General features: G+C 29.0%; 46 protein-coding genes and 1 riboswitch (2 of these 47 running past the window's edge). Of the genes, 3 read left to right on the top strand and 43 right to left on the bottom strand.

What is annotated here, in order from left to right:
- From KGF42_RS20385 to KGF42_RS01570, 42 genes are all read right to left on the bottom strand, one after another.
- Positions 1 to 152 carry the start of a hypothetical protein gene (locus KGF42_RS20385; RefSeq protein ID WP_413926979.1) on the bottom strand. Its footprint begins 307 nt before the window's first position, so the window shows 152 of its 459 coding nt (coding positions 1-152); it begins with the start codon at positions 150 to 152; its stop codon lies beyond the left edge, outside the window.
- On the bottom strand, positions 149 to 460 hold the full coding sequence (locus tag KGF42_RS20380) for a hypothetical protein (protein ID WP_306800916.1): 312 nt from the start codon (positions 458 to 460) through the stop codon (positions 149 to 151). The genes KGF42_RS20385 and KGF42_RS20380 overlap by 4 nt, the downstream gene beginning before the upstream one ends.
- 320 nt (positions 461 to 780) lie before the next feature.
- The gene (locus KGF42_RS01765) at positions 781 to 2,406 is read right to left on the bottom strand and encodes an ABC-F family ATP-binding cassette domain-containing protein (RefSeq protein ID WP_054274028.1); all 1,626 of its coding nucleotides are present in this window, start codon (positions 2,404 to 2,406) and stop codon (positions 781 to 783) included.
- Positions 2,407 to 2,742: 336 nt separating this feature from the next.
- A complete protein-coding gene (locus KGF42_RS01760) occupies positions 2,743 to 3,762 on the bottom strand; it encodes a molybdopterin-binding protein (protein ID WP_054274029.1) in 1,020 nt (339 codons plus the stop codon).
- Complete coding sequence (mocA, locus tag KGF42_RS01755) at positions 3,759 to 4,328, bottom strand: molybdenum cofactor cytidylyltransferase (RefSeq protein ID WP_227825611.1); 570 nt, start codon at positions 4,326 to 4,328, stop codon at positions 3,759 to 3,761. The genes KGF42_RS01760 and mocA overlap by 4 nt, the downstream gene beginning before the upstream one ends.
- Positions 4,329 to 4,434: 106 nt before the next feature.
- The gene (yqeC, locus tag KGF42_RS01750; RefSeq protein WP_227825610.1) at positions 4,435 to 5,157 is read right to left on the bottom strand and encodes a selenium cofactor biosynthesis protein YqeC; all 723 of its coding nucleotides are present in this window, start codon (positions 5,155 to 5,157) and stop codon (positions 4,435 to 4,437) included.
- A 182-nt stretch (positions 5,158 to 5,339) separates the two neighbouring features.
- Positions 5,340 to 6,617 (bottom strand): transposase, encoded by a 1,278-nt coding sequence (locus tag KGF42_RS01745; RefSeq protein WP_227821392.1) that lies wholly within the window; start codon positions 6,615 to 6,617, stop codon positions 5,340 to 5,342.
- A 138-nt stretch (positions 6,618 to 6,755) separates the two neighbouring features.
- Complete coding sequence (locus KGF42_RS01740; protein ID WP_227825609.1) at positions 6,756 to 9,062, bottom strand: molybdopterin cofactor-binding domain-containing protein; 2,307 nt, start codon at positions 9,060 to 9,062, stop codon at positions 6,756 to 6,758.
- Positions 9,062 to 9,850: an FAD binding domain-containing protein gene (locus KGF42_RS01735; protein WP_227821390.1), complete on the bottom strand. Its 789-nt coding sequence runs from the start codon at positions 9,848 to 9,850 to the stop codon at positions 9,062 to 9,064. The genes KGF42_RS01740 and KGF42_RS01735 overlap by 1 nt, the downstream gene beginning before the upstream one ends.
- Before the next feature lie 99 nt (positions 9,851 to 9,949).
- A complete protein-coding gene (locus KGF42_RS01730) occupies positions 9,950 to 11,308 on the bottom strand; it encodes a solute carrier family 23 protein (RefSeq protein ID WP_227821389.1) in 1,359 nt (452 codons plus the stop codon).
- A 1,345-nt stretch (positions 11,309 to 12,653) separates the two neighbouring features.
- The gene (locus KGF42_RS01725; RefSeq protein ID WP_227825608.1) at positions 12,654 to 13,523 is read right to left on the bottom strand and encodes a hypothetical protein; all 870 of its coding nucleotides are present in this window, start codon (positions 13,521 to 13,523) and stop codon (positions 12,654 to 12,656) included.
- A 242-nt stretch (positions 13,524 to 13,765) separates the two neighbouring features.
- Entirely contained in the window at positions 13,766 to 14,851 is a 1,086-nt protein-coding gene (locus KGF42_RS01720) for a dihydroorotate dehydrogenase (RefSeq protein WP_227825607.1), read from the bottom strand.
- Positions 14,852 to 14,886: 35 nt separating this feature from the next.
- Positions 14,887 to 16,200 (bottom strand): amidohydrolase family protein, encoded by a 1,314-nt coding sequence (locus tag KGF42_RS01715; RefSeq protein ID WP_227822156.1) that lies wholly within the window; start codon positions 16,198 to 16,200, stop codon positions 14,887 to 14,889.
- Positions 16,201 to 18,492: a molybdopterin cofactor-binding domain-containing protein gene (locus KGF42_RS01710; protein ID WP_227825606.1), complete on the bottom strand. Its 2,292-nt coding sequence runs from the start codon at positions 18,490 to 18,492 to the stop codon at positions 16,201 to 16,203. It lies immediately after the preceding gene.
- Complete coding sequence (locus tag KGF42_RS01705; protein ID WP_227825605.1) at positions 18,482 to 19,276, bottom strand: FAD binding domain-containing protein; 795 nt, start codon at positions 19,274 to 19,276, stop codon at positions 18,482 to 18,484. The genes KGF42_RS01710 and KGF42_RS01705 overlap by 11 nt, the downstream gene beginning before the upstream one ends.
- Before the next feature lie 37 nt (positions 19,277 to 19,313).
- Positions 19,314 to 19,760 (bottom strand): 2Fe-2S iron-sulfur cluster-binding protein, encoded by a 447-nt coding sequence (locus KGF42_RS01700; protein WP_227825604.1) that lies wholly within the window; start codon positions 19,758 to 19,760, stop codon positions 19,314 to 19,316.
- Positions 19,761 to 19,833: 73 nt separating this feature from the next.
- Positions 19,834 to 21,240, bottom strand: coding sequence for an amidohydrolase (locus KGF42_RS01695; protein WP_227825603.1), 1,407 nt, complete (start codon positions 21,238 to 21,240; stop codon positions 19,834 to 19,836).
- A gap of 17 nt (positions 21,241 to 21,257) precedes the next feature.
- On the bottom strand, positions 21,258 to 22,628 hold the full coding sequence (gene hydA, locus KGF42_RS01690) for a dihydropyrimidinase (protein WP_227825602.1): 1,371 nt from the start codon (positions 22,626 to 22,628) through the stop codon (positions 21,258 to 21,260).
- Positions 22,629 to 22,762: 134 nt separating this feature from the next.
- Entirely contained in the window at positions 22,763 to 23,950 is a 1,188-nt protein-coding gene (locus tag KGF42_RS01685; RefSeq protein WP_227825601.1) for a YgeY family selenium metabolism-linked hydrolase, read from the bottom strand.
- 125 nt (positions 23,951 to 24,075) lie between these two features.
- On the bottom strand, positions 24,076 to 25,290 hold the full coding sequence (gene dpaL, locus KGF42_RS01680; RefSeq protein ID WP_227822151.1) for a diaminopropionate ammonia-lyase: 1,215 nt from the start codon (positions 25,288 to 25,290) through the stop codon (positions 24,076 to 24,078).
- Positions 25,291 to 25,900: 610 nt separating this feature from the next.
- Positions 25,901 to 26,833, bottom strand: coding sequence for a hypothetical protein (locus KGF42_RS01675; RefSeq protein WP_227825600.1), 933 nt, complete (start codon positions 26,831 to 26,833; stop codon positions 25,901 to 25,903).
- A gap of 125 nt (positions 26,834 to 26,958) precedes the next feature.
- Complete coding sequence (locus tag KGF42_RS01670; RefSeq protein WP_054274044.1) at positions 26,959 to 27,630, bottom strand: flavodoxin family protein; 672 nt, start codon at positions 27,628 to 27,630, stop codon at positions 26,959 to 26,961.
- Positions 27,631 to 27,712: 82 nt separating this feature from the next.
- Positions 27,713 to 29,929 (bottom strand): molybdopterin cofactor-binding domain-containing protein, encoded by a 2,217-nt coding sequence (locus tag KGF42_RS01665; protein ID WP_227822150.1) that lies wholly within the window; start codon positions 29,927 to 29,929, stop codon positions 27,713 to 27,715.
- Between the two features lie 2 nt (positions 29,930 to 29,931).
- Positions 29,932 to 30,402, bottom strand: a complete 471-nt coding sequence (locus KGF42_RS01660) for a (2Fe-2S)-binding protein (protein WP_227822149.1) — start codon at positions 30,400 to 30,402, stop codon at positions 29,932 to 29,934.
- Between the two features lie 61 nt (positions 30,403 to 30,463).
- Positions 30,464 to 31,858 (bottom strand): amidohydrolase, encoded by a 1,395-nt coding sequence (locus KGF42_RS01655; RefSeq protein ID WP_227825599.1) that lies wholly within the window; start codon positions 31,856 to 31,858, stop codon positions 30,464 to 30,466.
- A 72-nt stretch (positions 31,859 to 31,930) separates the two neighbouring features.
- Positions 31,931 to 33,292 (bottom strand): solute carrier family 23 protein, encoded by a 1,362-nt coding sequence (locus KGF42_RS01650; RefSeq protein WP_227822147.1) that lies wholly within the window; start codon positions 33,290 to 33,292, stop codon positions 31,931 to 31,933.
- Between the two features lie 295 nt (positions 33,293 to 33,587).
- On the bottom strand, positions 33,588 to 34,910 hold the full coding sequence (locus KGF42_RS01645; protein ID WP_413926982.1) for a uracil-xanthine permease family protein: 1,323 nt from the start codon (positions 34,908 to 34,910) through the stop codon (positions 33,588 to 33,590).
- 357 nt (positions 34,911 to 35,267) lie between these two features.
- The gene (locus tag KGF42_RS01640; RefSeq protein ID WP_227822145.1) at positions 35,268 to 36,308 is read right to left on the bottom strand and encodes a sigma 54-interacting transcriptional regulator; all 1,041 of its coding nucleotides are present in this window, start codon (positions 36,306 to 36,308) and stop codon (positions 35,268 to 35,270) included.
- A 326-nt stretch (positions 36,309 to 36,634) separates the two neighbouring features.
- Positions 36,635 to 37,909, bottom strand: coding sequence for an McrC family protein (locus KGF42_RS01635; protein ID WP_227822144.1), 1,275 nt, complete (start codon positions 37,907 to 37,909; stop codon positions 36,635 to 36,637).
- Entirely contained in the window at positions 37,902 to 39,836 is a 1,935-nt protein-coding gene (locus KGF42_RS01630) for an AAA family ATPase (RefSeq protein WP_227822143.1), read from the bottom strand. Before KGF42_RS01630 ends, KGF42_RS01635 begins: the two co-directional genes overlap by 8 nt.
- A 28-nt stretch (positions 39,837 to 39,864) precedes the next feature.
- Complete coding sequence (locus KGF42_RS01625) at positions 39,865 to 40,587, bottom strand: cell division protein (protein ID WP_227825597.1); 723 nt, start codon at positions 40,585 to 40,587, stop codon at positions 39,865 to 39,867.
- Between the two features lie 49 nt (positions 40,588 to 40,636).
- Entirely contained in the window at positions 40,637 to 41,614 is a 978-nt protein-coding gene (locus tag KGF42_RS01620) for a WYL domain-containing protein (RefSeq protein ID WP_227825596.1), read from the bottom strand.
- A gap of 56 nt (positions 41,615 to 41,670) precedes the next feature.
- Positions 41,671 to 42,171, bottom strand: coding sequence for a QueT transporter family protein (locus tag KGF42_RS01615; protein ID WP_227825595.1), 501 nt, complete (start codon positions 42,169 to 42,171; stop codon positions 41,671 to 41,673).
- A gap of 284 nt (positions 42,172 to 42,455) precedes the next feature.
- Complete coding sequence (locus KGF42_RS01610) at positions 42,456 to 42,764, bottom strand: hypothetical protein (protein ID WP_227825594.1); 309 nt, start codon at positions 42,762 to 42,764, stop codon at positions 42,456 to 42,458.
- Between the two features lie 139 nt (positions 42,765 to 42,903).
- Complete coding sequence (locus tag KGF42_RS01605; protein WP_227825593.1) at positions 42,904 to 45,168, bottom strand: molybdopterin cofactor-binding domain-containing protein; 2,265 nt, start codon at positions 45,166 to 45,168, stop codon at positions 42,904 to 42,906.
- A 3-nt stretch (positions 45,169 to 45,171) separates the two neighbouring features.
- Positions 45,172 to 45,621 carry a (2Fe-2S)-binding protein gene (locus KGF42_RS01600; RefSeq protein ID WP_054274056.1) on the bottom strand — a complete coding sequence of 150 codons (450 nt, stop codon included), beginning with the start codon at positions 45,619 to 45,621 and terminating at the stop codon, positions 45,172 to 45,174.
- Positions 45,621 to 46,409 (bottom strand): FAD binding domain-containing protein, encoded by a 789-nt coding sequence (locus KGF42_RS01595; RefSeq protein WP_227825592.1) that lies wholly within the window; start codon positions 46,407 to 46,409, stop codon positions 45,621 to 45,623. The genes KGF42_RS01600 and KGF42_RS01595 overlap by 1 nt, the downstream gene beginning before the upstream one ends.
- A 193-nt stretch (positions 46,410 to 46,602) precedes the next feature.
- The gene (locus KGF42_RS01590; protein WP_227822136.1) at positions 46,603 to 47,871 is read right to left on the bottom strand and encodes a cation:proton antiporter; all 1,269 of its coding nucleotides are present in this window, start codon (positions 47,869 to 47,871) and stop codon (positions 46,603 to 46,605) included.
- Between the two features lie 340 nt (positions 47,872 to 48,211).
- Positions 48,212 to 48,373, bottom strand: coding sequence for a DNA polymerase III (locus KGF42_RS01585; RefSeq protein WP_227825591.1), 162 nt, complete (start codon positions 48,371 to 48,373; stop codon positions 48,212 to 48,214).
- Between the two features lie 148 nt (positions 48,374 to 48,521).
- Positions 48,522 to 49,604 (bottom strand): lysylphosphatidylglycerol synthase transmembrane domain-containing protein, encoded by a 1,083-nt coding sequence (locus KGF42_RS01580; protein ID WP_227825590.1) that lies wholly within the window; start codon positions 49,602 to 49,604, stop codon positions 48,522 to 48,524.
- Between the two features lie 102 nt (positions 49,605 to 49,706).
- Entirely contained in the window at positions 49,707 to 51,302 is a 1,596-nt protein-coding gene (locus KGF42_RS01575) for a putative ABC transporter permease subunit (RefSeq protein ID WP_227825589.1), read from the bottom strand.
- Positions 51,303 to 51,348: 46 nt separating this feature from the next.
- Positions 51,349 to 52,056 (bottom strand): ABC transporter ATP-binding protein, encoded by a 708-nt coding sequence (locus KGF42_RS01570; protein WP_054274061.1) that lies wholly within the window; start codon positions 52,054 to 52,056, stop codon positions 51,349 to 51,351.
- A 259-nt stretch (positions 52,057 to 52,315) separates the two neighbouring features.
- Here KGF42_RS01570 and KGF42_RS01565 point away from each other — a divergent pair, with 259 nt between their 5' ends.
- Complete coding sequence (locus tag KGF42_RS01565; RefSeq protein WP_227825588.1) at positions 52,316 to 53,461, top strand: DEAD/DEAH box helicase; 1,146 nt, start codon at positions 52,316 to 52,318, stop codon at positions 53,459 to 53,461.
- A gap of 113 nt (positions 53,462 to 53,574) precedes the next feature.
- Here the strand turns inward: KGF42_RS01565 and KGF42_RS01560 are convergent, their stop codons facing one another.
- Positions 53,575 to 54,951: an NCS2 family permease gene (locus tag KGF42_RS01560; RefSeq protein WP_227822129.1), complete on the bottom strand. Its 1,377-nt coding sequence runs from the start codon at positions 54,949 to 54,951 to the stop codon at positions 53,575 to 53,577.
- A gap of 92 nt (positions 54,952 to 55,043) precedes the next feature.
- Positions 55,044 to 55,146, bottom strand: a riboswitch (purine riboswitch).
- A gap of 250 nt (positions 55,147 to 55,396) precedes the next feature.
- Here KGF42_RS01560 and KGF42_RS01555 point away from each other — a divergent pair.
- Both KGF42_RS01555 and KGF42_RS01550 read left to right on the top strand, forming a co-directional pair.
- Positions 55,397 to 56,743 carry an MATE family efflux transporter gene (locus KGF42_RS01555; protein WP_227822128.1) on the top strand — a complete coding sequence of 449 codons (1,347 nt, stop codon included), beginning with the start codon at positions 55,397 to 55,399 and terminating at the stop codon, positions 56,741 to 56,743.
- 77 nt (positions 56,744 to 56,820) lie between these two features.
- On the top strand, positions 56,821 to 57,671 hold the 5' portion of the coding sequence (locus tag KGF42_RS01550; RefSeq protein ID WP_227822127.1) for an SLC13 family permease. Its footprint extends 544 nt past the window's final position; the window shows 851 of its 1,395 coding nt (coding positions 1-851); the start codon lies at positions 56,821 to 56,823; its stop codon lies off the right edge, out of view.

Below are 57,671 nucleotides of genomic sequence, written 5' to 3'. Positions count from 1 at the left end.
ACTCCAGCCCATTGACAAGCTGCTCTGCATAATATTTCATTTAGTTCATCAAAAAGAATAATCTGCTTTTTATTTTCCCAAATTTTAATAGAATCTTCAAGCTTCTTCATTGTAAGTTTAGCAAGTTGATTTTGATGTGATGGAGTCATCAACGAGATGAATAAACGTTTTCTATGAATGTGAGCGTCTCCATCCATAGATTGAATAGCTCCAACTCCAAATAATGTTTTTTGTACTCTTTTAGGTGTTGCACCATTTCTATAAAAAGTTCTGAATCATAAAAAATTTTTGCAGCCTCTTCTCCAGTCATACAAATTACTTTTTGTCCAAGTAGGTGAGTCTCAAATATATCATATTGATACTGATTAACTCTGTTTTTAATAAATAAATACCTTTCATGTAATAAATTTAGAGTGTTATCCAATCCTTCATCATACGGAACTTGTTTCTTAATTGACATACTGCTATGTTCTCCTTTTCTTGTTAACGGTCGAGTTAGTTACTTTAATATAATTACCTCTTCTAAAATGCTTTTTAGAAGAATAATTCTACACTGTTTTTATTATTGTCTATATCATCACATATAATACTTCTATTATAATACTTCCTTAGTCCAATTTATTTAGCCAACCATATAGTTCAACTTGCTACTTTTATATTTAGTTCTAATAAAAATTTCCCTATCACATATTTTAATTATTTCAACAATGAAAAAGAGGCCTATCTCTATTTTGAGACAACCTCTTTCAAACGAATTCTATATTAAATTTATACTAATAATTATTTATCTTTTCCATACATTTTAGCTAATTGGTCTTGTATCTCTTTACTTTCTAAATACTCATCAAAGTCCATTTTTCTATCCATTAGTCCATTTGGAGTTATCTCTATAATTCTATTTGCTATGGTAGATATAAACTCATGGTCATGAGAAGTAAATAAAAGCACTCCTGGGAACTTTTCAAGTCCTTTATTTACAGAAGTTATACTTTCTAGGTCTAGATGGTTGGTAGGATCATCCAATACAAGTACGTTAGCATTTGAAAGCATTAGCTTACTAAGCATACATCTAACCTTTTCTCCTCCAGATATAACTTGAGCTTCTTTTAAAGCTTCTTCACCAGAGAATAACATTCTACCTAAAAACCCTCTTATAAAACTCTCACTTTTTTCTTCAGAAAACTGTCTAAGCCAGTCAACTAAAGAATATTCTACTCCATCAAAAAACTTATTATGATTCTTTGGAAGATAATCTTGAGAAGTAGTTACTCCCCATTTATACTCTCCACTATCTGGTTCAAGTTCTCCCATAACTATGTTAAAAAGTGCAGTAGTAGCTATTTCATCACCCATAAATACTACTTTATCATCCCTATCCAATCTAAAGGATACATTATCAAGAACTTTAACTCCATCTATAGTTTTAGTTAAGTTGTGTACTTCTAAAACTTCATTACCAATTTCTCTAGCAGGCGTAAATCCTACATATGGATATCTTCTTCTTGATGGTTGTATGTCTTCAACTTCTAATTTTTCCAATTGTTTCTTTCTTGATGTAGCTTGCTTAGCCTTTGAGGCATTAGAACTAAATCTAGCTATAAATTCCTTTAATTGAGCTATTTTTTCTTCAGTCTTTTTATTTTGGTCCTTAGCAAGTTGTAATGCCAATTGACTTGATTCATACCAGAAATCATAGTTTCCAACATACATTTGTATTTTACCAAAGTCTACATCAACTATATTAGTACATATTTGATTTAGGAAATGTCTATCATGTGATACTATTATAACTATAGACTCTTCCAAATCCATTATAAAATTATTTAACCAGTTTATTGATTTAAAATCCAAGTGGTTTGTAGGCTCGTCCATTAATAGTATCTCTGGCTTACCAAAAAGTGATTGTGCTAACAATACCTTAACTTTTTCTCCACCAACTAATTCTTTCATTTGCTTGTAATGCATATCTTTAGTTATACCAAGACCCATAAGTATTTTCTCAGCGTTAGTTTCTGCCTCCCATCCATCAAGTTCCGCAAATTCTCCTTCAAGTTCGGCAGCTTTTATTCCATCTTCTTCACTAAAGTCTTCCTTCATATATAACGCATCTTTTTCTTTCATTATGTTCCAAAGTCTCTCATGACCTCTTATAACAACATTTAAAACAGTTTCTTCTTCATATTCAAAGTGGTCCTGTTTCAAAACCGACATTCTTTCTTTATCAGTTATAGATATACTACCTGTATTTGGCTCTATCTCTCCTGATAATATTTTTAAAAAAGTAGATTTTCCCGCACCATTAGCTCCTATTATTCCATAGCAATTACCTTTAGTAAATTTTAAGTTGACATCTTTAAATAGTTCCTTATCACCAAATCTAAGTCCAACACCTGTAACTTGTAACATTAATATATTTTCCTTTCTTTTTGCCCATAATTTATTTTATCATAAAATTTTGATAACATTTTTATTATCTATTATCACATAAATAGTATATTTTTTATACTAAATTTGTGAAATATTTATTGAAATAATACTAAAAATTGTAAATTCATAAAAATTAACAATCTATTATATTATACTTATAAAGAAATCAAATTGCAACTTTATTCCTTCTTTTACACATTGAAAATAAGTTATTATAACTTCTAAACAAATGATGCTTTTTCTAAAGTATCATTTGTTTATTTTATTTCATATTTAAAAAGAGTACTTATTTTGTAAATACTCTTTTTAATAGTATTATATTTTAGCAAAATTACATGCAGGGTAAGTACATACATCACAGTTCATACAAAGACCACCATGACCATATCTAGCTATATCATACTTATCAAGTTTTTCATCAATTAAAACTCTAGATAAGACTATATCAAATACTGTAGTTTTGTGATACATTGCACACCCAGGTATCCCCATAATTGGAACTTCCCCATAATAAGCAAGTAAAAACATAGCTCCTGGTAATATTGGTGACCCATATGTAACTAAATCAGCTCCAGTTTCTTTTATAGCTGTTGGTGTGACATCATCTGGGTCTACACTCATACCACCAGTACAACAGATAAGTTCTGCTCCTTGACTTATAAATTCTTTTATTGCATTTTTTATAACTTCTTTATCATCTGGACATATAGTCTGTCCTATAACTTCACAGCCAAATCCCTTTACTTTTTCTTCTATTACTGGTCCAAATTTATCAACAATTCTGCTATAGAATACTTCATTTCCTGTAGTAACAATACCTACCTTCTTCGGTTTAAAAGGTATTACATTTACTATTTTTCTATTACCAACTACTTTTTTTGCCTCTTCTAATTTTTTCTCATCTATAACTAAAGGTATAACTCTTGTTCCAGCTACTTTTAAGCCTTTATTTACTATAAAATTATTATGAAGAGTAGCCATCATTATCTCGCCAACACAATTCAAATCAAAAAGTGCATCAACATCTATTTTTAAAAGTCCATCACATGCTGCTATAAAATCTATCTTTCCTTCCTTTATTTCACTAAAATCTAAATTTTCTCCAGCAGTTAAATCTTTTAAAAACAATGCACCTTCATTTTCATGAATCATACCCTCTAATTTTTCCCATACATACAAATTGTCTTTACCAAGAGACAATAATACTGGAATATCCTCTTCTTTTATTACATGACCTTTTTTAAACTTTCTTCCTTTAAATTCTCCAGGTATTATTTGAGTTATGTCATGACATAAAACTTGTCCAACAGCATCTATAGTTTTTATTAACTTCATAATTTACCCCCAATTCTTTCATAATCCATTTTTGTATCAATGTCCAATAGCATTTCCTTAGGAACTTCTACATACTTTATTTTTGATGAATTTTTTAAAACGGTTTTACCTTTTTCATCTTCTTTAAGTGACAATAACTCTTCTTTCTTACTATATGGGAATATAACTGGATTTCCATATACATCTTTATATCTTGGAATTACTATAAAATCTCTATCTAATTTAAAAGTATTTATAATTTTATCTATGTATAAATTATCAATAAATGGCTGATCTCCTACAAAAAACATATAACCATCACATTTTGAACTGTTCAAAATCCCCAATTTTATTGATTCACTTTGACCTACATTCGCATTTTTATTATATATATATTTAAAACCATATTTATTACACAATAATAAAACCTCTTTATACTGACTTACCACTATAACTTGATGAAAACTAATTTTACTAACTGCTTTAAATACATGTTCTATTATCGAACATCCTTTATAATCTAATAAAAGTTTATTTGCTCCCATTCTTCTTGCAAAACCTGATGCCATTATTACTGCATTTATCATATATATCATCCTTGGTATTTATAATGTATTGATACTTCTATGATTTTTATAATACTGTTATTGATATTATCTATATATATAATATCATATAAACTATTTTAATACTTCAATATCTTATACAAAAATTTTGCTTTATACTTCCATAAAATATTTCTATTTCGCTTTCATATTCCTTAATATTTTTTATTAATTTTATGGCTAAATTTTTATATTTTCCATTTTCAACTTTATTAATAAATAACACTCTTTTTCCAGAATAATTTTTAAATAATCCATTTGGATTTAATACTGTATTTTTTAAGTTTTCAAGGCTTACTGTAGAATTACTACTAATATTATATGTATCTACACTTGCTATTTTTTTAAATATATCTAATCTGTGTATATTCTCTTCATTAATATTCATTCCGAACGAAGTTATATCCAATATACCTATAGTTTTCGTACTTTTATGGTATACTACTGGTTCTCCATCATTCCAACCTTTAAGTCTTTTTCGTTTTGAACCATCTCCCTCTATTAAAACTAAATCAAATTTGTCTACAATCTCATCCAAAATAGATGAATTAATACCTACTACTTTATTTTCATTATTTATATAGCTTCCACATACTGTTACTCCATGACAAATAGATGGAATAGCAGTTCCATCTATTGTCAAGATTATATTGTCATAATCACTTGGTACATATATTTTAGTTGTTGTTGTAAGGAGAACTTTTAATTTATCTCTATAAAAATCTGCAAAATAGTTTATAAATGAAGTCTTTCCTCCTGCTCCAACTACAGTTATTATTTCGTTCTCTTCTATTATATCTGATAATTTCACACTTTCACCTCTTATAACTAGTTTTTTAATCTCTTAATTTTTATAGCTGAACCTTTTTAGTAAAAGTGATTTTTGAAATTCCATAAACTCGAAAGTAAATAGATTCTGTTGTAAACAACAAGGCGGATCCAATTCGCCGCTAAGCTGTAAGCTTACGCTATCAGTTTATCTTTTAAATATAATTAAGATATTCTTATTCTTTGTGGTTGCTTTAATATTTGAGGATTATTCTGCAAACTAGATAAATCAACTATTTGTGATTTTTTTAATATATTAAGACTCGCATTTACATCTGCGTTTATAACTACTCCAACACTAGATTTGTACTGACCACGTGTTATTCTTTCACCTTTAAAGTCATATTTTTTCACATTATCCACATTTATATTAGGTAGGAAATCATCAGCAAAAAAATCAGATTTACTAGTATAACTTTCTTCTTGTCTAATAAAATTGATATTTTTTATTTTACATAGATATTCTAACTTCCCTTTTATCTCTCCAAAGGGAATTCTTATAAAATTTCTATATATTTTCCTCTCCATATTATCACTTTTTTCTAACTTAGCATTATATCCTACAATTAAATTACCAATATTATTTTTTACACAGTAATCAATTATGTAAAAACAAGTTTTGTTTACGTAGTCTTTAACTTGATTGTTCCTCTTATTCCAGACCTTAAATTGTTTTCTTGTGATTGCGGTTATATTCTTTTTTAATTTCAAGGTCTCTATTTTATCATTCTGTTTATTTGCCCACTGATTCACAGATTTGAGCCTTTTTCCATCTATGATAAAACTATCACCTAAATTGGTAACACATGTACATAAGTTTTCTAAACCTAAGTCTATTGCTAGTGCATTTTTTTGATTTGAAACTTCCTCTGATTTCGGTATTTCATAACAATACTGAATTTCAAAGAACCTAGCCTTATGTTTAGGTATTATTCTTATTTCTTTAATTTTTTTGTCTAGTATATTTTGTGGAACTTTTATGCTTACTTTACCATATAATTTTTTAAAGGCTGGAGACATAGGTACATTTAGAATACCATCTTCCTTAATTCTTATTTGACCTATTATTATGCTAAAAAAGCCTTCCTTGTCCAAATATTTAGGTGACTTTATCCCTCTAAAATCATACTTACCTTCTTTTGCTAGTTTAATTAGACCAAAAAATGACCTAAATGAACTATCAACTTCTTTTAATATTTGTTGTGCTATATTACTATTGAGAAGTTTATAATTCTCATTTTCTTTACAGACATGATAATTTGCTTCATAATTAAGATGTTCTCCTTTATTAAAATAATGCTGTCTTACATTATATGTACCAACATTATATAAATTCTTTGCCAAGAAACACATTTCTCGTAGAGCTTGATATTCTTTTTTAGTTAAGTTTTTTAATTGTTGTCTCTGAGTACCATAGTGTATATTTTTTATTCTACTTGTCATAAACTCACCTCCTTTAGAATATACTCTACTAGACATTATATACGGTATTTTTACAAAACACCATATATAATGTCCATTTAATTACTTTATTTTACAAAATAATTTAAATTTATATGCTTTTATATAGTATATCACTTGTTATAATTGTTTGTTATTATTTTTCATACCCATATAAACCTTTTCAAAAGTCATAGGAAGCTCCCTTATACGAACTCCCGTAGCATTAAATATTGCATTTGCTATAGCTGGTGCTGGTGTGTGTATAACTATTTCTCCTAAGGATTTAGCACCATAAGGACCTCCTGGGTCGAAATTATCAGCAAAATCTACCAATATATTTCCCACTTCTTTTTTTGTAGGAACTTTATACTGTAAGAAACTATCTGTCAATAATCTTCCATCTTTATCAAATCTAGGGTCTTCATACATTGCAAACCCTATACCCATCATTACTCCACCTTCTACTTGTATTCTAGCCAGAGTTGGATTTATAACTGTTCCACAGTCAGGTACACATGCAAAGTTTATTACCTTATATTCACCTGTATTTTTATCTAGTTCTATCTCTGCAAAACCTGCTATAAATGGTTTTATTCTTTTTAACATACCAAAAGATTCTGTTGCTTCCAAAACTACTGGCACATCATCACTAGCAAATCCTATGCCTCCAACTGATTCTCTACCTAATTCCTCTAATAGCACAAACTTACTGTTATCGTTTTTAACAAAAACTCTGTCTTTTCCTAACTCTAAATCTTCTTTTTTAAATCCTAGCTTTGATTCTGCTACTGAAAGTAATATTTCTTTTAATTTATTTGCTGTCTTTATTGTTGCATTTCCTGTAACCGTTGTAGTACAAGAAGCAAATGCTCCTGTATCATATGGACATAAATCTGAATCACCTGTATAAATAGATATTCTATCTACAGTGGTATTTAAAGTTTCAGCAGCAATTTGTGCTTGAATTGTATCAGCTCCTTGACCTAAATCAGCAAGACCAGATAATAACTTATATGTTCCATCTTCATCCATTCGTATAGTCACTGTTGCCATATCTACACGTGGTATGCCAGAACCATGATTTGCCACTGCCATACCTACTGCTCTTACCTTGTTATTTCCTATATCTTTACATGGATATTTATCATCCCAGTTAATTAATTTCTTACCCTTTTCTATACATTGTTTCAACTCACAGCTTAATATTTCTTCTTCAGCTGCTTTTCCATTAGTATATCTATCTATTATGTTTTTAACCCTAAATTCAAGTGGGTCCATTCCAATCTTATTTGCTAATTCGTCAATAGCACTATCTATTGCAAATATTCCCTGTGTGGCACCATATCCTCTAAGTGCTCCTGCTGGTAGTCTATTAGTATATACAGTTCTGGCATCAAATCTAACAGCATCAATATCATTATATATTGGCAATGTATTATGCCCAGATTCTGAAGAAACAGAAACTCCATTACCACCATAAGCACCTGTATTATTTAATGATTTTAACTCTATTGCTTTTAAATTTCCTTCTTTATCTGCACCCACTCTAACATCAAAAAACATTTCATGCCTACTATTAGAACCAACAAAAGTTTCGTTTCTTGTAAATACAAATTTTGCTGGTCTACCAGTTTTCATAGTGACAAATGCAGTGAATATATCTGTCGCTGCTATATTCTTTCCTCCAAATCCACCACCTATTCTAGGCTTTATCACTCTTATCTTTGAAGATGGAATTCCCAACACTTTTCTAAGTATTCTCTTTACATTGTGTGGTGATTGTAATGATGAAACTACAACAATTCTATCATTTATATCTTTGTATGAGTATGACCTATGAGTTTCCATCATACAATGCGATTGACTTTGAGTTTTATATGAAGATTCAACAACAAAATCACTTTCTTTAAGTTTAGCTTCAACATCACCAAATTCAAAAAATTCTTTTGATACTATATTATTTTTCGCATCTAATCCAAAAGGATATGGCTCTACTATATCTTTTTCTGGATGTATAACAACTTCATTTCCTTCTGCTTCTCTTGCATTAAATACAGGTTTTAAAACCTCATAGTCTACCTTTATCATTTTTAAGGCTTTAAGTGCTGTTTTTTCATCTTCAGCTGCGACTAAAGCTACTTCATCCCCAACAAATCTAACTGTATCTTCAAGCAGAACTCTATCATAAGGAGATGCTTCTGGCTCTGTCTGACCTGGAACACAATATCTTACTTGTGCTACATCTTTATACGTATAAATAGCCACAACTCCTGGAATTTTTTCGGCTTTTGATGTATCTATATTCTTTATTTTAGCATGTGCATGTGAACTTCTAAGCAATTTTAACGTCAAAACATCTTTATGCATAATAAGGTCTTCAGTATATAGAGGTTTTCCTGTAACAATTGCTGTACTATCTATCTTTCTTATCCCCTTATTAATCATTATCTATTCCCTCCCTCAATAGCATCATACATCCTTTTCACTAGCGCACTTGCCATATCAATTCTATACTCCTTACTAGCTCTCATATTACTTCCATAAGTCAATTCCTTGCTTGCAATAATAGATGCTTTATCTATATCTTTTTCTTTACTTAATATGCTACTTGCTTTAAGTGCTAATCTAGCTTTTTGAGGTCTTGCTCCAATTGCTATTTTGTAAGTATCATTTTCTTTTAACATAGCTGAATTTAATACAGAAAAATCTCCTGTACACTTTCTTATTGAATCAAAAACAGCTATTGCATCTTTTTTTGGTAGTATCACTTCAACCAGTATATCTTTACTTGATTCACTATCTAAAAACTCATTTAGTTCTAATATTCCTTTATTGTATAATCTTACCTTCGCCCCAACAACCAAAAGTGCTGGGATTAAGTCAGAAAAACCATATTTTGAAAATACACTTGCACCAATTCTAGCACCTTGTCTAAATTGAACTCCAACTATATGAGAAATAGCTTTTGAAAGTATTCCACTACAGTAATTTTTAATAGTTTTATCGATTTCTAAACTTCTAAGAGAAGTATCTGCACCTATCAAAATATTTTTTTCATCATCTTTTATATAATTTAGATTTATGTCCTTTAAATCTATAGCTGTTCCTATATTTTTATTGCTTAATTTTATAAATCCGCATCCACCTAAAATAACATTATTTTTTTTAGAAGTTAAAATTTTATATGCTTCTTCTAAACTTTGTGGAACTGAATATTCTTTTATAGTAACCATCTTATCCCCCTAACGTTAAGCTTATTAAAATCTAAAAGTTTTAAATATATCTTTTAATTTATACCTATAAACTTAATTCACATATATTCACTCTGTATGTTACAAATATTCCTCTTTATCCTTAATTTTATTATCCTTATTTCTTGAAAATTTAATCATATACAAAGCCTGAACTATTATAGCAACCATCGCTCCTGAAACTACACTTGAATCTGCAAGTAAGGTTTCTATAAACTTTGGAAATTTTTCAAGAACTTGAGGAACTACCATGAATCCTATACCAGATGCCATAGAAAGTCCTAGTATCATACTATTTTCTTGATTAAATCCATCCATACTAACAAGTCTTAACCCAGATGTTGTAAGAGTTGAAAATATTACAAGTGTTGCTCCTCCAACTACACAAGGAGGGATTGTTCTAATTAAATTAGCTAGCAAAGGCGATATTCCTGCCAAAAATAGTCCAATTCCTCCAATAGCTAGTACAAATTTACTTATAACCTTTGTATTAGAAACGATTGCAGAATTTTGACCAAACATCCCCATTGGAGTTGCAGAAAATAAAGCACCTATTGTAGAAAGGACTCCATTTCCTAAAACAGCAGAAGAAAGTTCCTCATCTGTAACTTGTCTATTAAGTCCTCCTACCGCAGAAAGTGTACAAGCACCCATAATATCAGCTATCTCAACCAAATATATTATTGAAAACATTACTACAACTTCAATTTTTATATCTAACCCAAAAGCAAGTGGTTTTGGAAGTGCAACCAAAGTAAACTCTTGAATTGAAGAAAAATTTACTATCCCTAAAATTAATGATAGAATGTATCCAAAAATTATGCTGACTAATATTGATGCATCTTTAAACAATCCTTTTCCATACTTGTTTAATCCTAATATCATAAGAGATACAGATATTCCGACTACAAAATTAATTGGATGCCCAAAAGTTTCATTTCCCATACCTCCAGCTAAATTTTTTATAGCTATTGGAAAAAGTCCAAGACCCATACATGCAACTATTGTCCCAGATACGACTGGAGTAAATATAAATCGTATTTTTTTTAGTCCAAAGCCAATTATAATTATTACTACACCAGCTATTATTTGAGAACCAAATAATACTGGTAATCCATATTTACCTGCAACAGATACTCCAGCTCCTATAAACATAGCTGTAGCTCCCATTATAACTGGTATTCCTCCTCCTAATTTAAATCCTTTAAATAGAGGTATTGGATATAATTGTAATAAAGTTGATAATCCTGCAAAAATTAATGCAGCTTGAATCAATAATGTTGACATCTTATGATTAAGTCCAGCTGCATTTGCAACCAATATTGCTGGCAAACAACTTCCTATTACCATCGCCATTAAGTGTTGTAACCCTAAAGGTATTGACTCCTTTAGTGGTGGTATTCCGTCTAATTCAAATTTTGATGTACTTTTTGCTTTCATAATAAAAACTCCCGTTACATAAAACTTATTGAATTATATAAATACTTAAAAATCTAATATATTAAATTAAATGAAGTTTATAAATCTTGATTATACTACAATATACATTTAAGTTTTTAAACTTAAATAATATGTACAATAAATTTAATTATTAACAAATAAACCTATTCTATCATTTTGTATATGTTATATACAGTGCTTTACAAACATAAGAATATTATAGCTATGAATTTTTAATTTTTTATAATAAATTTAATTCAGTTTAAATCTTTCAATCTTAATCATTATAAGTTATAAGTTTTCATAAGTATTTATATTTTTAAGTTTTAAACATTTACCTATAAACGCTACTTTATAGATGTCACTTTAAGTACAGTGACCTCATACTTTCATATGAGCGTAGACTATTTCTTCATCTTCAGCATTACCTGCTAAGAGCAACCCGTTTCCACTATCAATAGCTTATAGTGTACTCTCTCTCGAGATAGTCGTTTGACCTTCCTATTTCTAGGCTTGGCGACCAAATGTCCATTCTTAAGTACTTAGGCTCTCACCATATACCATCCTTGCTATTGTTTCTGGTTTTCGCCACATTCATAAAAGTTTCTTTCTATCTTTTATTGTAGTTGCAAGGCTTTAGGATTTACTGGTTTTAAAGTTGTGTCCTACATAGATTTCTCTATGTACGGGGCTAAAAGTACAATTTATTTAATATACTTTGCTTTACCCCCTGTAAATAATATTATTTACTCTTTCACTGTTTTTGTTATTAAATTAATTAAATAATAATTAATCTAAGCATAAAATAATTTTTTAATTTAAACTCAAAATATTTATGAATATTTTATAATATAATTCTCATAAGACAGAAAAACTTAATAAGCTATGTATCTCAGTTGTACCAATGTACTCTCCTTTACTATATTTGTATCTGCAACATAAAATATACAAGTTTCTATCTATATTATAGATATATATTAATATCTATAAGTCAAATAGTAATATTATTTGTATAGTAAAAATTTTATTCATATTACCATTTATAATTTTTATAGAGCAATTTTAGTGCCAATATTTGCATACATTTGCATAGTATAAAATTTTTATGCTTTCATTGATAAAATTTTACTTATTTCAAGCGTTCTATCACATTTTATCATTTAAATTTTTAAGTTTTCTTTTTATAAACTCATTATAATTACACAAAAAAAGACCAAAAAATATTTTTTTAACGGTCTTTTCTCAATTTTTTATTTTCATTTCTAAAATTTATAATAAATAGTAATAAGACTATAAGTTCTTTTATATAAGATTTTTATTTTGTGGATGATAAATTATTAAAATGTTATCTGACTGATTTTAGTTTGACAATATCACTCCAATTTTTACTAGTAGCTAACTCTACTAAATTTAAATCTCTTCTTATTTCAGCTATATCCTCTTTTATAGAGTTTGTATCACCTTTTATATATGCTATATTATGTTCCATATTATCATGAGTGGCTTTATTTATTTCAGAATTATGTAATAAACTTCCTAAAATATTATTCTGTTCTACCTGTTTCTCTTTCATTGATTTCTCTTCACTTTCTAGACTATCAATTTTAACTTCAATTCCATACAATTTTTCGTTTGCTATAGTTACCTCTTCTTTAATTCCACTAATATCTTCACTAATATTATTTATTTTATTTTGCATAAAGTTTATTTCTAATTTCACTTCAGAAACATTGTCTTTCATTATAGTTATTTCTTGCATTACTTCAGATATATCTTCTTTTACTACACCTATCTCATGTTTTACCCCATTCATTTCTTTTTTCATCGTATTTACTTCTTGTTTTACTTCAGATATATCTTCCTTAACTGTGTTTATCTCCTCTTTCATTTCAGACATATCTTCCTTCATTGCATTTATTTCTTGTTTTACTTCAGACATATCTTTCTTAACTACATTCATCTCTTCTTTCATTTCAGACATATCTTCCTTCATTTCATTTACTTCTTGTTTTACTTCAGACATATCTTCCTTTAGCACAATTATCTCTTCTTTCATTTCAGACATGTCTTCCTTTAGTAAGTTTATTTCTTTTTTCACTTCAGATATATCTTCTTTCATCAAACTCATATCTTGCTTTACTTCAGACATATCACTTTTCATACTACCTACATCTTTATTTATAATATGTAATAATTCTAAAATCTTATCTTCCACTTACATCACCATCCCTACTAATTATTATAACATTTTATATAAATGCTATACAATGTTAACATATATATAGAAAATAGTTATTCAAAATTTAATTGACAAAAATTACATACTGAATTACTTCAAAAAATAATTAATTAGGAGATAAATATAATGACAACTAAATAAAGGATACCATTATAATAATAGTACCCTTCATTTCTATATAAATTCTTATTTTTTTAAATTAGTTTTTATAAAATATCCTATACATTTAATTCTGAACATGAAATTTTTCTTCCAAGTGCTTTTGGTTTACAAACTGATATACAAAGACCACAATATCTACACTCTTCTTCATTTAATTCCATCTTATCGTTCAATTTTCTCGCTTGATATGCACAGACTCTCTCACACATCTTACATTTAGTACATTTTTCTTCATCATAAGTAAATTCAAAACTAAGTCTTTCATTTACATCTCCCATATGATTATGTACTATACCACAAGCATTTTCTATAGTATTATATCCTAATCTATTAAGATTAGATTTTAAATCATCATGTATTTTAGATATTACTTGAGCACCTTTTAAGATTACTACTGAACATATACCAACAAAGTCAGCGCCTGCCATAATCATTTCTAAGGCATCATCTCCACTTACACATCCACCTAACCCAATTATTGGTATATTAACTTGTTTTTTTATTTCATATATTCTTTGTAAAGTTATTGGCTTGATAGTCTCACCACTTAAATACCCTATTCCATTTCCACCTAATAAAGGTTGCCCAGTTTCTATATCTATTCTAAATGCTGGTCCTACAGAATCACAAGCAGTTATTGCATCCGCTCCTGCTTCTTCTAATTTTTTAGCAAAATCTCCTATTTCATCTATCATAGGAGGAAGCTTGACTATTACTGGTATATTTACTCTTTCTTTTGCATCTTTAAGCATTGGTATCAAATCTCTATAGTCATAAGATACTAATTCAATAAAGTCAGCTCCTGCATTTGCAACTTTCTCTACTAATTCACTACTTTCTTCGATTGTATGACCTACTGAAGCTATACAGACAGTTCCATCTTTTTTCATTTGTGGTATTTCAAAATCTATCCATTGCTCTGGCTCAAAATCTGTCCATTTCTCATTATTTAAAAGAGCATTAGCTGTATTTCTGACCATATGTGGTGCTGGATTTATAGCTCTTTCTTTTCTTATAGTCTTAGTAACAACTGCCCCTGCTCCTGCATCACTTAATATCTTACATCCAGCTGCACTATATGTTAATGGGCCTGAACCTATTATAAGTGGTGATTTTAATTCTTTACCTAAAAAATTATACATTATCTGCTTCCCCTTTTCATATATATTTACATTCATTAAAATTTCCAAAATTCACAAGCAACTTCTTTCATTTCTTTAACAATAGATTTTTTATCTAAATCAACTAACTGTTTTTCTTTTAAAATATGTCTACCATCTATATATACATTTGATATAAACTCTTTTTTACCTTGAACTACTATCTGGTCAAATATATTATCAAGAGTAACAGGAGTTTTAAATTCATCTTCCATAACTATTATATCAGCCTTATTACCAACTACTATTTTACCAGATTTTTGAAGCCCTAATACATGAGCACCATGCTCTGTTGCCATCTTAAATATTAAATTTGCTGGCATTACAGATGCATCTTCTTCAACTGATTTATGCATTAAAAATGCACCTCTCATAACTTCAAAGAAATCATTTATATATCCGTCTGTACCAAGTGCTACTTTTATTCCTTTTTTAATCATTTTTGGTACTGGAGAAAAACCTCCACCTACTTCACAGTTGCTAAGAGGCATATGAACCACTTTTACACCCTTTTCTTTTAATACTTCTATTTCTTCATCATTTATTTTTACACACTGAGATGCCAATACAGTTTCATCTAATATTTCTAAATCATTATAATAATCAACTGCTTTTTTACCAAAATGTTTTTCAGCATAATTTGGTTCATATATACTTTCACATAAATGGAATTGCATTGGTGCATCTAATTTTTTTGCATCTTCTTTAGCTTTTTTAATAAATTTATCTGAACATGTGAAACTTGTATGAGTACACATTATTCCATTTATTAACTTGCTATTTTCTCTACTCCACTTTATTAAATTAGCATTTTCATCTAGACACCTAATTCCATTTTCATAACTTATTCTCTCGCAACTTTCTAGAGATAAAATCGCTTTCATACCTATTTCTTCTAGTATTTTACCTTGCTCAATTAAAGTTCCTTCTTCTGTGTTTGGAGCTTCTAGAGTATCACAAAATGCTACTACACCAGATTCTATAAGTTCTATTGCTGATGCTTTAGTTGTGGCCTTTACTTCTTTTAATCCTATTCTATTTTCTATAAATGGCCACCAATAATCATTTAAGAAACCTTCAAAATCAGTAAAATGTACATTTGCTGGTATTCCTCTAGAAAGAACTCCATATTGATGCATATGACCATTGATAAATCCTGGCATTACTATAGCATCTGATTTATCTATTATTTCCTCAATATTTTTATACTTTATTTCAACTTCTTCATTTGGCAACATATCTTTTATAATGTCATTTTCTACTACAACAGCATAATTTGTATATATTTCATCAGCCGAAGATATTAAGTATTTACTTTTTATAGCAATCATTTATTTACCTCCCTGATTTAATTCTTTCATAGCCATGTAAACTTTCTCAGAAGTTATAGGAAGTTCTCTTATACGAACCCCTGTGGCATTATATATTGCATTCGCTATTGCTGGTGCAGGTGTATGAATAACTATTTCTCCTAAAGATTTAGCTCCATATGGGCCTGTCGGTTCATAATTATCTACAAAGTCAACTAATATATTTCCTATATCTTTTTTTGTTGGAACTTTGTATTGTAATAAATTAGAAGTCTGAAGTTTTCCATCAGAACCATGTCTAGGGTCTTCATACATTGCAAGCCCTATACCTTGAGTTACTCCGCCTTCAACTTGTATTCTAGCAAGTGCAGGATTCATAACTGTACCACAATCAGTAGAACAAGCATAATTTATTACTTTAAACTCTCCTGTTGTTTTGTCTAATTCAATCTCAGCAAATCCTGCTAAGAATGGCTTAGCACTCTCTTGTATGCCATAAGATTCAGATGAATATAGAACCTCTTGATTTCCTCCACCAACAGATTCTCTTCCTAGTTCACTTAATAAAACAAACTTATCTACATCTTCACTATAGCAAACCCTATCTTCATATAATATTAAATCATCTATTGGTAAATCTAACTTTTTCTGTGCTACTTTTAATATCTTTTGTTTTAAACTTTCAGCAGATTTGATTGTAGCATTTCCAGTTACATAAGTAGTACAAGAAGCATATGCACCAGTATCATATGGACACATATCTGTATCTCCTGTATAAACAGAAATTCTGTCAATAGATGTATTCAATGCTTTTGCAGCTATTTGTGCAAGTATTGTGTCAGAACCAGTTCCTAAGTCTGAAGACCCAGAAAACAACTTATAAGTTCCATCTTCATCCATTCTCATATTTACTATTGCCATATCTATGTTAGCTATACCAGAACCATGAGTTCCCACAGACATTCCAACAGCTCTTACCTTATTATTTCCAATCTCTCTAACAGGATATTTTTCATCCCATCCAATAAGCTTTTTACCTCTAATTATACATTCATCAAGTGCACAACTTCTTATTGGAAAATGCATTATTCCGCCTTCAGTTTTCTTTTTTATAATATTTTTCAACTTTATTTCTGTTGGGTCCATATTAAGTTTATGTGCTAATTCGTCAATTGCACAATCAAGTGCAAATGTACCTTGAGTTGCTCCGTATCCTCTTAACGCTCCCCCTGGAACTAAATTAGTATATACGGTTCTTCCATCAAATTTTATTGCGGGTACATTATTATATGTTGGAAGTACATTATGTCCTGATTCAGAACAAACTGAAGGTCCATTGTCACCATAAGCACCTGTGTTATTTAATGCTTTCATATCTATAGCTTTTATATTTCCTTCTTTATCTGCTCCAATCTTTATGTCAAAAAACATCTGATGTCTAGTGTTAGTCATTGCAAAAGTTTCTTCCCTAGTATAGATAAGTTTTGCTGGTCTTTTCGTCATCCAAGTTACAAATGATGCATATATCTCTGTTACAGCTATGTTTTTTCCACCAAAGCCTCCACCTATTCTTGGTTTTATTACTCTTACTTTTGAAAGAGGTATTCCCAATGCTCTAGAAATCTGTCTTCTCATATGATAAGCTGATTGATTTGCAGAAGTTACTACTAATCTACCATTTGTATCTATATACGTATAAGCTCTATGAGTCTCCATCATACAATGTGCTTGTGATTGAGTCATATAAGATTGTTCTATTATTACATCACTCTCTTTAAACTCTTTTTCTACATCTCCTTTGCCCATTTTCTCTCTCGATACTATATTTTTTGTAGCATCCAATCCAAAATCAAATGGACAAAATAAATCTTCCTCTTCATGTATTAAAATTTTATTTCCTTCCGATTCCCTTGCATCCAATATTGGAGTCATTACTTCATATTCAACTTTTATAAGTTTCATAGCTTTAATAGCAGCCCTTTCATCTTCAGCAGCTATTATAGCAACTTCATCTCCTACATATCTAACTATATCTTCAAGTATTAACTGGTCATGAGGTGATGCTTCTGGATATGACTCTCCAACCATTGAATATCTATAATTTGGCACATCCTTGTAAGTGAATATATCTACTACACCTTTTACTTTTAATGCATTTTTTATATCGATGTTTTTTATCTTCGCAAAAGCATGTGGACTTCTAAGAAGCTTAATAGTTAAAACATCTTTATGAAAAATTAAATCTTCTGTATATATTGGTTTGCCAGTAACAATGGCTTCGCTATCTATTTTTCTTACCTCTTTATTTACCATCACACTCACCTCCAATACTATTATACATTCTCACTACTAAAGCTTTTGCCATGTCTTTTCTATATTCTTTGCTTCCTCTTATATTACTTCCAAATGAAAGTTCTTCACTTGATACTTCTCCAGCTTTTTCTATATCATTTTCTAAGCTTAGTATTTCACTTGCTTTATATGCAATTTTTGCTCTTCTTGGTCTAGCCCCTATTGCAATTTTATAAGTACTTCCTTCTTTTAACATTGCTCCATTTAATACTGAAAAGTCACCTGTACATTTTCTTATAGAATCAAATATAGCTATAGCATCCTTTTTAGGTAATATAACTTCTATTAATATATCTTTTTCAAGCTCACTTTCTAAAAAATCAGCTAAGTTCATAACCCCTTTTTTATATAACTTAACCTTTGCATCTACTACTAGTAATGAAGGTATTAAATCTGAAAATCCATACTTAGCAAATACGCTAGCTCCTACTCTAGCTCCACTTCTAAATTGAACTCCTACTATATTAGAAACAGCGTTTGAAATTACTCCATTACAGTAATTTTTAATAACCTTATTTAATTCTAAAGTTCTTAAACTTGTATCTGCTCCAATTAATATGCTATCATCAGTTTCATTTATATAGTCCAAAGCTAAGTCTTTTAAATCTATTGCTGAACCAATATTTTTACTACCTAGTTTTAAAAATCCGCAGCCTCCAAGTATTATGTTGCTTTTTCTTGATATTAGCAGTTCATAAGCTTCATCTAAACTTTTTGGAACTACATATTCCTTTATAGTTATCATATTCTCTCCCCATATCAATTTAATTTTCACTTAAAACTTAAGTGTTCAAATATTTATGTATTGCTCTTAATTGCCCTTTATATCCAGTACATCTACAAAGGTTACCATTTACATAATCTATAACTTCTTCTTCTGTTGGATTTTGAAGCTCTCTTTTCATAGCCAAGACCATCATTATAAATCCAGGAGCACAAAATCCACATTGGTCAGCTCCTTCATCTGCAAGAAAATCCCCAAATTTCTTTGCTTCATCCAAGACACCTTCAAGTGTTGTGATGTGTTGACCATCTACTCTAGCAGTAAGATAATTACAAGAAAGCACTGCCTTGTCATTTACCATTACTGTACATAAGCCACATGAGCCAGTATCACATCCTTTTTTAACACTTACATATCCATTTTTTCTTAGTGTATCTGCTAAAAATTCATCTGGTCTTATACTTAATTCTTTTTCTTTGTTATTTATGGTACATTTGATAATCAAATAAATCACCTCAAAACTCATATTTTTAAGCTAAAGTTTTTATTATACTTATTCAGGAATAAAGTCACATTTATTAATAAAGACTATTCCATTTATGACCTTCCATTCTATTCTTTATAGTTCCTCTTACACAAAGTCTCTCAGCTGTATCTTGAGCATCTTTTAATGCTTTCTCTTCATCAGCTGTTAAGATTTTTGAATTTTCCATTATTATATTTCCATCTACTATAACACTCTCTATATTTTTCATACTAGAAGAATATACTAATGTAGATACTGGATTATGCATAGGTATTGCTTTTGGTGAAAGCATTGGGTTGAATATTAGTAAATCTGCTTTTTTACCTATCTCTAATGAACCTATCTCATCTTCCATTCCAATAGCTCTTGCTCCATCTATAGTTGCTAACTCAAGAACTTTTTCTGCTGACATTGCTAATGGATCACACTTATTAACTTTATGTTGAAGTGCTGTTAATTTCATAAGCTCAAGCATATCTTGAGAGTTATTACTAGCAGCTCCATCTACTCCCAAACTAACTGTTATTCCTTTTTTAAGCATTTCTGGTACTGGTGCAACACCTGAAGATAAGTACATATTACTTGCTGTATTATGAGATACCTTCATGTCATATTTTTTAGTAAGTTCCATATCCTTTTCAGTTAAATACACACAATGTACCATAAGCACATTTGGCCCTAGTATTCCTAATTTTTCTAAAACATCTATGTCATATTGCCCATGCAATTCTTTTGCTGCTTCTCTATCAAAAGGAGTTTCTGATATATGTACTGTAAATAAAGCATTATCATATTCTTTTACTACTCTCCATAGCATCTCAAGCATTTCTTGAGAATTTGACCATATTGCTGCTGGAGCTACTCCTATTTTGATTCTTCCATTTGCTGTATTATGGTGTTTTTCAAATAATCTTCTTACATCTTTTTCAACCGTTTCTACATCTTGCATTATTCCAGGATGAACTCCAAATTGAGCTCCTGTATTCATACATCCTCTTCCAAGTATTCCTCTTATTCCTAATTCTTTATAAGCATCTATTATTCCATCACAAAGACCTGGTTTGCTGTGAGGATACATATAGTCAACCATTGTTGTTATACCACTTCTAAGACCTTCAATACATCCAAGCATTGCAGCATCATAAGTATCTTTTGGTTCTAAATAGTTAGCTGCTGGAAACGTCATAGTTTCTAGCCAATCTTTAAGTACCATATCATCTCCTAACCCTTTTAATAAAGTTTGGAATAAATGATTATGTGTATTTATAAAACCTGGGAATAGGACTTTGCCTTTAGCATCTATTACTTTTTTAACATCAGTGTATTTACTTTCTATTTCTTTAGAATTCCCAATATCTGCAATCTTGTTATCTTTTACTACTAATGCCCCATCAAAAATAACTTCTCTCTCTTTATTCACAGTTACTATTATGGCATTCTTAATAAGTATATCTATCATTCTTATTTCCCCCCGCATTATTTAGTAATTTTTCTTTTAATATATTGTCCTGTTGGCTGTTCTTTAACATTACAACTTTGTACTACATGGTTTCCTCTCAAAAATACATCTTCAACTTTACATTTAATTTTGAACCCCTCATATGGAGTATAATCTACATTTTGTTTTTGAGTTTTATAACTAATTGTTTCTTCTTTATTAGTATTTAAAATGACTATATCTGCATCACTTCCGACAGCTATCTCACCTTTTTTAGGATACATCCCAAATATTTTAGCAGCATTTGTGGAAGTAACTTCTACAAATTTATTTACACTTATTCTATTTTCTAAGACTCCATATGTATATAAAAGAGGTAGTCTATGTTCAACACCAGGTGCTCCATTTGGTATCTTACTAAAATCATCAATTCCCAAATCTTTTTGCCCCTTAAAATTAAATGAACAATGGTCTGTGCCAACTGTTTGAATATCTCCATTAGCCAACCCTTCCCAAAGATAATTTATATCTTCTTTTTTTCTTAAAGGAGGAGACATTACATATTTAGCACCCTCAAATCCATCCTTATCATATAAATTGTCTTCTAGTAATAGATACTGTGGACATGTTTCTACTATCATATCTATATTTTTTTCTCTAGCTATTTTTACAGTTTCAAGAGACTCTTTACAACTTAGATGGACTACATAGGATTTTGAATTTGATAATTTAGTTATATCAGCAAGTCTTGAAACAGACTCTTTCTCAACTATATTAGGTCTTGTAAGTGGATGATATTTTGGATTTAAATTACCATTTTGTATATTTTCTTCTATCAATACATCTAGTAAATCTCCATTTTCACAATGAAATCCAACTATACACCCTAAATCTTTAGCTTTTTTTAAAAGCTTGTATATTGTTCCATCATCTACTTTCATGCCATCGTATGCCATATACATCTTAAATGATACAATTCCATCTGAAATAAGCTTTTCCATATGATTAAATGTATCTTTATCTAAGCATGTAATTGTCATATGAAATCCATAATCACAATAACAATTTCCACTTGCTTTTTCATGATATGTTTCCACACCTTGCAGTAGATTTTCACCTCTACTGGCTTCTGCAAAATCTAATATGGTAGTAGTTCCTCCAGCTATAGCTGCTCTTGTCCCTGTTTCAAAATTATCAGCAGTTACAATAGAACCTGCATTCATATCAAAATGAGTATGAGTATCTATTCCACCAGGAATTATAATTTTTCCTGTAGCATCAATAACCTTATCATCATTTATTTCTAAATCATTTCCTATTTCAACTATCTTTTCATCTTCTATCCTTAAATCACTTACATAAGTCTTATCAGAGGTAATTATAGTTCCACCTCTTAGTATTGTTCCCATATATACCTCCTAACTTTTAAGCTTTAAAGTATTTTCTAAATATTATAATCTTATTTAAATATAATTGTATTTTCTAAAGGTGCTATATTCAGCACCTCTAGAATATATTTAAATAATTTATTGTGAACTAAATATTATTTTCCATATACAGATTTTAATATTCCATAGTAACCTTCTGTTCCTATAAATAATTGTTCTTGTTCGATATATTCATCTATTGTATGAGCAAGATTTTCTTTAGAAGGACCAAATCCTATAGTTTTTATTCCAGCCTCACCTGCATAGTGGCTTCCATTTGTACAGAATGAGTATTGAGTTATTTCTGAATCTATTCCAGCTTCTTTTAATCCTTTATATGCTGCTTGAACAAATTCATCCTCTTCATCGTATAACCAACCTGGGAAGAATCTTTCACTTTCTATAGTATTTCCTGTATAACAGTCAGCTTTTTCAACTGCATAAGAAACTTTTGCAGTTAATTCTGGGTCTTCTTTCATCATTTCATCTAGTAATGCTTGTATTGGAGCTAATACTCCTTCTCTTGTTTCTCCAACTAATAATCTTCTGTCAAAAGTTGCTTTACAGTAATCTGGCACTACTGAAGCTCCTGGATATGGAGAAGATTTTATATCTGTTAAAACTAGTATTCCATCACCTAAAACTGGGTGAGTTGGAGGTACTAATTGTTGTATCTTTTGGATTACATTAGCCATTTTATAAACTGCATTTACACCTTTTTCTGGATTAGCAGAGTGAGCTGGTTTACCAAAAGTTTCTACTACTATTTCCCCTCTACCTCTTTGACCAATCTTTAAGTTTAATTCTGAAGATTCACCTATTACAACATAATCAGGCTTAACAGCCTTACTTATTTCTCTAGCTGAAACTCCTTCAAATATTTCTTCATGAACAACTCCTGCTACATACAATTCACCTTCAAAGTCTTTGTTAGTATCTTTTGCAAAGTATGCAACTGCTGCCATCATTGCTGTATACTGCCCCTTCATGTCAGAAGTTCCTCTACCATATATTTTTCCATCTACTATTCTTCCTTCAAAAGGAGGAACACTCCACTTACTTGCATCTGGAACTGGAACTGTGTCTATATGTCCATCAAATAATATTTTTTTACCTGGTTTGTTTCCCTTTATACATCCTACTATATTTCCATATCTATCTCTTGACCAACTATCAAAACCTAATTTTTCAAAAGACTCTTCTATTGCTTTTACAACACCTTCTTCATTTCCAGAAGAACTAGGATTTTGAATTAATTTTTGGCATATTTCAGTTACTTCTTGTTTTCTTTGTTCGTTTAACATTTCATTATCCCCCTAGATTTTTTATAATGTACGTATTTTATATGTTATATATTTTCTAAATTTTAGAATTTATATATCTTCTAAATATGTAAATCAGTATTTAATAATGATATTTTAATCATTACTTATATACTTGGATACTCTCCATCCCAAACTATACTTCTGTATTTATCAGGGTCAGTATCTCCTTCTGTACTTATTAAAAGTATTCTTGAGTTTTCATCTAATTTCAAATCTTTTCTTAAATCTGCTAAATCTTCTCTTTCCATAGCTGCTACTAAAAGACCAGTTGTAACTGCTCCAGACTCTCCAGAGATTACTTTTTCGTCACCATTTAAAGGATTTCCCAATGTTCTCATACCTTTAGCAGAAACCCAGTCTGGTGCTGAAACGAATGCTGCTGCATGGTTTTTTAATACCTCAAATCCTATAGTATTTGGTTCCCCACAAGCAAGCCCTGCCATTATAGTTGGCATATCTCCACCTACAAATCTTGGTTTTCCATCTCCTGCTTCTGCTGATTTATAGTAACAATCTGCTTCATCAGCCTCTACTACTACTGTTATTGGACATTCATCATATATTGAAGCAACATATCCTTGAACTGCACCAGCAAGTGAACCAACTCCAGCTTGCACAAATACATGCGTTGGTCTGTCTACTCCATATTCTTTTAATTGTTCTATAGCTTCTTGAGCCATAGTTCCATATCCTTGCATTATCCATGCTGGTATTTCTTCATATCCGTCCCATGCTGTATCTTGAACCATTACACCATGGTCATCAGCTTCTGCATATTCATTAGCTAACCTTACTGCATCATCATAATTTAGGTCTGTTATACTAGCATCTGCACCTTCTCCTTTGATTTTATTTAATCTAAATTCAGAAGAACCTTTTGGCATTAATACAACAGATTTCTGACCTAATTTATTAGCTGTCCAAGCAACTCCTCTACCATGATTTCCATCTGTAGCTGTAAAGAAAGTGATTTCTCCTAATTGTTCTTTTATTTCTTTTGAAATTAATTTTTCATATCCTAACTCTGATATATCTGTATCTAATCTTTGAGCTAAGTATTTACCCATAGAGTAAGAACCACCCAAAACTTTAAATGCATTTAATCCAAATCTGTAAGATTCATCCTTTACATATACTCCTGCAACACCTAATTTTTTTGCTAAACCTTCTAGGTTTGCTAATGGAGTTTCTTTATACTGAGGAAAGCTTTTATGGAAGTTTCTAACCTTAGTTATTTCTTCTTCATTTAAAAATTTGATACAATTTTCCTTATCGCCCTTTGGCAGATTGTTTACTTTCCATTTAATTTCTTTTAGCATCTAAAATACCTCCAAATTATTGTTAAATTTTTATACTTTATATATTAGCAATTAACATGCCAATACTTAACATATATCGAATATTTTTCTATAGCTATTCAGCATAGAATTTGCAATACTTTCAACTTTTTTTACCTTTATCTATTGGATTATCTAATGTATATAGAATTTGATAATAAAAAAACCTTTTTTATCTTCTCACTTTTTAATTCTCATTTTTAAAATTTAAAAAATAGTACTTAAAACGTATTCCATATGTATTTTTTGACATAGAAATTTTAACAAAATACATAAAAGGGGCTGTCTCAAAATAGAGATAAGCTTCTTTTTCATTGTTGAAATGATGAAAATATATTTGATTTCATACAAAAAAGGGTGTCTCATGAACTAAAAAGTTCATTTTGAGACACCCACTTTTACTGAGTAAATAGTAAAAATTCGACTCGTATGTATATAAGTACTTATGATATATCACAAACCTAAACATTATGGGCATTTATGTTCTCTTTCTAACACTACACCAAAACTTTTTATAAACTCATTTTATAAAGCTAAGTTAGAATAAGACAGCAATCTGAATAAATAGCTGACCTTCTGTAACTGTATCAACTTAGTTTTCAGTTGCAGTATTTGCTGATAAAGCAAAACCAACAATTTTACCTTTAGCATTTACATAAATGATTGCAGATTTATACTTATTATTTTTCAAATTAAAGTAAAATGCTACATTTCCTCTTTCTCCTGGAGTTTCAATTTTATATCTGGCATATCCAGATGTCTTTATTTTTTTTGAAAAAGTAAATGCTTCTGCAGATTTTCTCATTTCTTGTATTTCATTATCAGTGTATTTCCCTTTATCAAGCAAGTTTTCTTCCTCAACTGTCTCAAGTAGCACCAAGGTAGCATCACTATAATCAGAGTTTACCTGTTCATAGCCAGCACAATATTTAGCAACAGTTGCTTTCATATCTTGTTTAGGTTCCCACCAGTTAAAAGAAACAGAACGCTCACCATCATATGCTGATATATCAACAACAAGTTTGCTCCCTTCTGGTATAGGTGTATTAAGCATATTTGAAAACGAATTTATAGCAGATACAGTCAATTTTTCAGTTAACATAAATGCTGCCACTCCTTGTGAACGTACATAAATCACGTCTCCTGTTCCTTTTTTAATGTTGACATTATCAAATGATACGGAATAGTAATCTGTGTATTCGTTTTTTCCCTTGACTGTCCAAGTAAAGATTAAAGAAGAATCTGTTTTGTCAAAACTCGAGGAAGTAATTTTAGCCTCTCCTGGAACTTTCACTCCCAATTGTTCTTTGATGGCTACTTTTGCAGGCTCCTCATATGGTGACAAAGAGGACAGAGGCACACCAAGTTCAACAGAATCACTATTATTCATGTTTCCATCAGCATTAACTTCCAATACCGTCCCATCAAAATCAGAGTTACTACTTAATTTTTGTGATGTTTTATCATTACACGCACTTAACATAACCGAACACAATATAATAATTGGAACAACTATTTTTTTCATATTCTTACCATCCTTTTAGACCATTACATCTCAAACCAATTTATTTTAGTACTCCAATGGTGTACCTTTATAGGTTAAAACTAAATTATATGAATGTCAAGTCCAAGGAGATTGGTAAACTCTTTTTAATGGTCTCTAAGAGGTGATTTTTCATCTTTTTTAACATTCAATTCTTCTTTTACAACATTCCATTTTTCAAGACCAAACTTAGAAACCATAACAGCTTCTGCAGCACCTTTTCCAAGTCTTCTTACAGTGTCCATACCTGTTTCGTCCTCTTGAGCACCTTTTGCTTTTCCATCTTTACTCCATATTGTACCACCTATATAGCATCCTCCTAAACCTCCAGATACTAACATTTCATGCATTAGGAAGAAATTTATTATAGGAAGTTTTGTCAATTCTTGACCACCATATCTAGTTCCACCAGTAGTTATAGCTGCCCCAATCTTATTTTGAAGTTTTCCTGGATGAACTAAATACATTGGGCGAAGTCTATTAAATACTGCTGTAAGTTGAGCAGTTATATTCATATCATAAACTGGAGAACCCACTATAATTCCATCTGCTTCCAATATTTTTTGTTCTAATTCTTGTATGTCATCTTTTATGATACACATAGTTTCTTTTCTTATACATGCATCACAATGAACACAAGGGCTTATTTTTTTCCCTCTAACTGACCAATACTCAGTTTCTATACCAGGTATAGTTTCTGCTTCTTTCAAAGCTTCTAATATTGCATATTCTGTTGCTCCTTTACGTGGACTTCCACAAATACCTAATATCTTTGCCATAACAATGTCTCCTCATCAAATAAATCTATTTTTATTATTCATTTACAAATACAATAAATTGTTATTTATACTCTAACTTCTATTATTTTAATTTTATTGGTAATGAATGTATTTCTACATTAGTTGCATTATATACTGCATTTACAACAGCTGGTGCAACTGGTACAACAGCACACTCCCCAATACTCTTACCACCAAAAGGTCCAGCTTTTTCATAACTATCTACAAATGCAACTTGACACTTTGGCATATCTACAGTTCTAAATAATTTATATGTTTTAAAATCAGTAGCCTTAGGTCTACCTTGCTCATCAAATGCCAACTCTTCACTCAATGCGTATCCTAGACCCATATGAATTCCACCTTCTAATTGACCCTCTAAATTTAGAGGATTTATAACTCTACCAACATCATGTACAGCTACAAAATCAACTACTTTTATATCCTTAGTTTCTTTATCTACTAAAACTTCAGCAAAATGTACACCATAAGAAGTAAGTCCAGCTGGTGAAGAATAGTCTTCAACAACAGTTAACTCTCTTAATGACTTACTTTGACTATATACTGCAACATCAGAAAGTGATGCTTTTATATTTTCATCAAGTTTACTAATTACATATCCATTGTCCAGATACAACTCTTCTTTTGATGTTTCAAGCAATTTTTCTGCTTCTTCTAATATTAATGTTTTTAATTTTTCTGCTGTCTTTTTAGCTCCTCCACCTTCTACAAATACACCTCTACTTGCATAATCTCCAAGATTAAATGTACATGCATCAGTATCAGTTTCAAATGTATCAACTTTATCAGGTGTTATTCCTAAAACTTCAGCTACCATCATTGTTTGCATAGTTACAACACCATTACCCATATCATGTGCTCCTGTAAGTAGTGTCAATGTACCATCTTCATTTAATTTAAGAGTCAATGTAACAACATCTCTATGTGCACCGAAAACTCCATTACCATGTGCACCTATTGCCATACCTATACCTCTTAAATATTTTCCTTCTTCTTTAGGAAGTTTTTTCTTTTCATCCCACTTAAACATTTTCTTACCTTGTTCTATACAATCCAATACTCTAGGATTTCCAAGAGAACCATGGAAAATTATATCAACATCATCTGGCTCTACAGCATTTTTATTTTGGAAATCAACTAAATCCATACCTATTTCTTTAGCTATTTTCGCAAATTGAGCTTGTTGAGCCATAAATATTTGAGGTGAACCATAACCTCTCATAGCTCCTGCTATTGGTGTATTTGTATATACAGGCATTCCAGTAAACTTTATATTTGGTATTTTATAAACTTTAAATACTTTATGGCTAAGTGCACCTATAACATTTAAAGCACTTGATGCATATGCACCTGTATTTGTATATATTTTTATATCTTGTGCTATTACTTCTCCATCTTTATTTACACCAGTTTTTAATTTTACAAAAGACCCATGACGAGTTCTTGTTGATATCATAGACTCTTTTCTTGTAAGAACCATTTTAACTGGTCTTCTAGTCATTTTTGATAGTGCTGCTGCTACTGGTTCAATTGTAAGTTCTAATTTTCCACCAAATGAACCTCCAATAGCAGGTCTTATAACTCTTACTTTGTTTAATGACATCCCAAAAATTTGAGATAGTATTATTCTAAATCCAAATGTATTTTGACAAGGTGTATGTACAGTTAATTTATCATTATAATCATAGTGTGCAATTACACTATGAGTCTCTATTGCACTATGATGTATTGCTGGAGTAGAGTATTCATCTTCAAATATATAATCACATTCTTTGAAGCCTTTTTCTACATCTCCTCCATTTATATTATTTTGTGAAACTATGTTTGAATCTCCATGTATGCATATAGCATCTTCTTTTATTGCATCCTGTATAGTAAATACAGCTGGTAACTCTTCATACTCCACTTTTATAAGTTTTACAGCTTTTTCTGCTATTTCTGGTGTTTCTGCTGCAACTGCTGCAACACGGTCACCAACAAATCTAACTGTATCTGAAAAAACAACTTCATTTTCAGGTATATTGTGCTCATAAAATCTTAAAGAACCATTGTATTTTCTTTGTGATGTGTTGAGATGAGTAGCTATAGCTCTAACTCCTACTACTTTCTCAGCTTCACTTGTATCTATACTTTTTATTTTTGCATGTGCTACAGGGCTTAAAAGCATTTTAGCATAAAGTACATTTTGTGGTTTTATATCAGCTACATATTTCATTTGACCAGTAACTTTTAAAGCTGCATCCTTCAGAGGGTATGATTTTCCTATTACTTTTTCCATAATTATCTACCCCCTAATCTAGCTGAAGATAATTTTACAGCTTCTATAATTTTCACATATCCTGTACATCTACAGAGATTTTCTTTAAAAGCCTCTCTAATTTCATCTTCATTAGGAGATGCATTTCTATTTAAAAGAGCTTGTGTTGTTATAATCATACCAGGAGTACAATATCCACATTGTACAGCTCCAACTTCTATAAAAGCTTCTTGTATTGGATGAAGATTTTCTCCATTAGCAAAACTTTCTATAGTGTATATAACTTTACCTTCGCAGTTTTTTGCAAGAAGTTTACAAGATTTCATGTCAACTCCATCTATCAAAACTTTACATGCTCCACAACTGCCACTATTACAACCTTGTTTCGCTCCAGTTAGATTTAATTTTTCACGAAGTACATGCAAAAGAGTTTCATTCTTTTCAACTTCTATTTCATACATGTAATCATTAATATTTAATTTTATTTTTTCCATTTTCTCCTCCTACAGATAAACTAATGTTGTAATAGAATATTATTACAATCTTATTTTAATATTAGTATAAGCTATTCCACTTATGTCCTTCCATTCTATTAGTTACATTAGCTCTCTTACATAATTCTTCTGCTGCATGTTGTGCATTTAATAATACTTGTTCTTCACTTTCAATTGTAGTTACTTTTCCATTTTCAAGTATTATGTTTCCATCAACTAGAACACTCTCTACATTGTGCATGCTAGCTGAATATACCAAAGTTGATACAGGATTGTGAAGAGGTATTGATTTTGGAGAAAGCATTGAGTTAAATATTACCAAGTCAGCTTTTTTTCCAATCTCCAAAGAACCTATTTCATCTTCCATTCTAAGAGTTCTTGCTCCCTCTATTGTAGCCATTTCAAGAACTTTCTCTGCAGAAATTGCAAGAGGGTCACAATTATTTACTTTATGTTGTAAAGCTGTTAGTTTCATAAGCTCTATCATATCTTGTGCATTGTTACTTGCTGCACCATCAAGACCTAAGCTTACATTTACACCTTTTTTTAACATTTCTGGAACAGGTGCAACACCAGAGGCAAGATACATATTACTTGCTACATTATGAGAAACTTTTATGTCATACTTTTTAAGCATTTCCATGTCTTCATCAGTTATACACACACAATGTACTGCTACAACTTCTGGACCTACTATGCCCCATTTTTCAAGTAATTTTATATCTATTTCTCCATGTATATCTTTTGTTGCTGTTCTTGCAAATTCTGTTTCAGATATATGAACTGTAAAATATGAATCATATTCTTTAACTATATTCCAAAGCATTTTACCCATTTCTTCAGATATAGCCCACATTGAAGAAGGTGCTACACAGATTTTTATTCTTCCATTTTCTGAATTGTGATATTTTTCAAATACCCTTCTTAAATCTTTTTCAACCGTTTCCACATCTTCTATAAGTTCTTTATGAATACCTAAATCTATACAGCCTCTACCTACAACACCTCTTATACCTAAATCTTTATATGCTTTTACGATTCCATCTGTAAGTCTTGGTCTATTGTGAGTATGCATATAATCAACCATTGTAGTTATACCACTTTTTAAACCCTCCATACATCCAAGCATTGCAGCATCATAAGTATCTTGTTCTGTTAAGAATTTTGCTGATGGAAACATCATTGTATTTAGCCACTCATGAAGTGCCATATCATCACCTAGACCTTTTAATAATACCTGGAATAAGTGATTATGAGTATTTATAAAGCCAGGGAATATTACTTTTCCATTAGCATCTATAACTTTTTTAGCGTCGAGATACTTAGACTCAATATCAACTGTATTTCCTATATCCAATATTCTGTCACCTTGAATAGCTATTGCTCCATCAAATATGACTTCTCTGCCTTTATTAACTGTAACAATTATTGCATTTTTTATCAGTATATCAATCATCTTAAATCCCCCTTTTAATACTTTCATTACAACATTTTATCATATGGTTTTCTTATATCATATCTAATACATTTATCCAATATTTTCCTCAAGGTTTGAAGTAACGTTTTCAGTCTTTTTATTTGACTTTAATTTAAATAATGTTTGAAGTAATACAGCTATTATTGCTCCAGAAACTATACTTGAACCTCCAAGGACAGTTCCAATTGTTGCTGGAAATTGGTCTAAAACTTGTGGAGCAGTTGTAAGACCCATACTTGTTGCTATAGATACACCTGCTATAAGATTGTTTTCTTCAGTGAATCCATCCATACTCATAATAGAGAAACCAGACATTGCTATTGATGAGAATACTACTAAAGTTGCTCCACCAACAACACAAGATGGTATAGTTGTCATTATTGCACCCAATGCTGGAGATATACCTGCTAGTAATAATACAAGTGCACCTAGTGCTATTACAAATCTACTTGTAACTTTATTCATAGATACAATTACTGTATTTTGGCTAAATACTCCAGTTGGAAGAGCCGCAAATAGTGATGAAATTATAGAAGTTATAGAATTTCCTAAAACAACTGATGATAACTCTTCATCAGTTACCTCTCTATCCATTGCTCCTATTGTAGCTATTGTACATGCACCCATCATATCAGCTATACCTATTATGTAAATAATAGTAAACATTACTATTAACTCTGGTCTAAATTCTAATCCAAAAGCTGCTGGTGTTGGTAAAGATACTATAGCTGCTCCTTGAACTGCTGAGAAATCAACTAATCCTAAAACTAAAGATATAGCATAACCTACTAATATTCCTATCAATATTGAAGAATTTTTTACTAGACCTTTACCATATTTATTTATCATTATTATTACAAAAGCAACTATAACTCCTACAATAAAGTTTATTGGACTTCCAAATGTTTGTGCACCCTCTCCTCCTGCTAAATTCTTTATAGCTGTTGTAAATAATCCAAGTCCCATACATGCTATTATAGTTCCAGAAACTATTGGAGTGAATATATGTCTAATTTTCTTAACTCCAAATCCTACAAAGAATACGATTACCCCAGCAGCAATCTGTGCTCCAAATAGAGCAGCTAAACCATCTTTGGCTGCTACTGAAAGACATGCTCCTAAAAATACATAACTCATTCCCATCATTACAGGTAATCTTGAGCCTAATTTAAATCCTTTAAATAAAGGTATTGGATATAATTGTAAAAATGTTGCTAAACCTGCTGCTAACATAGAACCCTGAATCAACATTGTTGCTTGCCCCTGGTTAAGTCCTACCACGTTTGCTATTAATATCGCAGGTACCATATTTCCTACTATCATTGCTAATAGATGTTGTAAAGCTAAAGGTATTGATTCCTTTAGTGGTGGTATCCCATCGACATCATATTTTGAAGTATTACGTGTTTTCATAAAATAAATCCTCCCATACATAAATATCTTGACTAAATATTTTTATAATTATTTTCTATAAATATTTTTATGACCATGAATTTATTGCTCAACCGATGAACACAGCTAAACTGAGCTATTTTTATAAAAAACTAACAAATTTGTAAATATGCCCTCCCCGATTTTCTACTTGAATAAATATTAATTGTCTGGTATATATTTTTTGTTAAATTTTTCATTAAAATGAATAGCTATCAAAAATAATCTAACAATCTCATAATAAATAATTTAAACAAACCTTTCAAATTATTATATTTTAATTAGTCTCCTCCATAACAGCTCTTTCTTTAGCTTCATCCTCTAGACTTTTATTTGGTATTATTAGATTTAAAACGAATGCAACTAATGTCGCAATTACTATTGGAGATTCTCCAAACACTAATTTTACAAATGAAGGAAATGCCTCTTGAGCTGCTGGGACTGATGTTATTCCCATGCCTAAAGCAATCGCCAAACCAACAATTGTAATATTTCTTGATGACAACTCTTCTGTAATAATTAACTTTATTCCTGTCATTGTTATCATACTAAATATAGATATTGTCGCTCCCCCTAAAACAGAATATGGTATAGTGGTCATTAATGCACCAAATTTAGGTACAAACCCCGATAATAACATAAATATACCAGCTATTCCAAGCACAAATCTACTTATTACTTTGTTCATAGCTACCATCCCTACATTTTGGCTATATGATGATGGTGGCAAACCTCCAAACAAAGCTCCTATCATAGTACAAAATCCACTTCCTATTACACCACTTGATAATTCTTTATCTGTGATATTCCTATCCATACCTCCTATTGTAGTAGCTGATAAATCCCCAATTGCTTGAACAGCATTGATTATACTTACAATTACTACTGATATTACTACAGGCATATCAAATTTCATTCCAAATTCAAGTGGTTTAGGTACTGCAAACCAAGCTGCCTCTCTAATAGGGTCAAAATTTATTATACCCAAAACTAAAGATACACAATATCCAACTATAATTCCCAAAAATATTGCTGCCAATTTTGCATACCCTTTTGCAAATTGACTAAGACCTATAACTACCACTAGTGTTATAGCTGCTACTGCCCAATTTTGCATAGAGCCATAAGTAGGGCTATTTACGCCACCTGCCATATAATTTATTGCTATAGGATACAAAGATAATCCAATTGTAAAAACTACTGTTCCTGCAACTATATTCGGAAAAAATTTTCTTATCTTTTTTATGAATACTCCTATTAATACTGTAGCTACTCCCCCTATTAATTGTGCACCTAAGATGCTTGCTAATCCATAATTTCCTCCAACCGCTACAAGTGTTGGTACATAAGTAAAACCAACGCCAAAAATTATAGGCAATCTTGAACCAATATTTCCTATTGGATATAGTTGTATAAGAGTTGATATACCAGCTATTATTAATGCATATTGTACTAATAGTGTTATTTGTGTAGGACTAACACCCACAGCTCCTCCTACAACTATAGGTACTGTAACAGTCCCAACTATCATTGCCAATATATGCTGCATTGATAGTGGCAAACACTTTAAAATTGGTGGCCTTCCATCAATATCAAACATCGAAACATTTTTTTGATATTTACTCAAGGTTATCACTCCCAACTATTTTTTAATGACAGTTATTATTATCTCATACAACATCCTTTCTTTTTTTTATTTTGTCATCTCAATTTAATATGAAGCAATTATAATGCCAAATTTTTAACATAATTGTTTTACATATATAATTTTTATTATATTTGTTAGTATTTGATAATTTGATAAAGCATTTATTTTTTTAAATTCTTTCAAATTTTTTTTATTTTTGGATAATAGAAATACTATAACAAAAAAAAACACATGGAAAATAATTTTCCATGTGTTTTTTATCAATTTTATAATTTCAAATTTTAGAATTGAGAATAAAAAATCTAATTATTATACATCTATTTTTCTGTACAATGTAGCTAGTGATATTCCAAGTTTTTTAGCAGCTAGCTTTTTAGACTTAGTATCACTTCCATAAAACTTTAACACTTTCTTTATATACGCTCTTTCAAATTCTTCAAGTGTAAGTATGTCTTGTTCCATACTTATTTCATAGTCATTTTCCTCAAACAGTTTTATATTTATATTATTTAGCTTAAAATATTCAATTATTTTTTTGTTTATTATACCTTTATGTATTATTCCATCTTCTTCAAGGAGATTTAAGGCCAACTCTATAGTGTTTTCCAACTCCCTAATATTCCCTGGCCAGGGATATTTAAGCAACATATGCTCTACATCTGGTTCTATATGGTATACATTTTTCTTCATCTTTCTCGAATATTTATCTATAAAATTGTTTATTAATATTTGTATATCATCTCCTCTTTCTCTAAGTGGAGGTACTTCTAAAGGTATTACATTTAATCTATAGTATAAGTCTTCTCTAAATTTATTTTCCTTAACCAGCTCAAATAAATCTCTATTAGTAGCTGATATGATTCTAACATCTATATCAATTAGTTCATTTGAACCTATTCTTGTAAACTTCTTTTCCTGTAATACTCTCAATAGCTTTGATTGTAATTGAATTGGCATATCTCCTATCTCATCTAAAAATACAACTCCTCCATTTGCCAATTCAAATTTACCAATTTTACCTTTTGAATCTGCTCCACTAAAAGCTCCTTTTGTATATCCAAAAAGTTCACTTTCCAGTAGAGGTTCTGGTATAGCAGCACAGTTTATAGCAACGAATGTTTTATTCCCTCTGTTTCCTGCAAGATGAATGGCTCTTGCTATTAACTCTTTTCCAGTGCCACTTTCTCCAGTTATAGCTACAGTAGAATCACTATTTCCAATCTTGCAAATTCTATTTTTAAGTACACGCATTACATCAGACTCTCCAATTATAGAGTCTACAGTTGTTGTCCCCCAAATATTGTATACTTCCATTCCACCATACATTACTGAATCACTGTGTTTGTCCATAAAATATCAACTCCAAATAAGTATTCTATATAATAATCACTTACATTATTTATTTAATTATATCATAACAGAAAAGTTTAGTTATAATTTAATAATATTATTTTATTTTTTAAATAGAGCTTAATAAAAAGTATATCTACCAATTTCAATTTAGTAGATATACTTTTTTAAATTTTTAAGCATCCTGTATTAAATAAGCAATTACAATGCCATACTTTAATATATAAATAATTTTTTTAATTTAAGATTTCTATAAAATTTTTTCTATACATTATAGTTTTTTCCTACATATAAAAGTATTTTTATCATTTTATAAGGTATTTTTATTATTTTTTAAAATTATAATTAAATATTATCTTTTTCAAATCATTCTTTGTGTTTTTTATATCATCTAATCTCACAGTTTTTGCTTCTATAGACTTACCTTTAAATGATTCTGATAATTTCCAAGAACTATAATTTTTATCTTTTTGAATACAAGGATATAATAAAATACATCTTTTTGCACTTTCATATGTTGTTATATATGCATACATCTGATATATATCACTTGACCTATAAAAAACATTTGAATCTACTTCAATAGCTTTCCACTTAGTATCAATTATAATTTCATATTCATTTTTTAAGTCATATAAAACTATATCTGGTCTTAAATTAAAATTTTTCTTCCCTGTTTGTTCATTTTTTAAAAGAAATTTACTCTTATCTTGTATATAGGTCTCTCTAAATGCATTATCCCAGATACTTTTTATTAAAATTCCTATATATTCTTCATACAAAGTATTTATTTCAAATAATATAGAAAATGCCTCTTGATTATTTTCGCTGTTATCCATAGATAAATTTAAAAGTATAAGTCTAGCCAATAAATAACAATCTTTAAATCTATCATTATTTTTATAAAATTTATAATCTAATAGTTTTTTTCTATTTATATAAATTAAATCTACATTTTGAAAATATCTTAAAAGTTTTTTAATCTTGCATTGAATTGAGTTATCATTTATTCTACATAGAATAGATAGACATGCTTTTTTAAGAACTTGATTCAAGAAATTATTTTCACTATATTCATCATACTCACATTTTATTTTCATTGGAGAAATACTTTTTTCTCTTGCATATGTACTTAATAATATTTTACCTCTTATAACATTTGAATTCTCTATTTTATTTATATATTCAAAATGGATTCCTCTCTTAATCTGTGTTTGCATGCTCTCAATAAAATACATAGCAAAAAAATTTAAGAGATTATAATTTTTTAAACTTAATCTTATGTTTTCGTTCATTATAATTGGAATTTTATTACATGTAGAAAGCATTTGTAACAGCATTTCTCTGTCTTTTACAAGATTATCACTTAATGACAATTTAGGAAGTATTTCAAGTATTACATTTTCAAAACATATAACACCTACATAGTTTATGAATCTAAGCTTTTTGTACTTAATATCTATTATGTTACTCTTTAATATACCATTATTATTTTCTAGATATTTAAGTAATTTTTCATATTCAATTTCTGTAAGCTCATTTTCACCATTACCTACTCTTATCCATTCATAAGTTTCTTTAACATATATATTTTTACTCATATATATTTTTTAACTCCTCACTAGATATGTTGTGTTTTATACAGTAATTAATTTTGCTTTCCAATATTGGCGTATTATTACTTTTAAATAACTCAGAAGCTATAAGCTCCTCCTTGTAAACAATATATTTATCTTTTTCATTTCTTCCTATACCACCTAAAATCATACCTACTTTTTCTGAATCATAATAAAAATACTCTTGAAGGAGTGGTATTATCTTCCTTCTAAATACTACTACTATATCATTAATATTTTCTACGCTAAGTAGATAAGCTTGTCCAATTACATGGTCTCTATCATATAAAAACTCTATTCTTTTATTAATTGTATATAACATATTTCTAACATCTATACCATCTATAATAGGCAATAAATCATAATCTGGCATAATTTCTTCAAAATTAAATCTTCTTCTTAAAGCTATGTCTAGGAGTGCGATTGATTTATCTGATGTATTCATAGTTCCAACTATATACAAATTTGGAGGTAAAAAAAATTTTTCTTTTGAATATGGTAGCTTGACAATAGTCTGATTTGGTTTAGTAAGTCTTTTATCCTCTTCCAATAATGTTATTAACTCACCAAAGATTTTAGATATATTACCTCTATTAATTTCATCTATTATTAAAATATAATTTTCCGCTTCTTCAAAATTAAAACTATAATTAGATTCTATATTCTCTAATACTAGCTTCTTTTTTCTAGTTTTTATCTCCTCTAAAGTCAAGCTATGTTTTTCTAATTCAAATTTTAACTTTATTTCAAACTTCAATGCATCGTAACATGCTTCTATAGCTATATCCTTTAATATACCATCTTCTGGCTTAAAATTGCCTTTACCATCAGACTTTAGTCCTTCTATAAATTCCTCATACCCATATGATTGATGAAATGTACAAAATTCTACATTGTTTTTATAATCTGCATAGCTTGTATAATCTCTATTTTTTAAACTGGTTTCATTTACTAGATTATAAGCCATTTGTTTTGTGTTATATGTTTTACCAGTTCCTGGTGGACCATAAAGTATGGTATTTAAAGACATTTTGTTAGTAAACCTCTTTATATACTTTTCAGCTAAACTATTATTTTCAAATACAACCCACGCATTTCCATCTATATTTTCTTTTTCATACTCTATCCACTTTACTGGTAAAAAATATCCGCCTTCCAAAATATTTATTTTCTCTTTATCAAATCCTTCCATAACTTGACATACACCAAATAGGCTTTTCATTGTATGGTCATTTTCACAGATTACCTTCTCGCTATTATATACTAAAATATAATCATCTGTATTTATATTTTTTAGAAATTCTAACTGTTCTGGATTAATAGGCTGAATAAATAATTCTTCATTATCAACACACTTATCTACATTTTTGTAATAATAATTTTTTAAATACCATTTATTATTATCACTTTCTTCTATTCTTTTTCTCAATGATTTCTTATTCTGTAACTTAATAATTTCTAAGTATGCACTAATCTCTCTATCACTTAATTTATAAAATTCACTTGTATATACTTTGCAATTTGAAACTGTATCAAAGCTATACATCCACTTTACTGGCAATGTATGTCCTAAAATATGACTTAGTTCATAACCATTTTCAAAGTTTTCTTCAACCATACCAATAGACACACTACATTTAACTTTTTCGTCTATATTTTGATATGCCTTATATAAAAAATAATCTCCTTTTTTAATTAACATAAACTTTTTTATAAAGTCTTTGTCATTACAGTTATCATTAATATATTTTTCTGATTTCTTTCCCATACTGAATACTTTTTTTAAATTTATTTTTATATCAAATCCAAGTGCAATTATACTTTCTTCTCTAAAAATCTGTGGTGTGTCTGTTTCTTGATAAAAAAATTCTTCCATTAACCAATATCCTGTAACTCCTATATTTTCAGACATATATTCTCTCCTTAATATCTAAAATATACTAATTATACAACAAACCTACTTTAATATTTCCATCTAAATTTTCCTTTATGTATAATGAAAATATTACTTCATAGCTTTCTTCTATCTTGCTTTGAATATTATTGATTAAATCATTCAGTTCAATTATAGAGAATTCTGTATTTCCTTCAACAAATACAATTCCTTTTTTACTTATAAATTCTTCACCAACATATTCCATTTTGTCAAATAAAATATCAGCCATTTCACTATATTTCTTTGTATCTTCAAATTCTTCAAAAGAATACTTAATCCCTTTATCTCCTACAATAGCTTCTTTTAAATCAGTTATATCTATATTTATCATACAAGAGTCCGAGATAGACTCTATCATGATATTCATTAAATCAACAAATTTAAAGATACTGTCGTTATTGATTTTAAACTCTCTTCCAAGTTCTAACTCTTCTTTATGTTCTTTCTCTGAACAATTCATGCCTATAGATAAAATTCTTCTTTCATTAGACATATATGAAACAGCTTTTATAATTTCTCTAATCTGTTTGTCTTCAGATGAATATACTAAAAATAATATATCCACACCATCTAAAAGACTTCTAATATATTCTTTTTCAATCTCTTGACTTATGTTAATTCTTTCTATATCCATATTTGTTTTTATTTTTTCTTCTATTTCATTTATTATATTAATACCTTCAACTCCAATACCAATTATCTTAGCATTCTTATTAAAATTTTCCATTATAACATATATCTCCTTAATAATTATTTAATTTTAATATTTTTAAATATTATACCATATTTTCTTCATAAAAATATCTTAACTCATTGGCCTTATCATAAAGTAACTTATTCATAAATTTTGGTTCTATAACTTTAGCATTACTTCCAATTAAAAATAAAATAGAAACATACCAATCTACTTCTTCAATTTTTATGAGTGTATTAATTATTCCACTGCCATCTTCATTCGACTCTATATCTAAATCATAAAAACTGTCCTTTATTTTAGAAACACCTTCTTTGGTTAATAATACATTTAAGTAGATAGTTTCACCAATTTTTTTAGTAGCTGACATGGTCCCATATAAATTATTATATACTGTATCTAACCACTCTTTCAAACTTATATGTACTCCTTTACTTTTGCCTACTTTTTTAATCTCAATTATCTTATTTATACGAATCAAAATAATTTTATCACTTTTATAATCATAGACTGGTGAAAACCATGTTCCTTTATTTGAATATATACCTATAGGACATATACTCTTTTCCAAAATTTGATTTCCACGCTTATATTTAATATTTAAAATCAAAGACTCTGATGAAGCTTTAAAAAACTCAGTCACATCACTGCTTTTAAAATCTCCATCATTAGTTATAAAATCAATATATCTTTTTATGTTTTCTATACCTATTTTTATGTTACTTTTACGTTCATAGCTTACTTTTCTCATTATGGAATTAACTTCTGGTTCCATTGATTTATCCTTATATCCCTGAAGTGATTTGAGTGCAAATAGTATGGTCATAACTTCTTTTTCTGTAAATATAATAGGAGGTATATAGCTATTATTTAGTACTCTATACCCTCCATTTCTACCTTGTTCTGCTTGAATTGGAAGTCCCATTTTATTTAATTCTTTTAAATATCGCTGTATAGTTTTAGCTGAAAGATTAAATTCCTCTGATAACTCTTTTATTGTAAATTTTTGCATATCATTAATATATGTCCAGACATTAGTCAATCTTTTTACTTTTGACAAATAAACACCTCTTTCCATTAATAATACTTTCAATCGATTAAGTTACTGTATACTATTTAAAATTTAATATTAATAACATTTTTATATTTTTTCATTAAAAAACAAAAAAATGGCACTCCTATAATTGTTACTACTACAAATTCTCCAAAACCTACCTGTATCATAGATAGAATTAATGGAAGCCCAAAGAATATATTTAACATTAGTCCAACTACAATCGAATTTATAATAGTAGGCCATAAAGAAGCTATAATCAAAGTACTTTTATTTTGCCCACCTAACTTTCTAGTAATATAAATCATACTTGCACTTATAAATGTGGCTAATGTTCCAAAGATTATATCAGGTACACCATATGGTCCTATTACATTTGCTAAAAAACAACCTAATGTAAGACCTACTATATATCCCTTATCTAAAAATGCCAAAAGCATCATAATTTCAGCTACCCTAAATTGTATTGGTCCATAACTTATAAATCCCAATGATAATGTTAAAACTGCATAGATTGCTGCAATAGCTGCAGTTAATGATATATTAATACTATTTTTTCTCATATCTTTCTCCTAGCAAAAGTTTTATTTCTAAAAAATTAATAACATAACTTTATTTTATACAAAATCTATAAACTTAAACATTGATTTTATACAAACAAATTATTTTAACGAACTATTTTATCGTTTCAGTTTATATTATACAATATAATACATATAAACTCAATTTTCTATATGTTAAATATATGATATTATAATTATCTATAAAATAAAAATAAATTTTCTATAGTTAATTAAAAACAGTAAAAAAGAGCCTTAAAATTAGGCTCTAATAATTTATTTTGAAATCAATGAATTCTACCATCTTTTAATTTAGATAATATCATCCAAGTACCTATACAGTCAATTTCTAGTTGTTTCTCTATTTCATCATACAACATTTCCTGATGTGATGTATTTAAAACAACATTTTCAACTAGTTTAGAAATTTCTTCTTCTGCAAAATCAATTTCTATTTGATTTTGTTTTTCTTTAAAAAATACCATTACTTTTCTCTGATTTATTGAACGACCCTCAAAGCTGACTAAACATTCTAAAATGTTCTTATCTCCTCTAAAATTATTTACTGCTCTCATATTATTTAGATTTCCAGCCAAAACATCATCCCCTTAGTTAATTTTATATTTAATAAGTAAAATTCATAATATTATAATAACTACTTATTAAATATCTTTCAACAGGTATGGCATAACTGGTTGTTTAACATGTAAAACTAGTCTAAAATTTTATAAATAATCATTTATTCATTGCCATAAAAACTTTTTCAGGTGTAATAGGAAGTGTATTTATTCTCACACCAATTCCATTAAACACAGCTTCTTGTATTGCTGGTAAAGGTGTATTTATAACAACTTCTCCAACAGATTTAGCGCCAAATGGCCCTGTTGGCTCATAAGTTTCAACAAAATCTACTTGAACATTTCCAATATCACATCTAGCTGGAATCTTATACTGCATAAATGTATTTGTATCCATATTGCCTTTCTTTGTATATCTAACTTCTTCAAATAGTGCCATTCCAATCCCTTGAACAATTCCACCTTCAACTTGTATCTTAGCTAGATTTTTATTTATAACTGTTCCACAGTCTACTACAGCTACATAATTTACTAAATCAACCTTTCCAGTTTCTTTGTCAATTTCAGTTTCTGCAAATCCAGCTATAAAAGGAGGAGGTGATACAGGGCTACCATGAGAAGCAAAACCTATCAATTGATTAGTATCTGGTCCGATTGTAGAATCCACTGCTATATCAAATAATAATGTGCTACCTTTTTTACTAGTTAACTTTATACCATCAAATTCTACTTCATCCTTATCAACACCTAATTTAGTTGCTCCAGCAGAAATTATTTTTCCTCTTAAATCTTGAGCTGCCTTAACTACTGCCATACCTGTTACATAAGTAGTACTTGAAGCATATGAACCTGGGTCATATGGAACCAAATCAGTATCAGCTGATATAACTGTTATGTTTTCAATACTTGTTTCAAGAACTTCAGCAGCCATTTGAGCTAAAATCGTATCACTTCCTGTACCCATATCAGTAGAGCCTATCATAAGTGTATAATCTCCACAGTCATTCAATTTTATTTCGACTGAAGACTTATCAAGACCTTGTATACCAGAACCTTGCATAGTAATTGCCATACCTACACTTCTAACTTTTCCGTTTTCAAGATGTTTACAAGGATATTTTTCATCCCATCCAATAAGTTCTTTACCTTTATTTATACATTCTATTAAATCAACACTATTTAAAGTTTTTCCATATGCAAATGTAGTTTCACCTTGTGTTACTACATTTTTTAATCTTAAATCTGTTGGGTCCATTTTTAACTTATCAGCAAGCATGTTTATAGTTGATTCAACAGCAAAACATCCTTGAGATGCTCCATACCCTCTAAGTGCTCCCGCTGGCATCTTATTAGTATATACCACATCTGCAATAAATCTTGTTGCTTCAACTTTATTATACATTGGTAAAGTTTTTTCTCCAACCAAACCGATAGTTGTAGAAGCATGCTCTCCATATGCTCCTGTATCAGAAAGTGCATTTATATCTATTGCCTTTATTATTCCATCATTAGTAGCACCTAGTCTAACTTTTAGTCTCATTGCATGTCTACTTGTTGAACAATTAAAAGTTTCTTTTCTATCATAAATTATTTTAGCCGGTTTACCTGTTTTTAAAGTTACAATTGCTGAAAAAATCTCAACACATGCAGTTTGTTTACCACCAAATCCACCACCAATTCTAGGTTTTATAACCCTAATTTTACTAGCTGGTAGTTCTAATGCACGAGATAAATGTCTTTTAACATGAAATGGTATTTGAGTTGAGCTTACTACAACCAATCTTCCAGTATGGTCTAAATAATTGTATGCTCTATATGTTTCCATCATTGCATGTGCTTGGGCTTGAGTGTAATAAGTTTCTTCAATCACTATATCACAATTACTTAGTACTTTTTCCACATCACCGTTTGTATAATCATGATGTGATACGATATTCTTTTCTCTCTGCATACCTATATCAAAGTTACAATGTCTATCTTCATCATGTACCACAGCTTTATTCCCTATTGCCTCTTCAAAATCCAAAACAGGTGTAAGTACTTCATACTTTACCTTGATAAGATTCATCGCTTTAATTGCAGTTTTTTCATCTACAGCTGCTACTATAGCTACTTCATCACCTACATATCTCACAACATCTTCCAGAATTAATCTATCATATGGAGATGGCTCTGGATATGTCTGACCAGCAAGTGTAAATCTAGATTTTGGTACATCTTTATATGTTAAGATACATTCAACGCCATCAACCATTTCTGCCTTTGATGTATCTATATCTTTTATCTTTGCATAAGCATGAGGACTCCTAAGTATTTTTACCACCAAAGCATCTTTTGCTGATAAATCATCTGTATATACAGGTTTTCCTGTTGTGATACTCATTCCATCTATTTTTTTGATTCCTTTTCCAACTATATTCATGTTCTATTTTACCTCCAGATAAGTCTTGATAGCTCTTAACTGTCCCATATAACCTGTGCATCTACATAGATTTCCTGTTAGATAATGTTTTATTTCTTCATCTGTAGGATTTTCAAGTTCATCCTTCATTGCAAGTACAGTAAGTATAAAACCAGGAGAACAGAAACCACATTGTTCAGCTCCTTCTTTTACCAAAACTTCACTAAATTCTCTAACTTCATTTTCTAAACCTTCAATTGTAGTTATTTCCTTATTTAAAACTCTCAATGTTAATGTTGCACAAGATAATGTAGGTTTCTTGTCAATTAAGACTGTACAGAGACCACAACATCCTGTGTCACAACCTCTTTTTACACTTAAATTACCAACTTTTCTCAAAGTATCAACCAGATATTCTTCTGGTTCTATATCGACACTTTTTTTCTTTCCATTTATATTAATCTTCACTAACATTAAATAACCTCCATTATAGCTCTTTTTAAAAGTACCTTACTCATAGCTTTTCTGTAATCCCTAGATGCTCTCATGTTAGAACCAAAAGTTAGTTCTTCTGATGCTATTTCTATTGCTTTATCTATATTAATTTCGTTGATTTCATTATTAGATAGGAATTCACTAGCTTGTTTTGCAATCGTAGCTTTCTGAGGTCTTGCTCCTACACATAACTTAAATTTCCCCATGTGTTTTGATACAGATACATTTAAAACAGGATAATCACTTTTTGCATTTCTCAGCGATTTATAAGAAGCATTTTTATTTGTCTTCTTTATGTATACCTTAATCAATAAATCTTTCTCATAATCTCTATTTAGAAACTCTTCAAGACTAATTCTTCCAGCCTTATATAATTCTACTTCTGTATCTAATGAAAGTAATGCTACTATCAAGTCAGAGAAACCATATTTAGAAAACACTGTAGCCCCAACTGTTACTACATTTCTAAACTGAATTCCTATTATATCTTTAACTGAATCTTCTATTAATCTTCCAAAATTATTTTTTATTATTGAACTTGTTTCTAATGTTCTAAAAGTAGTCATAGAACCAATCTCAACATAATCTTCATATTCTTTTATATAATCTAAATTTAAGTTAGATAATTCTATTCCTGTTCCTATTCTTTTTTTCCCCATTCTTAAAAAAGCACTTCCACCAATCACTTGATTGGTTTTTCTTTTATTTAAAATTGAGTACGCTTCTTCTACTGTATCTGGCTGTACAATATCCATAACCGTAAACATAAATTTCCTCCCTTATTTGCTATTCTTATTTTAAATACAACTAATTATATCATAGCTTCAACAAATTTTGATAATAAATATGTCTAATATGTAAATTCTGTAAATTACTTATACATAAAAAAATGACTATTTCAATAATCATCATTAGACAATATTAAAATAGCCATTAATAGGTATTATTTAAAGTAAAAATTTAAAAAGTTGATACTTTTTCACTTATATTTATCACTTCTTCTTCTAATAATCCAAGTTTTTTAGCTACTAATTTTGTAGTACTTCCTTGTATTACTAATGTAATCAGTATAGTCATGAATACTATGGATGAAATTACTTCGTATCCAGGAACTTTCATTGCTGAAATAATACCACAAAGTGCTGCTGGTATTACGCCAGTTTCTCTTACCCACATCATAAATAATATTTCACTTTTACTCCATTTTGCTTCTCTATCTACAAGTGTACAAACTAAAACGCAAAGTGGTCTTGCTATAAACATTAATACTAATACTGTAATTACAGATGGCATAAAATATTTACTTAATTGAGCTAAATTAACCTGGCTACCCAATATTATGAATATTGCCATACGACAAATAGTACCTAAAGTTTCAGCAACATAAAAATCTGCATCATAAGATTTTTGACTTAACCAAATTTTAAAGTTTTTCTTGTTACCAGTTATTATACCTACAATAAAGCAAGACATATATCCACTTCCACCCAATTTTGTAGATAATTCATATGCAACTACAACTGAAATAACAGATATTATTGGTGCAAAATCTTTAAATATTCCATAAGGTTTATCGTTAACTAATTTCAAAAGCAGTATTCCTGTAATTAAACCAACTAAAACTCCGACAATAACCATTGTCCCCAATTCATAAATATTTTCACCTAATGAAAATTTATTTGACAAAATTACAGCCAACACTGCTGATGTTAGTATAGCTCCTGTTGCATCATTAAAAGCTGATTCACTTATTACAGTTTGCTTTACCCTATCCTTTATCTTTACCTGATTAAATATAGGTACAAGAGTAGCTGGGTCTGTTGATGCTATTATAGTTCCTGCTAATAAAGCAGTCATTGCACTTATCCCAAAAGTAAATCCTATTACTTGTTGCATTATAAAAGCAGATATCACAACTCCTAAAGTAGCTAATAAGAATACAGATATCTTAACATTTCTCAATACTTTTAAGCTTATTTCTTTTCCACCTAAATATAAAATAAATGCAGAACCAAATGTAAGTATTAGTTGATTTTCTATTTGAAATCCACGAATATCTATAAATTTTAAAAATGATGGTCCTATTAAAATACCTACAAGTAAATATAATACTACATCTGGAACTTTTATTATTTCACTAAGTTTACTACAAATTATTCCAGTTATACTTACAATAGCAAAAATTATCAATAAATTATTGCTGGCAATTGTGTGTATAGATGCTTCCATATCCGTCTCTCCTTCCAATTTGTATACATTATGCAATATACTTATTGCTTTACTATGTAATTATATCACACAAATAAATGTTATCAATCATTTTTTTTAACATATGCAATTTAGCTTTCATTTTTGACAATTAAATAACGCTTATATAATTTTGCTATTTTTTACTGATTATTAAAAGGTTGATTTTGTCAAGTTTATAGTATATATATATTGATATTATTTATATCTGTATCTTTTTAGATATTTTTCGACTTTTTCCCCTATTAAAATAAGTTTAAATTTAACAATAAAACATTTCATTATATATATTTTTTAAAATGTACCATTTTCAACATTTTCATTAACTTGGTCTATTCATTTTTTTCTTATCTATTCTATACCCAAGCATACTTCCTATATTTTTACCTGGATGTAATTCTTCAGAAATTTCAAGTTTATTATCAGGATTTTTTTTAATCTTAGAAATTTTACTTTTATTTTCGTCTTTTTTATATTTTTCCATATTTTCTCCTTTCAAAATAATATAATTTTTTCTATTTATTACTTATTATTTCAAATTTCTATAATTTTAATCAAAAAAGGGAAATTTCTCAATATAATATAGCTTATTTAACACTATATTTATATCTAAAATTTCCCTAATTATTTTATTAATTCAATTTTTCAATAACTTCTTCTAAATTAGAGTTTACTTTTTCTTCCTTTTTCCAGTTATTTAATGTATAATGCGTTCTAAACGTAAATATTCCTGAAATTATTAATATAAAATAGTATACAAACCCACTATATAAGAGCACTGAATACCCCAATAATTCTTTTGGAATTATTTTTGAAAACATAGTGAAAAATGTAACCTCATTGGCTCCAACATTTCCTGGTGTTGGCACTGGGGATATCGCCATATATAAAAACACCTGTAGTGTCATTATATGTATATATGATACTCCTTTTAAATTTGAAGCTTTATACACACAATAGACTACACTAAAATATGCGATTAGTTGTAATACAGTAAGTAATATGCTTAAAACTAAAACTCTCACATTTTTAATAAATATTTTTATAGAGTAATTATAATCATCAATATAATGATTCACTCTATCACGTTTTGAATCTAAGAATTTAAATGTCTTAAATTTAGATAAAAAATTAATCAAAATCTCTGCTATAAATTTTACTTGTTTGGGGCTAAAGACTATTAATAGTCCACCTAACAACATACTTACATTCATAATCATCCCAACCGTTATCAAAACTCTAACAGAATGTACTTGTGCCATTAATAATGGCTTATTTAATAAAATTAAAATTCCACAAAACATGGTAACTGTACTTTGAAACACCACTGTCTTATTAGTAACTATAGCTACAGATTTACTGAGACTCACATCATATTTTGTAAGCGCATATATTTGCATTGGTTGACTTCCAGATGCAAATGGAGTAACCAAATTATAGTAAAATCCCATTGTAGCCATTTTAATACCAATAAATTTCACTTTTGTTTTTTGAACTGCATTTATTATCAAATGAGCTACAATAGCTTCAATTAGCATATATACTATAATTATCAATATGCCAAGAAATATGTAAGTCTTATTCACTAGTCTTATAATTTTAGGTATCAGTTTTATATCTAAAGTAGTTAATACTAAATAAGTAGTAATACATATCAAAAATAGTAAAAATCCATACTGAATAAAATCTTTTTCTCTTTTGGATAATTTTCTCATTTATTTTCTCCTAAATTTTTTCATATCACTATAAATAGTATACTACTTAACATATTCTTTGCAATACTAAAAAAAATAAGTATTTATTTGACACAAATACACCTATAAATTTTTAAATATTTTTACTCCTTTAGTAGAAATAATTCTCCATATCATAAAATCTAATATTAATGTAAGCATACTTGCCAAAATAATATATATATTTAAAAACGAAATTCCAAGTAATATATATATACCTCCAAGTATAACTACATAGACTAATGATACTAACATTGTAATTATCATACTTGCACTTCTCTTTACCACAGCCACTTCATTTTTCCAATCAAGATTTGGATATAATAAATTTGATAATAATCCCATTAAGGCTACAAACATTGAAAAGCTTACAAGCAAACAGATTGATACAATAATAAACTGAATTTCAAAGTCTAGTCTTATAGATACTAATATTAAACATAAGATAGATAATGGTGCATTCAATAAAAAATTCATCAATACTTTTGCCCAAAATATTTCTCTTTCATCTATTGGAGAAGACTTCAGTATCCATAAATGTTTTCCTTCAAGAGAAATTGAACAGTATGTTGTACAATTCATTACTATTATAAAGAAGAATACTCCTAATAATTGTACTTTTATAAAATTAAAATCTATATTCAATTTTAGTAACTCACTCACTTTATCTGCTCCAAATAATAATATTAAAATTGTACCTACTATTAGAAATAACAGACCAGCAGATGAATTTAAAAAATATATAAATGAAGAGGTATATCTCTTAAATTCTTTTTTTAATAGAGCTTTTGAAGGTCTTGAAGTTTTTTGACTCTTAAATTCATAACTTTTTGACTTATATCCTTCACTCATCTTAGCATTTATATCTTTAAATTTTTTTGCAAATAGAGTTACAAACAAAAAAAATGGTATTATTGAGATTGCTATAAATGCTAAAAATGAAACTATACTTCCTGTTTTAAGAGCATCAACAAAATAATATATAGGAGGATATATTTTTCTAATCGTCTCTGAAATAGACACACTGTTTTTTAACATCTCAACTGACATAGAATTAAGTCTTGACATAAGTAGGGTATAAAGCAACATCAATATAATGCTACCTATGATTAATACTAAATTTTTGTATTTTATTCTTGATGATATCTGTCCTATAAATAGAAAAATTATTGATGAAGCAACTATTGGTAATAATGGTAAAGCTAAAAATAGCAATATCAAATAAGGGAAATACGTTATACTTACATCAGAATTTAAAAAGTAAACCACTGCTGGTATAATCATACATATTGAAGAAAATAAATAGTTTGCTCCAACCAACATTAATATCTTACTTGCTAGTACAGTAGATTCTTTTATAGGTAAACTAGTTAAAAGGTCTAAATCTTTTGCTTGAAATAGATATGATGATGTTTTATATAATGATGTAACAATAGTTGTTAATGTTGATAATCCAAACCCAAATATCAGTAGCATTTCCATCTGATTTATTTGCTTTAAGATATCAACTAAAGAAAGACTTAAACTTGTTACATAAAAAATTAATAATCCTGCTATTATAACAACTGAAAGTATCATTCCCATTATTTTTTGTTTTTCTCTAGCATCAGCTTTTTTTAACGCATTTAATTTAAATTCATTTATTATATTAGTTTTTATTAATATACTTAGATTGCTCATATTTTATCATTCCTCACTTTAGACACTATATTGTATAAAAAACATTTTATTTTTCTATTAATTCCATAAAGATACTTTCAAGTGAATTGCTTCCCTTAACTTCTTCTGTAGTTCCATAAGCAATTATATTTCCATCTTTTATTATGGCAATCTTATCACAAATTTTTTCAGCAACTTCTAAAACATGTGTTGAGAAAAATATACAACCACCTTTGTCACAGAATTCCCTCATAATTTCCTTCAATATAAATGAAGCTTTTGGGTCAAGACCTACAAAAGGTTCATCAAGAATTAAAATTTTGGGACTATGTATCAAAGCTGAAATTATAGCTAATTTTTGTTTCATACCATGTGAATATGAAGATATTAAATCTCCTAATGCTTTATTAAGCTCAAACTTGTTTGAATAATATTTTATTAACTCTTCTCTTTTATCTTTGGCAACTTCAAATATATCAGCTATAAAATTAAGATATTGTATGCCAGTTAATGATTCGTATAAGTCTGGATTATCAGGTATATATGCCATTTCTTTTTTACATTCAACAGGCTGTTTTTTTATAGATTTAGAATTTATTAGTACATCTCCTTCTTCAAAATCGTGTATCCCAACAATTGCTTTAATGGTAGTAGTTTTACCTGCACCATTGTGACCTATAAATCCAAAAAGCTCTCCATCATTTACATCAAATGAAACATTGTTTACTACTTTTTTATTTTTATATGATTTAGATACATTGATTACCTTTAACATAATTTTCCTCCATATTATAGTTTTAATATTTGTTATATATAATATATAACAAACATTAAATAATTACAACTTTTATTTGTTTATTTTAAAAATTTATATAATACAAAATAATCAAAAACATAAATGTACAAATATAATTTATATTTACTTTCAAATTACACATAATTATAAAAGAATGTATAGTTCGATTTGCCTAAACAATGTATAATAAAAAATAGTTGACTATAATAATATAATTATTAAATAAAAGGAGCAAAATATGAATACATTTGAACAACTAAAAATAAGTTCTACTCTAATAGATGGACTTAAAAAACAAGACATAACTTCTCCAACAGAAGTTCAGTCACTTGTTATAGAAAATATAATGCAAAATAAAGATTTATTGATTAGTTCACAGACTGGAACAGGGAAAACATTAGCATACCTTTTACCTATATTTGAAAAAATTGATACATCAAAAAGAGAAACACAAGCTCTTATACTTGCACCTACGCATGAATTAGTAATGCAGATTACAAACCAGGTTGAATTATTGGCTAAAAATGCAGAACTCTCCATTACTTCTTTAGCTTTAATTGGGGAGGTCAATATACAAAAACAAATAAAAAATATAAAAGCAGTAAAACCACACATAGTAATTGGCTCTTGTGGAAGAGTTTTAGACTTGATAAAACAAAAGAAGCTAAAATCACATAATATAAAAACTATTGTCTTAGATGAAGTGGACAATCTATTGAATGGAAAAAATATAACTTGTATAGAAGACATAATAAGAACAACGTTAAGAGATAGACAAATTATAGGATGCTCTGCAAGTCTTACCGATAGCACTATAAAAATTTGTGATAAACTTATGAAGGAGTTTGAAATAATAAAAACAAAGGAAAAATCACAAATAAATCCTAACATCAATCACTCATATTTATTAGGTGAGATAAGGGATAAATTTACTTTTCTTAGAAAGGCATTAGCAGCTACAAATCCAAAAAAAGCTATTGTATTTGTAAATAATGAAAAAAATATAGAAGTCCTAGTATCAAAACTAAATTATCATAATTACAAAGCAATAGGAATTTTTGGAAACATGGAAAAAGAAGATAGAAAGAATGCAATAAATAAATTTAAACTTGGTAAAGCAAAGATTTTAATTACAACTGATTTATCTGCTCGTGGACTAGATATTGTGGATGTAAGTCATGTTTTTAACTTGGATTTTCCAAAAAGTAAAAATGAATACCTGCATAGATGTGGTCGAACTGCTAGAGGAAATCGAAGTGGTAACACAATCTCAATAATAACAAAAAAAGAATTAGATATTATAAAAGATTTGCAAAAAGAGTTCAATATAGTAATTACACCTAAAACTTTACAAAATGGAGAACTAATAGACATTATTAAATAATACAATAAATACGAAAATACAACAAATACAAAAGAGCTGTAGTTTATCATCACAATTGATAATAAATTACAGCCCTTTATTTTATATTAAATTAAAATTTTAAATAATACCTATTATAGTAGCCAAAGTTTTATTATAAATAATATTGCCAAAACAATCATTACTACAGAAACATGTTTTTTGTCTTCTGCCTTTTTAGCTCCAAATATATTATAAAATATATTTACGAAAACATAAGTTAATATACCTAAAGTTAAACCATCACCTATACTATATGTTAATGCCATACAAGCAATAGTAACAAAAGCTGGAACACCTTCAGTTATATTATCAAACTCTATATCCTTAACTGTACCAAGCATTAAATATCCAACATATATTAAAGCTGGTGCTGTAGCACATGATGGAATTGCTATAAATACAGGAGAGAAAAACATTGCAGCTAAGAATAAAATCCCAACTGTTACTGCTGTCCATCCAGTTCTTCCACCTGCAATAACTCCTGTTGAACTCTCAACATAAGTTGTAACTGTAGATACTCCAAGCCCTGCACCTACTGTAGTTGCAACTGCATCTGTAAGTAAAGCTCTACCTACATTAGGAACATTTCCTTTTTCATCTAGCATGTTTGCTTTAGAACAAACACCTACTAATGTACCTACTGTATCAAAGAAATCAACAAATAAGAATGTACAAACAACTACTAAAAAACCACCTATATTTGTTGGATGTAGTACATATCCTAAATCTATTTTACCTGCTATTGGTGCTAAACTCTCAAATTTAAATACTCCACCAGGTAAATATATACCTAATTTTTGTGCATACTCTGGATTCATAAAAGCAAATGCCCAAGCAAGTAATGAACTTACTACTATTCCAAAAAGTATAGAACCTTTAACTCTTTTTTTATCTAGTACAGCAATAATTATTAATCCTATGCAAGTTATTATTACTGCTGGTGTAAATTTACCCATTTTGATAAGAGTAGCTTGGTCTCCAATAACAATTCCACTATTAACTAAACCTATAAGTGCAATAAATATCCCAATACCACCTGTAACAGCTAGTTTCATATTTTTGGGGATTGCATTTACAACAGCCTCACGAACTCCACTTACTGATAATACTATAAAAATAATACCTTCTACAAATACTGCTGTAAGAGCTACTCCCCAAGGAACACCCATTTGTAAAACTACTGTATATGCAAAAAATGCATTAAGACCCATCCCTGATGCTAAAGCAAAAGGAAGGTTAGCAACTACACCCATTAAAATACATCCAAACGCTGCTGCTAAACATGTCCCTGTAACAAGTGCACCTGCTGGCATACCTGTCTCAGATAAAATATTTGGATTTACAGCTATTATATAAGCCATAGTTAAAAAAGTAGTTACTCCTGCAATTACTTCCTTCTTCATGTCGACATTTTTATTATTCAAAATTGGAAAAAGTTTCTGCATAGTACTACTGTTTGTTGTTTGCATAACAACACCTCCTATTAAATTTTACAAAAAAAGACGCAGTAATTGATAAGCTGAGCCGTATCCTTCATAATTCAGTTAATTAAATATTTAATTAACTAAATAATAGTATACATAGTCAGAATATTTACGGTATTCCGGTAGAAACTTATGACCCATATTGTCAAAATTATATGTTATACAATACAAAACATGAATTTTTCTTTACGAATATTATTTTAATTTATATAATTAATTTTGTCAATATATACGTATATAATCATATTTATTTTGCATTAATATTCGATTATCTTAAATATTAATTTCTCCAATCTAAATTATAATTATATTCTTTACATTTTTGAAAAATATATGATGTTTTGATACAATTTATTTATAGTTTGGATATAAAGTTTATGTTAAGATTATACTATAATAAATTAATAATTTTTTTATTTGGAGGAATAAGGTGAAAGATTTAACTACAGGTCATGAGGGAAAATCCATATTCTTTTTTGCCATGCCTATGCTTATTGGTAGTTTATTTCAACAACTATACAATACAGCTGACAGTATAATAGTTGGTAGATTTATCGGAAAAGAAGCAATGGCGGCAGTCTCTGGAGCTAACCCTATAATGTTTTTATTGGTGGCAGCGCTTATGGGTGTTAGCCTTGGATTTTCTATTTTAGTGTCACAATTTTATGGCTCAGGAGATTTAAAAAAAGTAAAAGCTACTATTGATACCACATATATACTTTTATTTATTGGTTCTATATTAATAAGTATTCTTGGAATAGTATTTGGTGGACCCTTGCTTAAGCTTATGAATACACCAGAATCCGTTTTTGCTCAATCAAAATTGTATCTTAATATAATATTTAGTGGAATATTATTTTCTGCTGGATATAATTCAGTAAGTGCAATACTTAGAGGACTTGGAGATTCAGTAACTCCACTTTATTTTCTGATAATAGCCACAATTCTAAATATAGTTTTAGACTTAACTTTTATTGTAGTGCTAAGAATGGGTGTTGAGGGCGTTGCACTTGCCACTATAATAGCTCAGGCAGTATCATTTATAATAAGTATAATTTATTTAAATAAAAAACATGAAGTGCTTAAATTTAAAATCAAAGGAATTGTATATGATAACAAAATATTTAAAGATGGGCTTAGATTAGGACTTCCAAGTGGAGTTCAACAAATGTTGTTTTCAATTGGAAATATGGCTCTTCAATTTTTAGTTAATAGTTATGGTACATCTGCTATGGCAGCTTTTGGTGCTGGTCTTAGGATAGAAAATTTTATAAGCTTACCTATTATGAATCTTGGTTCTGCTGTTTCTACTTTTGTTGCTCAAAACATAGGTGCTGGAGAAAATGAAAGAGTTAAAAAAGGCATTCGAGAATCTATAAAAATGACCTTAGTTTTAGCAGTTACAGTTATTGCTTTAATTTTGCTATTTAGGGAAAATCTAATTGCTCTATTCAATACTGATAAAGATGTCATTAAAATTGGCTCTTCTTACTTATTTATAATAGGACCATTCTTTTTATTTATTGGAACTTCTTTTGTACTTTCAAGTGCAATGAAAGGTGCTGGTGATTCCATGTTTGCACTTATAAGCTCAATAGTATCTTTATGGCTTGGAAGACTTCCAGCTTCTTATATGCTTTCTAAATTTTTTGGAACAGACGGAATTTGGATGGGTATTCCTTTTGGTTGGACTTTAGGTCTTATTGTTACAGTTATCTACTATAAGAAAGGACATTGGAAAACTAAAGCTATTGTAAATCACAGAATCAATGAATAATCTTTTTATAAAATGTATTCACATTCATTGTATTCACCTCCATTATGATATAATAAATTATGGAGGTGAATATAAAAATGGGTATTATTCTTAAGCCAAAACAATTTTATGTGACTGTTATAGCTACCATAATTCTCTACTTCTCTCTTAATTACAGTTTCAATATAAAATTTTCTATATGCTTATCTTTTTTAACTATTTTAATATGGGCTATAGACTCTGTTGAAAAAACTGTAGTTGCATTGTTTTTTGTAATTTTAGCATTTGTTTTTAATATTGCTCCATTAAATGTTATTTTACAATTTTTATTTACAGAAAATTTTTACATAATAATTCTTGCATATATAATTACTAATGCAGTTACAAAAACAGGTGTTGCAAAAATTATTTCTGAAAAACTGATTTTAAATATCGTAAATACCCCTAAAAAGATGATTCTTTTATCATATATTTTAGGCATAGTTTTAATATTTTTTATCCCACAACCATTTCCAAGAGTTATTCTTGTGTCTGCTTTTTACAAAGAGTTTTTAAAAGAACAACAAATAACTGAAGATTCAAAATCTATACTTTTATTTAGTATATTTACAGCTTCTACCTTTACATCAATGTTTTTTATAAATGGAGACACTCTTCTAAACTATGTTGTACTAGAACTTGGAAATTGTAATATAAATTGGGGTCAATGGGCTCTTTATATGTCTGTCCCAACTATAATTACTTGTTTTATAACTTATTTTTTATTTGTTCTTGTTTTTAAAAAAGAATTATCTTCAATAAAATTTGTTTCTTACAACAATCTTGATACTAATAAATTTCAGTTTTCCTATTCTAATTTTAAAATGGAGTTTAATTTATTAAATAAGGAACAAAAATATGTATTTTTATGTTTAGGAATAATGTTTTTTATGTTTTTAACCCAGTTTAT

Origin of the sequence: Clostridioides sp. ZZV15-6383 (genome assembly GCF_020657735.1) — a bacterium.
Lineage (GTDB): Bacteria > Bacillota > Clostridia > Peptostreptococcales > Peptostreptococcaceae > Clostridioides > Clostridioides difficile_D.
This window is presented reverse-complemented; position numbering and strand designations above follow the sequence as displayed.

Excerpts from the sequence above, each read along its gene's own strand:
- KGF42_RS01715 (WP_227822156.1), bottom strand. The coding sequence starts at position 16,200 with ATGATTGCTATAAAAAGTAAATACTTAATATCTTCGGCTGATGAAATA.
- KGF42_RS01605 (WP_227825593.1), bottom strand. The coding sequence starts at position 45,168 with ATGAATATAGTTGGAAAAGGAATCAAAAAAATAGATGGAATGAGTATC.
- KGF42_RS01645 (WP_413926982.1), bottom strand. The coding sequence starts at position 34,910 with ATGTTTGATATTGATGGAAGGCCACCAATTTTAAAGTGTTTGCCACTA.
- KGF42_RS01705 (WP_227825605.1), bottom strand. The coding sequence starts at position 19,276 with ATGATAACTATAAAGGAATATGTAGTTCCAAAAAGTTTAGATGAAGCT.
- KGF42_RS01675 (WP_227825600.1), bottom strand. The coding sequence starts at position 26,833 with ATGAAAAAAATAGTTGTTCCAATTATTATATTGTGTTCGGTTATGTTA.
- dpaL (WP_227822151.1), bottom strand. The coding sequence starts at position 25,290 with ATGCTAAAAGAAATTAAATGGAAAGTAAACAATCTGCCAAAGGGCGAT.
- KGF42_RS01765 (WP_054274028.1), bottom strand. The coding sequence starts at position 2,406 with ATGTTACAAGTTACAGGTGTTGGACTTAGATTTGGTGATAAGGAACTA.
- KGF42_RS01630 (WP_227822143.1), bottom strand. The coding sequence starts at position 39,836 with ATGTCTGAAAATATAGGAGTTACAGGATATTGGTTAATGGAAGAATTT.
- KGF42_RS01635 (WP_227822144.1), bottom strand. The coding sequence starts at position 37,909 with ATGAGTAAAAATATATATGTTAAAGAAACTTATGAATGGATAAGAGTA.
- KGF42_RS01590 (WP_227822136.1), bottom strand. The coding sequence starts at position 47,871 with ATGGAAGCATCTATACACACAATTGCCAGCAATAATTTATTGATAATT.
- KGF42_RS01640 (WP_227822145.1), bottom strand. The coding sequence starts at position 36,308 with ATGGACAAACACAGTGATTCAGTAATGTATGGTGGAATGGAAGTATAC.
- KGF42_RS01570 (WP_054274061.1), bottom strand. The coding sequence starts at position 52,056 with ATGTTAAAGGTAATCAATGTATCTAAATCATATAAAAATAAAAAAGTA.
- KGF42_RS01760 (WP_054274029.1), bottom strand. The coding sequence starts at position 3,762 with ATGAAGTTAATAAAAACTATAGATGCTGTTGGACAAGTTTTATGTCAT.
- KGF42_RS01660 (WP_227822149.1), bottom strand. The coding sequence starts at position 30,402 with ATGGAAAAAATAAAATTAAATATTAATGATTACATGTATGAAATAGAA.
- KGF42_RS01585 (WP_227825591.1), bottom strand. The coding sequence starts at position 48,373 with ATGGAAAAATATAAAAAAGACGAAAATAAAAGTAAAATTTCTAAGATT.
- KGF42_RS01730 (WP_227821389.1), bottom strand. The coding sequence starts at position 11,308 with ATGAAAGCAAAAAGTACATCAAAATTTGAATTAGACGGAATACCACCA.
- KGF42_RS01650 (WP_227822147.1), bottom strand. The coding sequence starts at position 33,292 with ATGAAAACACGTAATACTTCAAAATATGATGTCGATGGGATACCACCA.
- KGF42_RS01595 (WP_227825592.1), bottom strand. The coding sequence starts at position 46,409 with ATGTTTACGGTTATGGATATTGTACAGCCAGATACAGTAGAAGAAGCG.
- KGF42_RS01655 (WP_227825599.1), bottom strand. The coding sequence starts at position 31,858 with ATGATTGATATACTGATAAAAAATGCAATAATTGTTACAGTTAATAAA.
- KGF42_RS01740 (WP_227825609.1), bottom strand. The coding sequence starts at position 9,062 with ATGATTAATAAGGGGATAAGAAAGATAGATAGTACAGCAATTGTTACA.
- KGF42_RS01685 (WP_227825601.1), bottom strand. The coding sequence starts at position 23,950 with ATGTTAAACGAACAAAGAAAACAAGAAGTAACTGAAATATGCCAAAAA.
- KGF42_RS20380 (WP_306800916.1), bottom strand. The coding sequence starts at position 460 with ATGTCAATTAAGAAACAAGTTCCGTATGATGAAGGATTGGATAACACT.
- KGF42_RS01625 (WP_227825597.1), bottom strand. The coding sequence starts at position 40,587 with ATGGAAAATTTTAATAAGAATGCTAAGATAATTGGTATTGGAGTTGAA.
- mocA (WP_227825611.1), bottom strand. The coding sequence starts at position 4,328 with ATGATAAATGCAGTAATAATGGCATCAGGTTTTGCAAGAAGAATGGGA.
- KGF42_RS01575 (WP_227825589.1), bottom strand. The coding sequence starts at position 51,302 with ATGAGCAATCTAAGTATATTAATAAAAACTAATATAATAAATGAATTT.
- KGF42_RS01665 (WP_227822150.1), bottom strand. The coding sequence starts at position 29,929 with ATGGAAAAAGTAATAGGAAAATCATACCCTCTGAAGGATGCAGCTTTA.
- hydA (WP_227825602.1), bottom strand. The coding sequence starts at position 22,628 with ATGGGAACAATACTAAGAGGTGGAACTATAATTACCTCTGATAAGACT.
- KGF42_RS01565 (WP_227825588.1), top strand. The coding sequence starts at position 52,316 with ATGAATACATTTGAACAACTAAAAATAAGTTCTACTCTAATAGATGGA.
- KGF42_RS01580 (WP_227825590.1), bottom strand. The coding sequence starts at position 49,604 with ATGAGAAAATTATCCAAAAGAGAAAAAGATTTTATTCAGTATGGATTT.
- KGF42_RS01735 (WP_227821390.1), bottom strand. The coding sequence starts at position 9,850 with ATGGTTACTATAAAAGAATATTCAGTTCCACAAAGTTTAGAAGAAGCA.
- KGF42_RS01695 (WP_227825603.1), bottom strand. The coding sequence starts at position 21,240 with ATGATAGATATACTTATTAAGAATGCCATAATAGTAACTGTGAATAAA.
- KGF42_RS01710 (WP_227825606.1), bottom strand. The coding sequence starts at position 18,492 with ATGGTAAATAAAGAGGTAAGAAAAATAGATAGCGAAGCCATTGTTACT.
- KGF42_RS01745 (WP_227821392.1), bottom strand. The coding sequence starts at position 6,617 with ATGACAAGTAGAATAAAAAATATACACTATGGTACTCAGAGACAACAA.
- KGF42_RS01600 (WP_054274056.1), bottom strand. The coding sequence starts at position 45,621 with ATGTTAGTGAAGATTAATATAAATGGAAAGAAAAAAAGTGTCGATATA.
- KGF42_RS01720 (WP_227825607.1), bottom strand. The coding sequence starts at position 14,851 with ATGTATAATTTTTTAGGTAAAGAATTAAAATCACCACTTATAATAGGT.
- KGF42_RS01615 (WP_227825595.1), bottom strand. The coding sequence starts at position 42,171 with ATGAGAAAAAATAGTATTAATATATCATTAACTGCAGCTATTGCAGCA.
- KGF42_RS01670 (WP_054274044.1), bottom strand. The coding sequence starts at position 27,630 with ATGGCAAAGATATTAGGTATTTGTGGAAGTCCACGTAAAGGAGCAACA.
- KGF42_RS01560 (WP_227822129.1), bottom strand. The coding sequence starts at position 54,951 with ATGCAAACAACAAACAGTAGTACTATGCAGAAACTTTTTCCAATTTTG.